Genomic DNA, 57,043 nt, shown 5'->3' with positions numbered 1-57,043 from the left:
TCGGCGGTACACCGGCGGAGACCTTCCACCACTTCCGCGTTCCCGGCCACGAGCCGGTGCGGGTGGGGCTGCGTACGGGCGCGGAGGGCACCGCGTCTCTGACGTTCGGCCACGCCGGAGACCGCGGGGAGGCGGCGGACGCGTGCGGGCCCGTGCCCTCGCTGCCCGGCGCGAGGACGTCCCGGCTCGTCGAGGCGTCCGGGCCACGCGTCGTCGTCGAACTCGACGGCCTGACCCACACGTTCAGCACGGCCGCCTCCCGGGACGGCGTCTGGCTCGGCCGGGACGGCGACGCCTGGCACGTCCAGGACCATGACCCGGTGGAGGCGTCCCTCAGCGGGGCGGCGCGTTCGGGCGCGGACACGCTGGCCGCGCCCATGCCCGGGACCGTCACGGTGGTGAAGGTCGCGGTCGGGGACGAGGTCGTCGCAGGGCAGAGCCTGCTGGTCGTCGAGGCGATGAAGATGGAACACGTCATCTCCGCCCCGCACTCCGGCACGGTCACCGAGCTGGACGTCACCGCCGGCGCCACGGTCGCCATGGACCAGATCCTGGCCGTGGTGGCTCCGGGGGAGGAATCGTGACCGGCACCGGACTGCCCATGACGGTGGCCTCGCCGGGGCTGCCCTCCCGGGTCCGCATCCATGAGGTCGGTGCGCGCGACGGGCTGCAGAACGAGAAGACCGTCGTACCGACCGAGGTGAAGGCGGAGTTCATCCGCCGGCTGGCACGGGCCGGGCTCTCCACGATCGAGGCGACCAGCTTCGTGCACCCGAAGTGGGTGCCCCAACTGGCGGACGCCGAGCAGCTCTTCCCGATGCTCGGCGACGTCGGGGACGTGGCGCTGCCCGTCCTCGTGCCGAACGAGCGCGGGCTGGACCGGGCGCTCGCGCTCGGCGCCCGCCGGATCGCCGTGTTCGGCTCGGCCACCGAGACGTTCGCCGCCCGCAACCTCAACCGCACGGTCGACGAGTCGCTCGCCATGTTCGAACCGGTCGTGGCGCGGGCGAAGGAGGCCGGGGTTCATGTGCGCGGCTACCTGTCCATGTGCTTCGGTGACCCGTGGGAGGGCGCGGTGCCGGTCTCCCAGGTCGTCCGCGTCGCGAAGGCGCTGATGGACCTCGGCTGCGACGAGCTGTCCCTGGGCGACACGATCGGCGTGGCCACCCCCGGCCACGTGCGGGAGCTGCTCTCCGGGCTCGACGACGAGGGCGTGCGCACCGGGACGATCGGGGTGCACTTCCACGACACGTACGGCCAGGCGCTCTCCAACACCCTGGCCGCGCTCCAGCACGGGGTGACGACCGTCGACGCCTCCGCGGGCGGCCTCGGCGGCTGCCCGTACGCGAAGAGCGCGACCGGAAATCTCGCCACCGAGGATCTCGTGTGGATGCTCGACGGCCTCGGTGTCGATACCGGGGTCGATCTCGGCGCACTCACCGCCACGAGCGTGTGGATGGCCGAACAACTGGGCCGTCCGAGCCCGTCCCGAACCGTCCGCGCGCTGTCCCACAAGGAGTGAAGCACCCATGTCCCTTGACCACCGGCTGACCGCCGAGCACGAGGAACTGCGCCGCACCGTCGAGGAGTTCGCACACGATGTGATCGCCCCGAAGATCGGCGACTTCTACGAGCGCCACGAGTTCCCGTACGAGATCGTCGCCGAGATGGGGCGGATGGGCCTGTTCGGCCTGCCCTTCCCCGAGGAGTACGGCGGCATGGGCGGGGACTACCTCGCCCTCGGCATCGCCCTGGAGGAGCTGGCCCGCGTCGACTCGTCCGTGGCGATCACCCTGGAGGCGGGGGTCTCGCTCGGCGCCATGCCGGTCTTCCGCTTCGGGACCGAGGAGCAGAAGCAGCGGTGGCTGCCGAGGCTCTGCTCGGGCGAGGCGCTCGGCGCGTTCGGGCTGACCGAGCCGGACGGCGGCTCGGACGCGGGCGGCACCCGGACCACGGCGGTGCTGGACGAGGCCACCGGTGAGTGGGTGATCAACGGGTCCAAGTGCTTCATCACCAACTCCGGTACGGACATCACGGAGCTGGTGACGGTGACGGCGGTCACCGGGCGCAAGGAGAACGGCGCCCCTCGCATCTCGGCGATCATCGTCCCGTCCGGAACCCCCGGCTTCACGGTCGCCGCCCCGTACTCCAAGGTGGGGTGGAACGCCTCGGACACCCGCGAGCTGTCCTTCTCCGACGTCCGCGTCCCGGCGGAGAACCTCCTGGGTGAGGAGGGACGTGGTTACGCGCAGTTCCTGCGGATCCTGGACGAGGGCAGGATCGCCATCTCCGCGCTGTCGACAGGGCTGGCGCAGGGCTGTGTCGACGAGTCGCTGAAGTACGCGAGGGAGCGGCACGCCTTCGGGAAGCCGATCGGCGCCAACCAGGCCATCCAGTTCAAGATCGCCGACATGGAGACCCGGGCGCACATGGCCCGGATCGGCTGGCGCGACGCGGCCTCGCGGCTGCTGGCGGGCGAGCCCTTCAAGAAGGAGGCGGCGATCGCGAAGCTGTACTCGTCGACGGTGGCGGTGGACAACGCCCGCGAGGCGACACAGATCCACGGCGGCTACGGCTTCATGAACGAGTACCCGGTGGCCCGGATGTGGCGCGACTCCAAGATCCTGGAGATCGGCGAGGGCACCAGCGAGGTCCAGCGGATGCTGATCGCCCGGGAGCTGGGCATGGACGCCTGAGGCACTGAGGGCCGAGGCGATACATGCTCCACATCAGGCGTATATGTCCATCGGCCCCAGGAGGTCCACCATGGCGAAGACCCTCGTGGATGTGGACGACCAGATGCCGGCGTTCGCCCAGCGGCAGCTCGGCACTGCGACCAAGCGGGAGACGACCAACCGAGCACTGACGACAGAGAGCTCGTGAGGATCGGCCACCATCGGGGCCCCTCACCCATCGACATCCTCGTCGCCCTCACAGCCCGGCGGCATCGGCTCACCGTGCTGCACGTGGACGACGACTTCAGCGCGATCGCAAAGGTGTGCCCGGACATCGACATGCTGCGCCTGCGGCCGGTCACCGGCTGATCCCGGCCGTTCGACACAGCCGCCTTCCCTGGTCACGGGAAGGCGGCTTTCCCTTTGTCCCGGTAACGGAACGGCCGCTGCCCCTTGCCCTCCCGGCCTGCGATATGTGAGGTTAGGCTAGCCTTCCTTTGAATCGTCAGCGGGCGCCCTCGGCGCGTACGAAAGCAGACACACCCATGCCCAACGTCCGGACCAGCTCACTCTCCCGCCGCGGCCTGCTGGCCGCCGGTGGCGCCGTCGGTCTCGGCGCCGTCCTCGCAGCCTGCGGCGACGGCGACGAGAAGGGCTCCGCCTCGGGTTCGGGTACGGAGAAATCCGGCCCCTGGTCCTTCAAGGACGACCGCGGCGAGACGGCGAAGGCCGACTCCACTCCGAAGAACATCGTCGCCTTCGTGGGCGTCGCCGCCGCGCTCCACGACTACGGCATCGAGGTCAAGGGCGTCTTCGGCCCGACGAAGACCTCCGACGGCAAGGCCGACGTACAGGCCGGCGACCTCGACATCAGCAAGGTCGAGGTGCTGGGCAACGTCTGGGGCGAGTTCAACGTCGAGAAGTACGCGGGCCTGGCGCCGGAGCTCCTCGTCACCGCCATGTGGGAGAAGGACGCCCTCTGGTACGTGCCGGACCAGTCCAAGGACAAGATCCTCGAGCTGGCGCCGAGCGTCGCCCTGTGGGCCGCGCAGACCACCGTCCCGAAGGCGATCCAGCGCCACGAGGACCTCGCGGCCTCCCTCGGCGCCGACCTGAAGGCCAAGAAGGTCACCGACGCCAAGGCCGCCTTCGAGAAGGCCGCCGCCCGGCTGCGCGCCGCCGCCAAGTCGCAGCCGAACATCAAGGTCATGGTCGGTTCGGCCAGCCAGGACCTGTTCTACGTCTCGCTCGCGAAGATGTCGGCCGACACCTTGTACTTCCAGGAGCTCGGCGTGCAGTTCGTCGAGCCGAAGATCAAGGAAGGCGCCTTCTTCGAGGAGCTGAGCTGGGAGAACGTCGACAAGTACGACGCCGACATCATCATGATGGACAACCGCTCCTCGGCCCTGCAGCCCGACGCCCTGACCTCCAAGCCGACCTGGGCGAAGCTGCCCGCCGTCAAGGCCGGGCAGGTCATACCCCGCACGACGGAGCCCATCTACTCCTACGACAAGTGCGCACCGGTCCTCGACGCGCTCGCCGAGGCCATCGAGCAGGCCAAGAAGGCCGGCTGACCCCTCGGGCCCGGCCCCCGGAGCGTGTCTCCGGGGGCCGGGCCCTCCCTTTTTCCCGTCCCGGGGAGGACCTCGCATGACGACCGCCGCCGCACCCTCCGTCGCCCCCTTCCGGTTCTTCGGCCTGACGGTCCTGCGGACCGAACGGCTGAGCCCCTCCATGCGGCGGGTCACCTTCGGCGGCCCGGGGCTCGACGGCTTCGCCGCGGGGGGCAGGGACCAGAGCCTTTCGCTGTTCCTGCCGCACCCCGGCCAGCAGGAGCCCTTCGTCCCGGTGGCCGAGGACGGCACCTGGTTCGACGCCTGGCGCGCCGCACCCGAGGACGTACGGGCCGTCATGCGCGCGTACACGGTGCGCGCCCAGCGCCGCGGCGACGACGGCGCGACCGAGATCGACATCGACTTCGCCGTGCACGAGGACGGCGGGCCCGCCTGCCGCTGGGCCGAGGCCGCCGCCCCCGGACAGCGGCTCAAAGCACTGGGCCCGGCCGTCGAGGACAACACCTCGGTGCGCTTCCGCCCGCCGCGGGACACCGGGTGGGTCCTGATCTGGGCCGACGAGACGGCGCTGCCCGCGGCCTCGGCGGCCCTGGAGTGGCTGCCGGCCGGCACGAAGGCCCAGGCCTGGCTGGAGGTGCCGCACGCGCGGGACCGCCTGGAGCTCCGCACCGAGGCCGACGTGACGGTCCACTGGCTCGTACGCGACCAGGGGGCTTTGTCGGCCGTCGAGGCGGTACGCGGCACCGAACTGCCCGACGGGAACCCGTACGCCTGGATCGCCGGCGAGGCGTCAGGGGTGCGCGAGCTGCGCCGCCACCTCGTCCAGGAGCGGAAGTTCGACCGCGGGCGCGTCACCTTCGTCGGCTACTGGCGGCGCGGCCTGAGCGAGGAGCAGGTGCGGGAGGAAGCGGCACGGGGGTCCGCGTAACACCCCCCTGTACGTCGTGTGGGGTTCCTGTGACGGTTCCTCCCGGGGTGAGGGGCGCCCATATTGTTAGGTTAGGCTTGCCTAACTTAACCGTCGCGCCCTCACCCCCCCATCTCTGCCCGGAGGGTCGCGACGACGTCCCCGTCCGGGAGGCCCCCACATGCGTTCCCACCTGCTCAACCACACGACGGCGGAGGACTACCGTCGCTCCGTCACCGCGGGAGTCGACCAGGTCGCGGCCAGACTCGCCTCCACCCGGCAGCCGTTCAGCGGAATCGGCGTGGACCGGCTCACCCCCGTCGTCGACGCCATCGACCTCGACCGGCCGCTCGGCGACGCCGCCGCCGCCCTGGACGAGCTCGACGAGGTCTACCTCCGCGACGCCGTGTACTTCCACCACCCCCGCTACCTCGCCCACCTCAACTGCCCCGTGGTCATCCCCGCGGTGGTCGGCGAGGCCGTGCTCTCCGCCGTCAACTCCTCCCTGGACACCTGGGACCAGAGCGCCGGCGGCACGCTGATCGAGCGCCGGCTGATCGACTGGACGGCCGGCCGCATCGGCCTCGGCCCCGCGGCGGACGGCGTCTTCACCAGCGGGGGCACGCAGTCCAACCTGCAGGCACTGCTGCTGGCCCGCGAGGAGTCCAAGCTCCGCCCTGAGGAGTTCACCAGGCTGCGGATCCTCACCTCCGAGTGCAGCCACTTCAGCGTCCAGAAGTCGGCGAAACTCCTCGGCCTGGGTCCCGACTCCGTCGTGTCCGTGCCCGTCGACCGCGACAAGCGCATGCAGACCGTCGCGCTGGCGGCGGCCCTCGAACGCTGCGAGGCCGAGGGCTCCGTACCGATGGCCGTCGTCGCCACGGCGGGCACGACGGACTTCGGCTCGATCGACCCGCTGCCCGAGATCGCCGTCCTCTGCGAGCGGTACGCCACCTGGATGCACGTCGACGCCGCCTACGGCTGCGGCCTGCTGGCCTCACCCACCCGCCGCGGGCTGATCGACGGCATCGAGCGCGCCGACTCGGTCACCGTGGACTACCACAAGTCCTTCTTCCAGCCCGTGAGTTCGTCCGCCGTGCTGGTCCGCGACCGGGCCACGCTGCGCCACGCGACGTATCACGCGGAATACCTCAACCCGGAGCGGACCGTCGAGGAGCGCATCCCCAACCAGGTGGACAAGTCCCTGCAGACCACCCGCAGGTTCGACGCGCTCAAGCTGTGGATGACGCTGCGCACCATGGGCGCGGACGGTGTCGGCGAACTGTTCGACGAGGTCTGCGATCTGGCCGGCGAGGGCTGGCGGCTCCTGGTGGCCGACCCGCGCTTCGACGTCGTCGTGGAGCCCCGGCTGTCCACCCTGGTGTTCCGCTACGTCCCTGCCCGGGCCGCGACGCCCTCCGGCATCGACCGGGCCAACCTCCACGCCCGCAAGGCGCTCTTCGCCTCGGGTGAGGCCGTGGTCGCGGGCACGAAGGTCGGCGACCGCCAGTACCTCAAATTCACCCTGCTCAACCCCGAGACGACCACGGCCGACATCACCGCCGTCCTCGATCTGATCGCCGGCCACGCCGAGCAGTACCTGGGAGAGTCCCTTGAACGCGCTTCCTGAGCCCCTCACCGCTCCGTACGACTTCGTCGGGATCGGGCTGGGCCCGTTCAACCTCGGACTCGCCTGCCTGACCGAGCCCGTCGAGGAGCTGAACGGGGTGTTCCTGGAGTCCAAGCCGGACTTCGAGTGGCACTCGGGGATGTTCCTCGAAGGGGCCCATCTCCAGACGCCGTTCATGTCGGACCTGGTGACGATGGCCGACCCGACCTCCCCGTACTCCTTCCTGAACTACCTCAAGGAACGCGGCCGGATCTACTCGTTCTACATCCGGGAGAACTTCTATCCCCTGCGGACCGAGTACAACGACTACTGCCGGTGGGCCGCGGCCAAACTGAGCAGTATCCGATTCAACCAAACCGTACGGTCGGTTGAGTTTGACAAGAGTGACGGCCTGTACACCGTCCGTACCGCCGACAGCGCTTTCCGGGCACGCCATCTCGTCCTGGGAACCGGCACCCCGCCCCACATCCCGGAGGCCTGCCAGGGGCTGGGCGGCGACCTCCTGCACAACTCCCGCTACCTCCAGGAGAAGGCGGCGCTGCAGGCGAAGAGGTCCATCACCCTGGTCGGCAGCGGGCAGAGCGCGGCGGAGATCTACTACGACCTGCTCTCCGAGATCGACGTACACGGCTACCGGCTCAACTGGGTGACGCGCTCCCCCCGCTTCTTCCCGCTGGAGTACACCAAGCTGACGCTGGAGATGACGTCGCCGGAGTACGTGGACTACTTCCACGCACTGCCCGAGGACACCCGCTACCGGCTGGAGTCCGGCCAGAAGGGCCTCTTCAAGGGCATCGACGGCGAGCTGATCGACTCGATCTTCGACCTGCTCTACCAGAAGAACCTGGCGGGCCCCGTACCCACTCGTCTCCTCACCAACTCCGCTCTGCACAGCGCCCGTTACGAGGAGTCCACGGGGACGTACACACTCGGCCTCCGCCAGGAGGAGCAGGGCAGGGACTACGAGCTCGACAGTGAGGGACTGATCCTCGCCACCGGCTACCGGTACGCCGCACCGGACTTCCTGGAGCCCGTCACCGACCGGATCCGTCACGACGGCCGGGGCCGGTTCGACGTGGCCCGCAACTACAGCATCGACACCACCGGGCGCGGGATCTTCCTGCAGAACGCCGGGGTGCACACCCACTCGATCACCTCACCCGACCTGGGCATGGGTGCATACCGCAACGCGTACATCATCGGCGAACTGCTCGGCCGTGAGTACTACCCGGTCGAGAAGTCCGTCGCCTTCCAGGAGTTCGCAGCATGACCAGCAGGACCGGCACGAAACAGATCGGGACGCTCGCCGTCCGCCCCATGGACCCCTCCCCCGGCCGGGCGGGCCGGAGGTCCGACGCGGAACTGGTGCACGCGTGGGTCACCCACCCCAGGTCGGCCTACTGGATGATGGGCGACGCCCGGCTGGAGGACGTCGAGCGGGAGTACATGGCGATAGCCGCCCACCCGCACCACGACGCCTTCATCGGGCTGCACGAGGGCGAGCCCGCCTTCCTGATGGAGCGCTACGACCCCACAGAGGTCGAGCTCAAGGGCCTGTACGAGGCGGAACCCGGGGACGTCGGGATGCACTTCCTGGTCGCCCCGCCGGAGAACCCGGTGCACGGCTTCACCCTCGCCGTGATCACCACCGTCATGGAGACGCTGTTCGCGGACCCCGGGGTGCGCAGGGTCGTCGTCGAACCGGACGTCGCCAACACCGCCGTGCACAAGCTGAACGAGGCCGTCGGCTTCGAGGCGATCCGCGAGATCACCAAGCCGGAGAAGCAGGCCCTGCTCAGCGCCTGTACCCGTGAGCAGTTCGAGGCCGCGACCACTGGAGACGACCGATGACCACGCACCCCACCGCCGGCGCCGCCGACCACCTGACCCCGGAGCGCTGGGCCGTCGCCAACCGCCTGCTGATCCGCAAGGCGCTGGCCGAGTTCTCGCACGAACGGCTGCTGGCCCCCGCCCCGCTCGGCGACGGCCGCTACCACGTGCACAGCGACGACGGGGCGGTCGAGTACCGCTTCTCCGCCCGTCGCTTCGCGCTGGATCACTGGCAGGTGGACGCCGCGTCGGTCACCCGGCACCGGCACGGATCGGACCTCCCGCTGGACGCCCTGGAGTTCTTCATCGAGCTGCGCTCCACGCTCGGCCTGTCGGCGGAGGTCCTGCCGGTGTACCTGGAGGAGATCTCCTCCACCCTGGCCGGAACCGCGTACAAACTGACCAAGGAACCGACCACCGCGGCGCAGCTCGCCGTGGCCGGATTCCAGGCCATCGAGACCGGCATGACCGAGGGGCACCCCTGTTTTGTCGCCAACAACGGGCGGCTCGGCTTCGGCGTCGACGAATACCGCGCCTACGCCCCCGAGGCGGCGACCGGAATCAGCCTGGTCTGGCTGGCGGCGCGGCGCGATCGCGCCACCTTCACGGCGGGTGCCGGGCTGGACTACTCCACCCTGATCGCCGGGGAGCTCGGTGAGGAGACCCTCGGCCGCTTCGCGGCGCGGATGGCGGCCCTCGGGCTCGACCTCGACGACTACCTGCTGATCCCGGTCCACCCCTGGCAGTGGTGGAACAAGCTCGCCGTCACCTTCGCCGGCGAGATCGCCCAGCGGCACCTGGTCTGCCTCGGCGAGGGCGACGACTCGTATCTCGCCCAGCAGTCGATCCGGACCTTCTTCAACGCCGACCACCCCGGGAAGCACTACGTCAAGACGGCACTGTCCGTGCTGAACATGGGCTTCATGCGGGGGCTCTCCGCCGCGTACATGGAGGCGACCCCCGCGATCAACGACTGGCTGGCCGGTCTGATCGAGCAGGACGAGCGGCTGCGCGGGGCCGGCTTCTCGATCATCCGGGAGCGGGCCGCCGTGGGCTATCACCACCGGGCCTACGAGGCGGCGACGGCCAAGGGCTCCCCGTACCTGAAGATGCTCGCCGCGCTCTGGCGGGAGAGCCCGGTCCCGTCCCTGACCGGGGGCGAGCGGCTCGCGACGATGGCCTCGCTGCTCCACACCGACGCCGAGGGCCGCTCGGTGGCGGGCGCGCTGATCGCCGAGTCGGGGCTGGCCCCCGCCGACTGGCTGCGGCGCTACCTGGACGCGTACCTGGTGCCGGTGCTGCACAGCTTCTACGCGTACGACCTGGTCTTCATGCCGCACGGCGAGAACGTGATCCTGGTGATCGAGGACGGCGTGGTGCGCCGCACGGTCTTCAAGGACATCGCCGAGGAGATCGCGGTCATGGACCCGGACGCGGTGCTGCCGCCCCAGGTCGAGCGCATCCGCGCCGACGTCCCGGAGGACATGAAACTGCTGTCGGTCCTCACCGACGTCTTCGACTGCTTCTTCCGCTTCCTGGGCGCGGACCTCGCCACCGAGGGTGTGCTCGACGAGGAGGCCTTCTGGCGGACGGTCGCCGAGTGCGTCAGGGGCTACCAGGACTCGGCGCCGTACCTCGCGGACAAGTTCGCGCGGTACGACATGTTCACGGAGGACTTCGCGCTGTCCTGCCTGAACCGGCTGCAGCTGCGCGACAACCAGCAGATGGTGGATCTGGACGACCCCGCGGGCGCGCTCCAGCTGACCGGCAGGCTGCGGAACCCGATCGCGCATCACTGAGGCGCGGGGGCCCGGCCCCGCTCCTGAGGAGGAGCGGGGCCGGGAGGGGTGCGGATGAGAACCTAAGGGACTTTTCCGTCATACAGGCACCCCTGGATGAGATTCCTGCCCGATATCGGGCAGATTTCTTGCGTAACGCCTTCGATCCACGCAGTATCGACGGGTGCTCGAACGCCGCCCCACGCATGACGACCTGATCGACCACCTCGTCCGTTCCACCGCGCTCCAGCGCGGCGAGGCGGCCAGGGTGATCCTCGACGTGCTGGCCTACTTCGACGAGACGACGGAGGGCTTCGTCCGGCGCCGCCACCGCGAACTGCAGGCCGGCGGCCTGGTCAACACGGAGATCTTCGAGCGGATCGCGGCCGAGCTGCCGCACCGCGCGGTGGCGCCGCAGGAGCTCTCGCTCCGCCAGTTGCGCCGCATCGTCTACGGCTGAGCCGGAAGGCGGGAGGGCCGGACGGGCACAGGACTTTTGTACGTCGATGGAGGGGCAAGACTCTATGTGCGGGATCGTCGGTTACATCGGAAAGCGTGACGTGGCTCCACTGCTGCTGGAAGGCCTGCAGCGGCTGGAGTACCGGGGCTACGACTCCGCCGGCATCGTCATCACGGGCAAGGCCCCGGCGGGCAGGCCCGGCACGCTGAAGATGGTCAAGGCCAAGGGCCGGGTCCGCGAGCTGGAGGCCCGCGTGCCCAAGCGGTTCGCCGGCACCACCGGCATCGCCCACACCCGCTGGGCCACCCACGGCGCCCCGAGCGACGAGAACGCCCACCCGCACCTGGACGCGGAGAGCAAGGTCGCCGTCGTCCACAACGGGATCATCGACAACGCCTCCGAGCTCCGCGCGAGGCTCGTCGCCGAGGGCGTCGAGTTCCTCTCCGAGACCGACACCGAGGTCCTGGTCCACCTGGTCTCCCGTTCGGCCGCCCTCACCCTGGAGGAGAAGGTCCGCGAGGCGCTGAAGCTCGTCGAGGGCACGTACGGCGTCGCCGTCCTGCACGCCGACTTCAACGACCGCATCGTCGTCGCCCGCAACGGCTCGCCCGTGGTGCTCGGCATCGGCGAGAAGGAGATGTTCGTCGCCTCCGACGTGGCGGCCCTGGTCGCGCACACCCGCCAGATCGTCACGCTGGACGACGGCGAGATGGCCACTCTCAAGGCCGACGACTTCCGTACGTACACCACGGAGGGCTCGACCACGACGGCCACGCCGACCACCGTGGAGTGGGAGGCCGAGTCGTACGACATGGGCGGCCACGACACGTACATGCACAAGGAGATCTCCGAGCAGGCGGACGCCGTGGACCGTGTGCTGCGCGGCCGCATCGACGACCGTTTCTCCACCGTGCACCTGGGCGGCCTGAACCTGGACGCCCGCGAGGCCCGCGGAGTCCGCCGGATCAAGATCCTGGGCTGCGGCACCTCGTACCACGCGGGCATGATCGGCGCCGGCCTCATCGAGGAGCTGGCCCGCATCCCCGCGGACGCCGAGCCCGCGTCCGAGTTCCGCTACCGCAACCCGGTCGTGGACCCGGACACCCTGTACGTCGCGGTCTCCCAGTCGGGTGAGACGTACGACGTACTGGCCGCCGTACAGGAGCTCAAGCGCAAGGGCGCCCGCGTCCTGGGCGTCGTGAACGTCGTCGGCTCGGCGATCGCCCGCGAGGCGGACGGCGGCATGTACGTCCACGCGGGGCCCGAGGTCTGCGTCGTCTCCACCAAGTGCTTCACCAACACCGTGGTCGCCTTCGCGCTGCTCGCCCTGCACCTGGGCCGCATCCGCGACCTGTCGGTCTCCGACGGCAAGCGGATCATCGAGGGGCTGCGCAAGCTGCCCGAGCAGATCGGCCGGATCCTCGAGTCGGAGGACGAGATCAAGAAGCTCGCCGAGGAGTACGCGGGCGCCCAGTCGATGATGTTCATCGGCCGCGTACGGGGCTACCCCGTCGCACTGGAGGCCTCCCTGAAGCTCAAGGAGATCTCCTACATCCACGCCGAGGCCTACCCCGCCTCGGAGCTCAAGCACGGCCCCCTCGCGCTCATCGAGCCGGCGCTCCCCACGGTCGCGATCGTCCCGGACGACGACCTGCTGGAGAAGAACCGCGCCGCGCTGGAGGAGATCAAGGCGCGCAGCGGCCGCATCCTCGCCGTGGCCCACCGCGAGCAGGAGAAGGCGGACCACACGATCCTCGTACCGAAGAACGAGAACGAGCTGGACCCGATCCTGATGGGCATCCCGCTGCAGCTGTTCGCGTACCACACGGCCCTGGCCATGGGCCGTGACATCGACAAGCCGCGCAACCTGGCGAAGTCGGTCACCGTCGAGTAGCGGACTCCGTCCGCGCAGCCCCGTACGGGCACCCCGGAGGCCCCTGACGTCACGTCAGGGGCCTCCGGGCGCCATCAGGGGCCTTCTTCCGCTTCCGGGGCGTCTCGTGGGCCTCCGGGCGTCAGGGGATGACGATGACCGGGCGCTGCGCGCGGCGCGCGAGGCGGCCCGCCACCGATCCGAAGATCCGGCCCACGATTCCGTGCGTCGAGCCGACCACGATGGCGTCGGCCGAATACTCCCGGCCGACCTCCTCCAGCTCGTGGCAGATGTCCCCACCGCGCTCCACGAGCACCCAGGGCACCTCCGCCAGGTAGTCCGCGCAGGCCAGCTCCAGCCCGAGGACCTCGGTGCGATGGTCGGGCACGTCGACGAAGACGGGCGGCTCGCAGCCCGCCCAGACCGTGGTGGGCAACCGGTTGGCCACGTGGACGATGATCAGTCCCGAGCCGTGCCGGTGCGCCATGCCGATGGCGTAGGCGAGGGCCCGCTCGCTCGACATGGATCCGTCGAATCCGACCACGACGCCGTGCCGGAAGGCCGGATCGCAGGAAGGGCGCGACTCTTCGACCGTCTGCGGTTCCGACCCGGGGTCGGCTACCTGCTTGCGGTCTGCGGGTTCAGGGATTTCGTGACCGGCCATCGGTGTCTCGGCGAAGAGAGTCCTCGTGAGGAGGGAGCGGTGTGGAGGTGTACCTGCGAGCGGTGAAGCTGTGTCCGGGAAACATCTTCCCAACCCCCTACCCCCAAGGGTACGGCGCCACTCCTCCATCGCCCAGCCCTCGCACAGCGCATGCGGCAATGGAGGGAGCATGCCGGAGACCGCCCCGTATGGCAATGCCGGTTGTGTCGTACATCCAGCTCGCGGAAACCGTCTGACGGGTTCAGGTCACGCCGCGGGGGCCGGCGGCCGGGGTGAACCGCGCAAGGCGGCCGAATGCGCCACCCGCGACCCCGGAAGGGGCCGTCACACCCCGCCATCGGACAACTGCGCATCGTTCATCACCGGAGCCCGAACGCCCTTCAGGGGCTCTGAAGGCGCATGGAATCTTCCGGGAACGAAGGGCGTACGCCGGTCGCATGACCGGAAAACGTGCACGCGACCATCGGTTTTCAGCCAACTTCACCTCTACCCCCATCTCTTGGTGCCGTGGCTGCTCAACCCATGCTCCACCAGGCAGGAATAGACCGCGCGGTAGGCTTTGACCCTACGGGGACGGGCCATGATCGCGATGCGCACTTCCCTGTGGGGCTCACGGGTGAAACGCTTCGTGATCGAACGCTTCGCGCCAAGTTGCCTTGTCGACATAGTGCCGGTGGGGGAACGTGTCACGTCGGCGCCACGGGACGCAGTAGATTCGATCATGAGTGTCGAGGACTGGGACGCGTGCGAGACCGAGGGGAAACGTGCAGGAGCGACAGGCCCGTAGGGACCAGGAAGACGCGAACACCGAGGGGGGCTTAGCGTCATGAGCCAGGACTCCGCCACCGCAACGGAGGCCGCACGGAAACTGACCGGGCGGCGACGCCGGGAAGTCGTAGCCGTACTGCTGTTCAGTGGCGGCCCTATCTTCGAGAGCTCCATTCCGCTCTCAGTTTTCGGAATCGACCGGCAGGACGCGGGAGTTCCGCGCTACCGCCTGCTGGTCTGTGGGGGTGAGGAAGGGCCGCTGCGCACCACCGGCGGGCTCGAACTCAGCACGCCGTACGGCCTGGAGGCGATCAGCAGGGCCGGCACCGTCGTGGTGCCCGCCTGGCGGTCCATCACCTCCCCGCCGCCGGCCGAGGCCTTGGACGCGCTGCGCCGCGCCCATGAGGAGGGTGCCCGCATCGTCGGACTGTGCACAGGGGCGTTCGTCCTCGCCGCGGCCGGCCTGCTGGACGGCCGCCCGGCCACCACGCACTGGATGTACGCACCGACGCTGGCCAAGCGCTATCCGTCGGTGCACGTCGATCCCCGTGAGCTCTTCGTCGACGACGGCGACGTGCTCACCTCGGCCGGAACCGCGGCGGGAATCGACCTGTGCCTCCACATAGTCCGTACCGACCACGGCACCGAGGCGGCCGGGGCCCTGGCCCGCAGGCTCGTCGTCCCGCCGCGGCGCAGTGGCGGTCAGGAGCGCTACCTCGACAGGTCTTTACCTGAAGAGATCGGCTCCGACCCGCTCGCCGAGGTCGTGGCCTGGGCCCTGGAGCACCTCCACGAGCAGTTCGACGTGGAGACGCTGGCGGCGCGCGCCTACATGAGCCGGCGGACCTTCGACCGCAGGTTCCGCTCGCTCACGGGCAGCGCACCGCTCCAGTGGCTCATCACCCAGCGCGTGCTGCAGGCGCAGCGGCTGCTCGAGACCTCCGACTACTCGGTCGACGAGGTGGCGGGCCGCTGCGGCTTCCGCTCGCCGGTCGCGCTGCGCGGGCACTTCCGCCGTCAGCTCGGCTCCTCACCGGCGGCGTACCGGGCCGCCTACCGGGCCCGCCGTCCGCAGGGCGGGGTGCTGGAGAGCGTCACCGCGGTGCTCGAGACGTCCGTGCCCGCCCAGGGCGCGGCATCGGGCCGGCGGGCCGCCGCGGCGTCATCGGCCGGGCCGTCCCCGGTCACCGCCACGACGGCCTCCGGTGGCCCCATGGAGCGTCTCGGGGCGGGTCCCGAGGCGTATGTTCCGGGGCGCCCGGCCCTGCCGGGGCAGCGCAGCGCCCCGTAGGGTGGGGCGTATGAACGACCGCATGGTGTGGATCGACTGCGAGATGACCGGGCTCTCGCTGACGGACGACGCACTCATCGAGGTGGCCGCGCTGGTCACCGACTCGGAACTGAACGTGCTCGGCGAAGGGGTGGACATCGTGATCCGCCCGCCGGACGCGGCCCTGGAGACCATGCCCGAGGTGGTGCGGCAGATGCACACCGCCTCGGGCCTCCTCGACGAACTGGCCGGGGGCACGACCCTGGCCGACGCGGAGGAGCGTGTCCTGGCCTACGTCCGCGAGCACGTGAAGGAGCCGGGCAAGGCCCCTCTCTGCGGGAACTCGGTCGGCACGGACCGCGGCTTCCTGGCGCGCGACATGGCGTCCCTGGAGGGCTACCTCCACTACCGGATCGTCGATGTGTCCTCGGTGAAGGAGCTGGCGCGCCGCTGGTACCCGAGGGCCTACTTCAACAGTCCGGGCAAGAACGGCAACCACCGGGCGCTCGCGGACATCCGCGACTCCATCACGGAGCTGCGCTACTACCGGGACGCGGTCTTCGTCCCGCAGCCCGGACCGGACTCGGCCCGTGCCAAGGAGATCGCGGCGCGCCACGCGACGCCCGCCGGACAGTAGGCGCACAACCGCTGGTCACGGGCCCTCCGGGGCCCGTGAGCCGCGCCTGGGAAACGGGGGCGCGAGCACCCGCTCGGACCCTGTACACTTTTTCTCGGCCGGTCAGGAAAGCGACCGGGCGACATGGTGGGTATAGCTCAGCTGGCAGAGCACCTGGTTGTGGTCCAGGATGTCGCGGGTTCAAGTCCCGTTACTCACCCTGAAGGAAGGGCCCCGGTCTTCGGACCGGGGCCCTTTCGCGTGCGTCCGGACGGTGTCCGCCTCACACCCCCGTGGTCACGCGGGCTCCTCGACAGCCGGTTCCTCGACGGCGTGGGAGTCGGTGAGGCTCAGCGCGCCGCCCGCCGCGAGCAGTCCCACGAGGACCGCGAGCAGGGCGTAGGTGATCCGCTCGCCGTGGAAGAACGACGCGACGAGGTCACCGCTCCACGTGCCTGCCGGTAGCCGGGTGGTGACGAGAACGGCGATCAGGGTGCCGACCACGGCCGTACCGACGCTGGAGCCGACCTCCTGGGCGGTGTCGTTGAGGGCCGCGCCGATGGAGGTGCGGTTGGCCGGCATCGCGTCGACGAGGGCGACCGCGCAGATCGTCATCACCGTGCGCAGCCCCACGGTCATCAGCACCATGCAGACGGCGATGGCGGCGTACCCGTGGTCCACGGCCCAGGAGAGGGCCGCCAGCGAGCCGGCCAGGCAGGCCGCGCCGACGAGGCAGGCGACGCGGTGGCCGAAGCGGCGGGCGAGCCACTCGGACAGGGGGGTCGCGCCGATCATCGTCACGATGATCGGCAGGTTGGCCAGGCCTGCCCGAACCGGGCTCCACCCGTAGGCGTACTGGAAGTGGAGGATCAGCCCGAACATCACGCTGGCCATCGCGACCGACGTGCCGATCTGCGCGAGGGCGGCGCCGCGGACGGTGCCGCTGGAGAAGAGCTTCAGATCCAGCATGGGCGCCGCGCTGCGGCGCTCGTGGCGCACGAACGCGATCGCGGCCACGACGGCGCCCGTGATCGACGCGAGGGTGATCGCGGAGAGCCAGCCGTGCTCGACACCGCTGGTCAGGGAGTAGCAGGCGAGTCCGATGGCGCTGACGCTCAGGGCGGCGCCCGGCAGGTCGAGCGCGTCGCGCGTGAGGTCCTGCGGCCGGTCGGCCGGGACGCCGAGCCGTACGCCGATGCACGCGATCACCGCGATGGGGGCGTTGACGACGAGCAGCCACTCCCACCGCGCGTGGGCCAGCACGGTGCCGCCGAGGAGCGGCCCGAGGACGAAGCCGGACATGCCGACGACGATCATCACCGTCATCGCGCGCATCCGCAGGGCCTTGTCGTCGAACAGGCGGAAGACCAGCGAGTTCGTGATCGGGGCCATCGCCGCGGCGGCGACGCCGAGCGCTGCCCGCAGGGCGATGAGCTCCCCGGCCGTGGTGACGAGGACGACGCAGAGGCTCAGCGCTCCGAACACCGCGAGTCCGATCAGCAGCACCCGGCGGCGGCCGAACCGGTCGGCCGTCGACCCCGCGGTGAGCAGCAGGCCGCCGAAGGTCAGCGAGTAGGCACCGGTGACCCACTGCAGGGCGGTGGTCCCGCCGCCGAGGTCGCGGCCGATCGTGGGCAGCGCGATCGACAGCAGCGTGTTGTCGACCATCTCGACGAAGAAGGCCAGACAGAGGGCGGCCAGGGGGATCCACGCCGCCCGCAGGGACGGATAGGTGCGTGGTGGAGCTTGAAGCGTGGCGGTGGACATGGCGACCCTCCCATCGAACGACGTTCGACTATCGAACGACGTACGATACGATAGAACAGCGTTCGATACCGTGCAACATGTGATGGGATATGGGCCATGACACGCCTGCAGAACCGGTCGGACAAGGGACGTCGACGGGCCTCACACTCGATGGAGTCGGTGCTCACCGAGGCGGTGGCCCTGCTCGACGAGGCCGGGGCGCCGGCACTGACCTTCCGTGCGCTCGCCCAGCGCCTCGGCGGCGGAGTCGCCAGCATCTACTGGTACGTCGCGAGCAAGGAGGAACTCCTCGACCTCGCCACCGACCACGTGATCGGAGCGATCCTGGCCGATGTCGAGGCGCTCCCGGGCAGCGACGACCCGATCGACGACCTGCGCACGATGGCCCTGAAGCTGTTCGACGCGATCGTGGAGCGGCCGTGGCTGGGCGCCTACTTCATGCGCAACACCGTCACCCAGAGCAACTCCCTGCGCCTGTACGAGACACTCGGCCGGCAGACCCTGCGTCTCGACCTCACCGCGCGCCAGCGGTTCCACGCCGTGTCCGCGATCGTGGGCGTCGTCGTCGGCTCCGCCGTCGACCTGGGCCAGGAGCCGCCCCAGGAGATCCTCGACGGCGCCACGGACCGCGACGAGTTCCTCGGCCGCTACGCCCAGGCCTGGCGGGAGCTCGACCCCGAGGACTTCCCGTTCGTGCGTGAGATCGTCGACGAGTTCGACGGCCACGACGATGTCGACCAGTTCCGCTCCGCACTGGAGCTGACCCTGACGGGCCTGCGCCTGCAGGCCGGAGCCTGAGCGGCCCGGGTTCCCCGCGGAGCCACTCGCGCCGAACGCGCCCGGCGCGACAGGGGCCGCACCGGGAGCGTCGCAGGCCGATCCTCACGGCGCACCGCCCCCTGGGCCACACCCGCCCCGCTGGCCCGCACGGGACCTCATGTCCGACCCTCGCCCTCCAGGCGGTCATGGCTCCGCTCCACGCCCTCCCCGGTCGGTCCCGGTGACGTCCGCCACAGTCCCGGCGGCGCGGCATGGACCCCCGGGCAGCCGGGCACGTGAGCGGACGGCCCCGCCGCGCATTCCCCCGACGCGGCGGGGCCGCCCCCTGCCCCGGGGCGCCGTCACAGGTTCCAGCAGGCCGTCGGCGGCTGCCCGACGGGCGGTCTGCGCCCGTACGCCGCGCAGGCACCGGCCCCCTGGTCAGGCCGCGGGAGCGCGGGAAGCCCCCGGAAAAGGACGGCGGATGACGGCGTCAGACCCGGCTGCGGCGATCTCGGAGCTCGGAGATCACGGCCCCCTCGGGCGCGTTGACCTGCCCGTCCACCGTGGCCACCCGGTCGGCCGCGTCGAAGAGGTCACTCAGATCCCCCGGCTCCGCGTCCACGCGCTCCCACACCTCGGCGGGGTCGATGTCGACCAGGTGAGCGAGCTGTTCATCGACCACTTGATGCTGTTCCCGGACCAGCCTCACCAGGTGCCGCATCAACAGGGCCTCGTCGTCGGTGATCTTGTTGTCCGCCAGGATGACGAGCCACGCGACCCACAGCATCAGCTGGGGGTGCCGACTCCGCTTGCTCAGCCCTTCGGCGACTTCGATCACCCGCGCCTCGTTCCGGAAGACGGCTCGCGCGTGCCGCCCGGCGAGCAGCGTCGTGTAGCGGTTCAGCACCACCGCCAGCGGAACGCCGACCAGAGGGATGCCGATCTTGATGACGTTCCTTTGCAGGAGATACTTCCCGACGAGCGGAAGTCCCCTCGCGGCGTTCAGCACCCCTCCGGAGTAGAAGCGCTTGATCAACGGCCGCACGAGGGCCGGGACGGCCTTGACCACACCTTCACGCACCGCTTCGCCGCTCTTGATCGTGAAGGCCACTCTGATGAGCTTCCACATGTCATCGGGGTCGGACAGGTCGAGCGGGACCCGGTAGAGGACCGCGATGTCGTAGGCCAGGCGGAGTTGGAGCCGGGTGACGTACGCGACATCGACCATCATGGTCGCGACGGCGGCCGGAACCGTAGCCGCCGAGGCACCACCGAGACTCCCCAGAGTGGCGACGACGGTCGCCGTGTAGGCCCCGGCAGAGAGTCCGCCCTCGAGTGCGGCGTACCGGGCCGCCATCTTGATCCGCTGGTCGACGACGGCATCCGCCGGCACTCCCTCGTAGCGCTCCTGGAAGTACGCCCAGTCGACCTTCTCGGTGTAGGAGCCCAGGGCGTGAGCGCTGAGCTTGGTGAACCAGCCTCCCGACTTGATGTCGTCCGGGCTCAGCCCCTTGATGAACTCCCGCAGCTCCGCCCGCTCGTGCTCGACGGCGTCCCGGTCGGCGGAGTCGCCGCCTCCGGAGTCGGCAGCGTCCACCGGGGCTTCGGGCGTGGCGGGGTCCTCCGGGTGGTCCGGCGTGTGGCCGGGCAGCCCTGCGGCTTCCTCCCGGCACTCCGCCTCGCCGGCGCTCGCCGCGACCGGGGGCTCCGGTGCCCGGGGTGCGGGCACCTCGGCCACCGGGGACGCGGTCTGCGGACCGGCGTCGGCGCCCCCGCCCGGGTTGTGCACTGTTCCTCCCGTCCCGGCATCGCCATCGATGTCGACACCGAAGTCGGCCGCCAGCCCGGCCGGACCGGATTCATATCCCTGGCCCACCGCCCGGAACTTCCACTCGCTGCCGCGCCGGTAGAGCTCTCCGAAGATGAGGGCGCTCACGGTCCCGGCGTCCTCGACGGAGAACCGGAGGACGTCCTTACCGGATCCGTCGGCGACGGTCAGGCGGAGGTCGTCGAAATCCCCGAAGCGTGACCCTCCGTGCCGGCTCGCCGCCACCACGATCTGCTCGACGTCCGCCGGTACGGCCGCCAGATCGAAACGGATCCGGTTCTCGCTGCCGTCGTCCGTGGGGATCTTCCCGAGCAGCCGCACACTGCCGTCGCCGGCGGTCGGGCGGTGGTGAGAACAGAAGTCGGCGGCGGTGCGCACCTTGCCCTTCCCGTCGAGCAGGAGCACGGAGACGTCCATGTCGCCCTCCTCGGCCACACTGCTCCAGCCGAGACTCATCACCACGGACCCGACGTCCTCGCTCAGCGCGGACAGACCGACGTTGGCACCCTTGACCAGCTTCTGCATGCGACCCCCCGATGCACTGCCGGGCCAGGACGAACGCGCGGCAGGAGTGTGTGACGTCGTGCGCTGTGTCACATGTTCGACGTGTGCCAGGAATCCTAGCCGCCGGGCACTCCGCTTATGGAGGACTCGTGAAAGCGGAGCCGTCCGCACGAAGATCCGCCGCACGCGTCAGGACGACTCCCGCACCACCAGCTCCGTCGGCAGCACGATCCTCGGGCGTTCCTGGGTGTCGTCGCCCGACGAGCGGTTCGCGATCTCCTGGAGCAGGACGCGCGTCATCGTGCGGCCCATCTCCTCGATCGGCTGGCGCACGCTGGTCAGGGGCGGGTCCATGTGACGGGCCACCGCGGAGTCGTCGAAGCCGATCAGGGCGACGTCGTCGGGGATGCGGCGGCCCGACTCGCGCAGGACCTGGCGGGCACCCGCCGCCATCACGTCCGAGGCGGCGAAGACCGCGTCCACGTCCGGACGGCGCTCCAGCAGCTCCCGCATCGCCCGGGCGCCGCCCTCCTCGCTGAAGTCGGCGGGTGCGATCAGCCGCTCGTCGGGGTCGAGGCCCGCCGCGGCGACGGCCTTGCGGTAGCCGTCGAGACGGCGCTGGGCACCGTAGACGTCGAGGCGGCCGGTGATCGTGGCGATGGAGCGGCGGCCGCGCGATATGAAGTGATCGACGGCGGCGCGGGCACCCTCGAAGTTGTCGGAGTCGACGGAGGGAAGGGTCTCGGCCCCGTGTCTGCGGCCGCTGATCACGGACGGCATGCCGAGCTGTTCGAGGAGGTCGGGCAGCGGGTCGTCGGCGTGCACGGAGACCAGGAGCACCCCGTCGACGCGGTGCGCGGTCAGGTACTGGGCGAGGCGCCGGCGCTCGCGGTCGTTGCCCGCGAGGGTCAGCAGCAGCTGCATCTCGGTGTCGGCGAGGGCCGCCCCGACGCCCCGCACGATGTCCGAGAAGTACGGCTCGGCGAAGAACCGCGTCTCGGACTCGGGCACGACGAGGGCGATGGCGTCCGTGCGGTTACCCGCGAGCGCCCGGGCCGCGCGGTTGGGGACGTATCCCAGCTCGGCCACGGCCGCCTCGACGGCCTCCCTGGTCTGCGCACTGACCCGCGGTGAGCCGTTGATGACGCGCGAGGCCGTGCCGCGCCCCACTCCGGCCCGTGCCGCTACCTCTTCGAGCGTGGGCCGCCCGCCACTCCGTACTCGCGCTGCCGCCATGGCTGCCTCCCGTTCGCGGTCAATTTCTCACAGCGCCTTGGCCAAACCAAGCCCCGCCGTACGATCCCTCGACACTTGTCCGGACGCAGCGGTCCTCAGCAGCGCCACAACTCTTGGGAGCGCTCCCAAGCCTACGGGGTGCGGATGACGAACACGTAAGGCGGGCACAGCGAAGCGGGACCCGGCGGTGTGCCGGGTCCCGCTGTCCGTGCTGCTGCGGTCTTTCGTCCGGATCAAGCCCCACACGATCCGAACGAGAGGCTCCTGGGGTCAGACGGTGCCGACCGGGGGCAGTGCGTGGCGGCGGATCACGTCGGAGTACCAGTGGGCGCTCGTCTTGGGGATGCGCCGCTGGGAGGCGTAGTCGACGTACACCGCGCCGAAACGCTTCGAATAGCCGTACGCCCACTCGAAGTTGTCCATCAGCGACCAGAGGAAGTAGCCGCGGACGTCGGCACCGTCGGCGACGGCGCGCTGGACGGCGTCGAGGTGGCCGTGGAGGTACGCGACCCGCTCCGGGTCCTCGACCTTGCCCTCGGGCGAGACGTAGTCGTCGAAGGCGGCGCCGTTCTCGGTGACCATCAGCGGCAGACCGGGGTGGTCGCGGCTGACGTCCATGAGCAGGTTGTAGAGACCGTTCGGGTCGATCGACCAGTCCATCGCGGTGCGCTCCTTCCCCTCGGCGAGGTGGAAGGCGACGTGCTCGGAGCCGGGCCACGGGGAGTGCGCGCTGGCACCGTGCGCGTCGCTGCGCGCGTAACTGGCCCCCTCCACCGGGGTGGAGACGAGGGTCGGCGTGTAGTAGTTGATGCCGAGGGCGTCGACGGGACGGGAGATGGTGGCGAGGTCGCCGTCCTTGACCAGCTTCGACCAGTCCACCAGGTGCGAGGTGTCCGTGATCAGGTCCTCGGGGTACTCCCCGCGCAGCATCGGACCGGTGAAGACCCGGTTGCCGACCGCGTCGATGCGGCGCGCGGCGTCCGCGTCGGCCTCGCTGCCGGTCAGCGGGCGGACCTGGTGGAGATTGAGGGTGACCGAGGTCTGCGCAGCAGCGGGGAGTTGGGCGCGCAGAACCTCGATCGCCCGGCCATGGGCGAGGTTGAGGTGATGGGCCGCCTGCAGCGCCGCTGCGGGCTCGGTACGGCCGGGAGCGTGCACGCCGGAGCCGTAACCGAGGTAGGCCGAGCACCACGGCTCGTTGAGGGTGGTCCACATGCCGACGCGGTCGCCGAGGGCGCCCGACACGATGGCGGCGTAGTCGGCGAACCGGTCGGCGGTCACGCGCTCGGGCCAGCCGCCGGCGTCCTCCAGCTCCTGGGGGAGGTCCCAGTGGTAGAGGGTGGCGACCGGCATGATGCCGGCGTCCAGCAGCTCGTCGACGAGCTTGCGGTAGAAGTCCAGGCCGCGCTCGACGGCCGGGCCGCGGCCGGTGGGCTGGACCCGGGACCAGGAGACGGAGAAGCGGTAGGCCTTCAGCCCGAGCTGCTTCATGAGCGCGACGTCGTCGCGGTAGCGGTGGTAGTGGTCGGCGGCGATGTCGCCGGTGTCACCGTTGCGGACCTTGCCGGGCGTCCGGCTGAAGGTGTCCCAGATGGACGGCGTGCGGCCGTCCTCGGCGGCGGCGCCCTCGACCTGGTAGGAGGCGGTCGCCGCGCCCCAGATGAAGCCCGTGGGGAACTGTGCCTCGGGCGCCTGCTTCGGGGTGGTGTCGGGTCGTACGGCAGTCATGCGGGAGCGCTCCCATGGGTGGAGGGACAAGGACAGGAAGTGCGGGGCCCCGGCCCCCGTACGGTCTGTGGTCAGGTACAGGCCGTACGGGACGGCCGGAGGCCGGACCGGGGACGGGACAGCGAACCGGACAGGACCGGGTGGGGTCCGCGGGCCCGGGGTCGGACCGGGATGGAGCGGCGGGGCGGGGTCAGCCCTTGACGGCGCCGGACATGATCCCCCCGACGATCTGCTTGCCGAAGATCACGAAGACGACGAGCAGCGGCAGGGTGCTGATCAGTGCGCCGGCCATGACGATGCTCTGGTCGGGCACGTAGGACGCGCTCAGCTGACCGAGGGCCACCTGGAGCGTGGGGTTCTGCTGGTTCAGCGCGAGGTAGGGCCAGAAGAAGTCGTTCCAGGCCTGGACGAAGGTGAGCATGCCGAGCACCATCATGGCCGGACGGGCGACCGGCAGCACGATGCTCCACACGATGCGGAGGTTGTTCGCGCCGTCCACCCTGCCCGCCTCGATGAGTTCGTACGGCAGCGCCTCCAGGAGGTACTGCCGCATGAAGAACACGCCGAACGCGCTGACCAGGGTCGGGAAGATCACCGACTCCAGCTGTCCGCCCCAGCCGATGTCGGACATCATCATGAAGAGCGGTACGACGCTGAGCTGCGGCGGGATCGTCAGTGTCGCGATGACCATGGTCATCAGCGCGCCGCGGCCCTTGAAGCGCATCTTGGCGAAGGCGTAGCCGGCCAGGGTGCAGAAGAACAGGGTCGCCAGGGTGATGCTGGCGGAGACGATCACCGTGTTGACGATGGCCTTGCCCAGGTTGGCCTGCTCCCAGGCCGTCTGGAGGTTGTTGAACAGGTTGCCGCCCGGGATGAGCGGCGGCGTGGTGTCCAGCACCTCGTCCTGGGTGCGGGACGCGGCCACGAGCGTCCAGTACAGCGGGAACAGCGAGCCGAGGCCGACGACGGCGAGGGCGAAGTAGGCGAAGGGGCCCGCGTGGTGCTGGCGTCCGGCGCCGGGCTTGAAGCGGCGGCGGCGCGGCGGTTCGTCGCGGACGGCCGCCTTGGAGACGCGGCGGCGGTCCGGAGCGGTGACGGTGCTGGTGGTGGTCATGGTTTTCGCTCCCCGTCAGGCCGCGGTCTTGCGCGCGAGGCGCCCGACGAGCCAGTTGATCACGGCAATGAGCAGCAGCAGGACGAGCATGGCCCAGGCGACTGCGGCGGCCGGACCGAGGTGTCCGAGGTTCCAGCCGTAGTTGTAGAGGTAGATGCTGAGCGTCTCGTACTGGTTCTCGGTGCCGCCCTGCGCTCCGATCTGGCCGCCTTCGAGCAGCAGCGGCTCACCGAACAGCTGCATGGAGCCGATGGTCGAGATGACGATCGTGAAGAGGATCGTCGGCCGGAGCGCGGGGATCGTCACGTTGCGGAACTGCTGCCAGCGCGAGGCTCCGTCGAGCGAGGCCGCCTCGTAGAGGTCGGACGGGACGGCCTGCATCGCGGCCAGGTAGATCAGCGTGTTGTAGCCCGTCCAGCGCCAGATCACGATGACGGCGATGGCGATGTTGGACGTCCAGTGGCCGTTCGCCCAGTTCGTCTCACCGACGCCGAAGAAGCCGAGGACCCAGTTCAGCAGGCCGCCGTCCGCCCGGAACACCAGGGCGAAGACCAGGGCCGCCGAGGCCACCGACGTGGCGTAGGGGGTGAGGATCACCGTGCGCCAGAAGGTGCTGGCCCGCAGCTTGTAGTTGAGCAGGTGGGCCAGGCCGAGCGCCATCATCAGCTGCGGCACGGTCGAGATGACGCCGATGACGAAGGTGTTGGTGACCGCGGTCCAGAACTCGTCGTCCTGGAGGATGTTGCTGAAGTTCTCCCAGCCGACCCATTCCATCTGGTCGAGGTTGGTCATCTCCACGCGGTGGAGGGCGATCCAGCCGGTGTAGATCAGCGGGTAGAGCCCGAAGGCCCCGAAGACGAGGAAGAAGGGCGCGATGTAGGCGTACGGCGAGGCCTTGTCGTCGAAGCGCCACAGCCGGCTTCGCCAGGCCTGGCGGGCGGGGGTCATGGGCTTCGGGGCCCGGCGGCTGGGCCGGGAGCCGTGTGCGCCCCGGGTGGGGGTGGTGGTTGCCACAGGTGGGAGTCCTTCCCTGGGGTGTGCCGACACCGCAGGGGCAGGCCGGACCTGGTCAGGTCCGGCGGAGGTGTCGGAGAAGGTGCGCGGTGCCGACAGGCGAACCGGCACCGGTGCGGGCCGCCCGGGACGCGTGGAAGGCGTCCCGGGGGCCCGCACCGGCGAGGATCAGCCGATCACCTTGTCGATGGCCTCGGTGGCGTCTTCCCAGGCCTTGGCCGGGTCGGTGCCCCGCTGCTCCATGTTGTTGATCTGGGTGGAGATGGTGTCCTTGATGACGCCGTCCTTCGGGCCGAGCACGGCCGCCGGGATGATCTGCGCCTCTTCGGCGTAGATCTCACCGATCGGGGCGTCGTTGAAGTACGGGAGCTTGGCGCCCTTCACGTCGGGGAGCTCGTAGGCACCCTTGTTCGACGGGAAGACACCGACGGCCTTGAAGACCGCGGCCTGCTGCTCGGGGGCGGTCAGCCACTTGACGAGCTCGCCGGCCTCCTTGACGTGCTTGCCCTTGGCGGGCACGGAGAGGAAGGAACCGCCCCAGTTGGCAGCGGTCTCACCCGGGGTGCGGGCGATGTCCCACTTGCCCTTGAACTCGTCACCGGAGTAGGTGGAGATCTGGGCGGCCATCCAGGCGGGGCAGGCCACGGTGGCGATGCTGCCCTTGCGCAGGGCCGCCTGCCACGGCGGGCTGAACTGGGCGAGGCCCTGGGTCAGCTTCTTGTCGACGGCATCGCTGGCGAGCTTCCAGCCCGCCTTGACGCCGGCGCTCTCCTTGTAGATCGGCTCGCCGTCCTTGGAGTAGTACTGCTCCGAGTCGGAGCTGACCACGCCGTTGTACATGGCGCTGGCGGAGTCCATGAAGAAGGTGCCCTTGGGCGCCTTCGCCTTGTACGCCTCACCGAGCTTGAGGTAGTCCTCCCAGCCGCCGGCGTACTTCGCGGCGACTTCCTCGCGGTCGGTCGGCAGACCGGCCTGCTCGAACAGGTCGCGGCGGTAGCAGATCGACATCGGGCCGATGTCGGTGCCGGCGCCTATGACCTTGCCCTCGTCGGTGCTCGCCTGCAGCGCCTTCCAGTTCACCCACTGGTCGGTGTCGATGACCTTGGCCAGGTCGACGAAGGCGTCCGCCTTGGTGTCGACGAGCTCCTTGGCGCGGCCGACCTCGATGCCCTGCACATCGGCCAGCCCGCTGCCCGTGTTGAGCTGCTGGAGGAACTTGGGGTAGTAGACCTTCTCGTCGGCCGTGACGTTTTCCTTGACCGTGATGTTCGGGTGGAGCTCGTGGTACTTCTCGAAGAGCCCCGCCTCCTTGTAGCCGAACTGTCCGAAGTCGGCCACGGTCAGGGTGATGTTCCCGTTCGCGTCGGCCTCGTCGGAGTCCGATCCCGAGTCGCTGCAGCCGGTCAGCAGCAGGGCGGTGGCCGTGAGGCCCGTGGTGACCATGACGGCGGTTCTGCGGCTTCGACCTGCGACGGTGCGGGTGATGCGCATTCCACTACTCCTTGTTCCAGGGTGGGACTGGCGTTCGATCTGCTCGGCATACGCACTGGTGGGTGCGGGTGCCAGTGGTACGGAGAGGCCATGGGCGGTGCCGTCCCCGTACGAGCGAAAAACCTCGGTCGATATGGGAGCGCTCCCATGCGCTGATGCCGGAAGATTGCTGCCTCAAGGGGGTGGGTGTCAAGAGTTGAAGACGCTTCCGTTGCCCGAGTGTGTCCTGCAAGTCACGCGACCGTGTCCGGCAGAGGGCTTGCGTTAACCGGCCTGCCCTGCATTCGTCACCGGCGCAGGCTCGAATCACCGCAGGTCAGGAGCTGTTGGGGCGAGCGGAGAGCCTGTCGGACCAAGGCCGCGTCGGCATCCGCCACGTTTCCCGGGCCGGGCCCGGGGCGGTGGGGGCCGACGCGGCGGACCGCAGGACGTCCGCCGGAAGATGAACGGGCCAGGGCCCTGTGAGGGCGCGCACGGGGGCCCGGGGGCGTTTCCGTGTTCTTTCCCCGAACTCCACCGTGCGGCCGGGTGGTTCCGCTTACGCGGGGAAGCGGGCCGGGAGCGGTCACCGGGCGGGGCTCCGGGCGAGCTGAAAGGCGCGCGGAAGGGCGCGCAGAAGAAGCACGTGGAAGGGCACTCGGAAGGGCACGCGCACGGAGCACGTGGAAAGGGGCGCGCGCCCCGGCCGGGTGTGGGGGGTGTGGGGCCGGCCGGGGCGCGCGCGTCGCGGTGGTGGTCGAGGGGAGCCCGGCTACCCGAAGGTGCCGAACGCCTTGGTGAAGGCGAGGGGTTCCTGGAGGATCGAGCTGCAGGTCGCGTCCGCGGTGGGCTTCGCGCCGCCCGCGCACTGCACGTCCCGCGTGCCGGACCACATCGCCAGCCGGCCGATGCCCTTCTCCCGCGCGAACCCCACCAGTTGGGTGGCGTCCTCGACGGTGAAGATCTCGGTGGCGACGTCGTTCACCCCGATCATCGGGGTGACCGCGACCGCCTTCCAGGCCGCCGCGTCGGAGAGGCCGAGTACGCCCTTGATCTGGGCCTGCGTGGCGGTGGCCGCCTGCGTGGCGTAGTCGCCCATGTCGCCGCTGTACGCGGGCCCGTAGTCCATGGCCATGACGTTGACCGCGTCGATCGCGACGCCGTTCTTCTTCGCGTCCGCGATCAGGTCCACGCCGGGCTGGGTCAGGCCCTCCGGCATCACGGGCAGCGTGAAGGAGACGTCCAGCCCGGGGTGTGCCTCCTGCAGCAGGGCGATGGCCTGGGAACGGCGGGTGTTCGCGGCGGTGTCGGGCAGTGCCCCGCCCTCGATGTCGAAGTCCACCTTGGTCAGCCCGTAGGCGTCGATGACCTTGCCGTACGCCGTGGCGAGCTCGGCCGCCGAGGAGCAGTGCAGCGCCAGTTCGGCACCGGCCGCTCCGCCGAAGGAGACCCGTACGTCGCCGCCTTCGCCCCGCAGCGCGGCGATCTGGGCGGCCACCTTGTCGTCGGCGAGTCCCGTGACGCCGCCCCACAGCGGGGCGCAGCTGCCGCCCGACGTGATGAACGCGAGGGTGAACTCCTTGACGCCCGTCCTGGACGCGGTGTCCAGCAGGTCGTAGGACGGGTGGAGCGACGTGTCGACGTACGGGGCGAACCCGGCCCCGCCGGACGTTCCGCCGGGGGGCCCGGACGGCTCCGCGGTGGCGCTCTCCTCCGGCGTCGGCGTGACCGTGGGGGTGGACGTGGGAGTGGACGTGGGAGTGGACGTGGGGGTGGACGTGGGGGCCGGAGTACCGGTCGGGCGTCCGCTCGGTTCGGGTGCGGCCCCGCCGTCCGCGGAGCACGCGGCGTCGTTGATGCGACAGCCCTCCGGATCGGCGGCCGTTCCGGTGGAGGCGGTGACGAATCCGACCGTCACGGACGCGCCCGGGGCGATGTCCTTGTTCCAGCTCACGGGCTTCACGGTGACGTGGTCGCCGCTGACGGTGTGCTCACCGTTCCAGAGCGAGTCGATCCTCGTGCCGGCGGGCAGGTCGAATTCCAGCGTCCATCCGGACTGGACGGTCCCGGTGTCGTTCGAGACGACGTACTGCCCGGTGTATCCCCCGGTCCAGCCGCTCGCCCTGGTGTACGTGGCGCCGACGGCAGCCGCCTGTGCCGTGCCGGTGAGCGTGAGGACCGTGCCGCCGACGACCGCCGCGGCGACGAGCGCGCCGACCGTCCTCGTGCGGGTGCTCATCGTGCGGCGGTGCGTGCTGGTGCCCATCGCGTCCTGCCTCTGTCCTGCCGGGGGGGGTGATTGCGTCTGCACGCTAGCCGCCGCCGACCGGGCAAAAGGCGCTCTTGGGACCTGGGCCGGTGTTCTTAGGGTTCGCTTAAGGAGGGCATCGGCGCCGGTTAAAGATTCGGGCGGCTTCCGGGGGCGCCGCGGAACTCCGCGCTCCGCGCCTTGGCACCCCGCGGTCCGCGTCTTCCGCTCCGCCGCCCCACCCGGTGCCCTCGGCGCGCACGCTCCCCCGGGCCGCCGTCGAGCCCTATCCAGATGCGTACCTCCGTGCCGCCGAGCACCGAGCGCCCGATCCGCAGGTCGCCTCCGGTGGATTCGGCGACCCTGCGGACGATGTCCAGGCCGAGGCCGGTGGACCCCACGGCGCCCGTCGCGCCGTGGGGTCCGCTGGCGCCCCGTGCCAGAGCGGATTCCGGATCGGGTATCCCGGGTCCGGCGTCCGAGACCAGCACGAGCACCGCGTCTCCGCTGTGGTGCACGTCCACGGCGAAGGCGGTGCCTTCCGGGGTGTGCCGGAAGACGTTGCCGAGCAACGCGTCCAGGGCGGCCGCCAGTTCGGGCCTGGCGACCGGGATGCGTACGGTGCGGTCCACCCCGGCCAGACGCACCGTGCGCCCTTCGTCCTCGGCCAGCGCCGACCAGAACACCATGCGCTCCCTGACGACCTCGGACACGTCGCACCCGGCGCCCGCACCGGCCGGCCCGCCCTGGGTCTGCGGGCGCTGCTCCCGCGCCGTACGGATGATGGTGTCGACCTCGTGCTCCAACTGCTCCACGGCCGCCCTGGTCTGCTCGGCCGCCGGGCCCTCGCCCAGGGACGCGGCGTTGAGGCGGAGCACCGTCAGCGGGGTGCGGAGCCGGTGCGAGAGGTCGGCGGCCAGCTCCCGCTCGTTGGCCAGGAGCTGGACCACCTGGTCGGCCATGGAGTTGAACGCGACCGCCGCGGAGCGCAGTTCCGTCGGTCCCTCCTCGGGGACCCGGGTCCCCAGCCGCCCCTCCCCCAGGTCCTGGGCCGCGCCCGCGAGCCGCTGGGCCGGCTCCACCATCCGCACACCGAGCCGGTCGGCCACGGCCACGGAGCCGACGATCAGCGCGGCACCGACCCCGGCCAGGACCAGCCAGGCCGTGCCCACACCGTTGGAGACCTCGCCCTCCGGCACGAACACCTCGACGACGGCGATGCCGCCGGAACCGAGCGCGGTGGGCTGGAGCAGGGCCGAGCCGCCCGGCACCTCGGCGATGGAGGCCCGCCCCGACGTCCGTACGGTCTCCAGGTCCTCGCGGGTGGCGCGCCGGGTCCCGATCTCCAGGGGCGAACCGCCGGGTTCGGTCACGGGCACGTGTACCGCGAGGCGTCCCCGACCGCCGGGCTCGGTGGACAGGACGGCCTTGGTCAGCTCTTCGCGGTCGGTGGTGATGGTGAGAGTGGGGCCGATGGTGGCGGCCTGCCGCTCGGCGTCCGAGAAGGCGCGGTCGCGCGCCATCTCCCTGATGACGAGCCCGAGCGGCACCGCGAACGCGATCACGACCATGGCGGTGACGGCCAGGCAGACCTTGACCAGGGCCCATCTCATGCGGGCCGGCCCGAGGCCGCTGCCGGTGGTTCGAGTTTGACGCCGACCCCGCGCAGGGTGTGGAGATAGCGGGGCCGGGCGGCCGTCTCGCCGAGTTTGCGGCGCAGCCAGGAGAGATGGACGTCGATGGTCTGGTCGTCGCCGTAGGACTGCTGCCAGACCTCGGCCAGCAGCTCACGGCGCGCGACGACGACGCCGGGGCGTCCCGCGAGGAAGGCCAGCAGATCGAATTCACGGCGGGTCAGGTCCAGTGCCGTGCCGTCCAGTTCCGCCTGGCGCCGCAGGGGGTCGATGGAGAGCCCTCCGACCTGGAGGACGCGCGGGGGCGGCGCCTGGGCGCCGGGGCCCCGGGTGCGGCGCAGGACCGCGGCCATGCGGGCGGAGAGGTGCTCCACGGAGAACGGCTTGGTCAGGTAGTCGTCGGCGCCGTCGTTGAGCAGCCTGACTATCTCGGCCTCGTCGTCCCGCGCGGTGGCGATGATCACGGGTACGTCGGTGATGGAGCGCAGCATCTTCAGCGCCTCGGCGCCGTCGAGATCGGGCAGACCCAGGTCGAGGACGACGACGTCGAAGCGGAAGTGCGCGACCTCGCGCAGGGCTTCGAGGGCGGTGCCGACGCTCCGCACCGTGTGCGAGGCCTCGGTCAGGTGCCGGATGAGGGCGGAACGTACGAACTGGTCGTCCTCGACCACGAGCACACTAGGCATGCGCCGCACCGTAGCCCATACGGAGGAACAGGGTCCCCTCCAGGACAGCACCCGCTCAGGTGGTGCAGGATGTGCCCGATGCAACGAGGACTCGTACACGCCGTCGCGTGGTCGCTCGCCACGGGAGCGGCGGTCACCCTGTCGTGGTGGGGCGTGCACACCGTCATGTCGGGGACGGCCTACGACCCTCCTCGTGCCGTCCCGATCTCGGTGGGGGCCCGGGGCGGGCAGGCGACGAACGCACCGGTGTCGTCCTCGACCCACCGTTCGCTGCCCTCGCCGAGCGCCACGGTCCCCCGGGCCACGCCCTCGCCCTCCTCCCGGCCTTCGCGCAAGCCGTCCTCCCGTCCTCCGGCCGCGCGTCCGGGCACGGACAGGCCCGCGGCGCCCCCGGCGTCCGCCGGCGCGGTGAAGAGCTACCCGACGCGGGGCGGCAGGGTGGTCCTGGAGCTGGCGGACGACTCGGCGAAGCTGGTCTCGGCGACCCCGGAGCCGACGTGGTCGATGCAGGTGTGGACGGAGCCGGAGTGGATCCGGGTGGACTTCAGCGACGGGTCGGGCGCGACGGTCTCCGTCTTCTGCACCTGGAACGGCCATCCGCCGATCGTGGAGACGGTGGAGCAGTAACGGTCCGCGCTACTCGAAGGCGCCGGGCGGCGGGGCCGGTGAAGGGCTCGCGTCCGCGTCGGTGACGACGGCGGCTCCGCCGGTGAAGTCGGCGAGGGCACGGCCGTGTTCGACGCGGCCGGGGTGCGGGTCGCTCGCGACCCTCCGGGTCAGTTCGGTGACCGCGATGGGCAGGTCGGAGGCGACCAGGATCGCGTTGCCGAAGCGCCGTCCGCGCCAGACGGTCGGATCGGCGGCCAGGGCCAGCTCGGGGAAGAGCGAGGCCGCCGTGGCGATCTGGCCGCGCAGGTGCGTGAGCGGCGGGCCGTCGGCGAGGTTGGCGGCGTACTGTCCGCCGGGCTTCAGGACCCGTCGCACCTCGGCCAGGAATTCGACGGAGGTGAGGTGCGCGGGAGTCCGGGCGCCGCTGAACACGTCGGCGACGACCAGGTCCGCCCAGCCGTCCTGGATCTTCCCGAGCCCGGCGCGGGCGTCCGCCGACCGGACCCTTATCCGCGCCTGCGGGTCCAGGGGGAGTTCCCTGCGCACGAGTTGGACGAGGGGCGCGTCGATCTCCACGATCTGCTGGGTGGAGCGGGGACGGCTCGCGGCGACGTACCGGGCGAGCGTGAAGGCGCCGCCGCCGAGGTGGACCGCCTGGAGGGGGCGGCCGGGCGGGGCGGCGAGATCGATGACGTGGCCGAGCCTTCGCTGGTATTCGAACGAGAGGTACGAGGGATCGTCCAGGTCCACATGGGACTGCGGGGCGCCGTCCAGGAGCAGCGTCCGGGCGCGCGGGCGCTCGCGGTCCGGTACGAGCTCCGCGACGCCGCCGTCCACCGTCGCGGAGACGGGCTCCTGCCGGCGCTCGGACCGCTTCCGGTCGCTCGCGCCCCGCGCCGCTCCTCGACGTGCCACGTGCTGGTCCTCACTCACCGGTCCTGGCCGGCCACCTGCGGGAACCGGCGACGGGCGGCGACTCCGCCCACCCGGCCATTATGGCCTCAGCGGCAGTTGTCGGCCGCCTCGATCAGCCGGGCCGCCTGGTCGAGGGCGGCCCGGAGAACGGCCGGGTCGGTGACCGGGGCCTCCGCGGCGGGCGGCAGGAGCCAGCCGCCGCCCACGGACGGCGGCTCGGCGGGGATGCGCAGCCCCCGGCCGTCGGTCCGTGTACACGCGCTGCCGGGTACGTCCCAGGCCTCTGCCGTACCGGGTGGCACCAGGAAGCCGAGGACGGCGCAGGCTCCGTCGTGCAGGACCGGTCCGACGGGCTCGTTCTGCGCGGCCCTGCGCAGGATGTCCACGGCCTCCAGGCCCTGACGTGCCGGGACGGTCACCAGGTCGCACGGTGTGGTTTCCGGGCCGTTGTCCGTATGAGGCAAGGGAACCCCTCCTCTCGTCTCGACGAGACGGGGCCACGCTCCGTCTCCGTATGGACCAACGCGCCGACGGCGTCAAGGGCTACGGCGGCACGCCGCCGCAAAGGGTGGCAGTTCATGGCGGATTGCGGGCGAGATGCCCGGTTTATAGGTAAACGCTGCGTGCGCGGTCCGTCACAGCAGGTACGTTCTTGCTCCGCCGGGACACCGGAAGCAGGAGCCCGGCTGCACCAGAGAGGGCCCCGCCATGGTGTCGACACGGGCAGTTCCCAACCTCGCCTTCCGGCGGCTGCGCGGACAGCGCTCCGCCGGAGAGTTCGCGGCCGCGGTCCGCAGGGCCGCCCGCGAGATCGGTGAACAGGTCGCGTGCGACGCCCGGTACATCGGGCGCGTGGAGGCCGGCGAGATCCGTTGTCCCAACTACGCGTACGAACGGGTGTTCCTGCACATGTTCCCCGGGGCGAGCCTCGAGGACCTGGGCTTCTCGGCCCGCGAGAGCGTGCGCGGCCGGGGGGCCCGCACGGCCGCCGTGCCCCCTCCCACCACACCCCCCACGCTCGACAGTGACATCCACGAGGAGAGCGACGTGCTGCGTCGCGTGTTCATGACCAGCGGTACCACCACGGTGGCAGCCGCGTCCCTGGGCCTGGGCGGCCGGCCGGCCGCCGCGGGTCCGCTCGCGGTGCCCGCGCAGCGCCGGGTCGGCGAGGCCGAGGTGAGTGCCGTCGAGAAGGCGGTGCGCCAGATCCGGCTGCTGGACGACCGGCACGGAGCGGACGGCCTCTACCGGCGGGCCTCCCAGCCGCTCCGGGCGGCGTACGCCCTGCTCGACTCCGGGACGACGACCAGGCGGAGCACGGCCGACCGGCTGCACGCCGGGGCCGGCGAGCTGGCGATCTCGGTGGGCTGGCTCGCCCACGACTCGGGGCGCTTCGAGGACGCGCGCTCCCATTACGCGGAGGCACTGGCGACGGCACGGCTGGCCGGGGACGCCGCGCTCGAGGCGCACGCGTTCTGCAACGCCTCGTTCCTGGCCCGTGACACGGGGCGGGCCCGCGAGGCCGTCCGCGCCGCGGAGGCCGGTCAGCGGGCGGCCCGTCCGCTGGGATCCCCGCGGCTGCTGGCCCTGCTGACGCTCCGGGAGGCGGGGGCCAGGGCGTGGCTCGGGGACCGCACGGGGTGCGAACAGGCGATCGGCCGGGCGCAGGTGGCGTTCGAGCGCGGGCCGGCCGACGCGGACCCGGAGTGGATGAGCTTCTTCCGGGAGGCGGAGATGGAGCTGCTGGAGGCACAGTGCTGGTCAGCACTGGGCGACTGGCCGCGGGCGGCCCGGCACGCCCGGCGGGCCACCCGGCTCCAGGATCCGCACTTCACCCGCAATCTCGCGCTGTACCGCGCGCAGCTCGCCGGTGACCTGGCGCGGGCGGGCGCGGCCGACGAGGCGTCGGCCGCGGGCCACGAGGTGCTGAACCTGCTGGACCGGGTGCAGTCCTCCCGGATCCGGGGGATGCTCTCGGGCACCGTGCGGGTGCTCCGGCCGCAGGGCGGTCCGGAGGTGTCGGCCCTCCTGGCCCGCTACGAGGAGCTGCCACCCGTCACCTGAGGGACACCCCGTCCGTCGGTGGCACGTCCGGGGCGGAGGCGCCGCACAGGTTAAAGATCAAGCTAGCGGTCCAGGTGGCCCGTGTCGTTCCAGCGTTCCAGTGCGGGGAGGCCGTAGGCCCAGCCCAGCACCGACAGGGAGGTCGGCTCGAGGCGGATCCGGGCGGCGAAGGACACGTCCTCGCCCAGCCACCGCGCCCCGATCGCCCGCAGGATGTGGCCGTGGGCGAAGACGAGCACGTCGCGCTCGGCGGACCGCGCCCACTCGACGACCTCGTCCGCGCGGGCGGAGACCTCGGCGAGGCTCTCGCCCCCGGGTACGCCGTCGCGCCAGATGAGCCAGTCCGGCCGGTCCGCCTTGATCTGCGCCGGGGTCAGCCCCTCGTAGTCCCCGTAGTCCCACTCCATCAGCGCGTCCCACGGCTCTGCCCGGTCGCCGAATCCGGCGAGCGCGCACGTCTCGGCCGCCCGGACGAGCGGGCTGGTCCGCACCTCCACACCGGGCAGGCCGCCCCACGGCTGCCGGTGCAGTCGCTCGCCGAGCAGCTTGGCACCCTCGCGGCCGGTGTCGAGGAGGGGGATGTCGGTCCTGCCCGTGTGATTGCCCTGGACCGACCACTGCGTCTGGCCGTGCCGGGCGAGCAGGATTCGCGGTGCCATGACGGCTCTCCCTGAAAATACTGAGATCCGATGATCCGGGGACCCTAGGATCTGGTGGGTCCGGGACAGCGGTGTCCGGGACGGCGACGGGGGCGCGAACGCGGACGGCCGGCTGGGGACCGGCGCGCGCGAGACCCGGCTCCATCATCTCGCACCTGCGGCACGGGCAACCTCCGGGGCGGCGCCCGCGTCCCTCTCAGCGCATGACCTGGGGTATCGGCCAGTGACGTGGCCCCGGGGGAAAACAGGGCATACGACCGCCGTACGGTTGAACGCCCGCCGTCGACCGCATGAACAAGGGGAGAGCCACCGGATGCCGCACGCCATCGCCGCGACACCGTCCTTCGGTCATCGGCCGCGCTGGTGGACGGAGCTGCCCCTGATCGCGGTGGTGTACGGGCTCTACTCGATGGGACGGCTGCTGGTCCGCGAGGACATACCCGCGGCGGTGGAACATGGGCTCGCGATACTCCGCCTGGAGAAGGCGCTGCACCTCAACGCCGAGCACCCGCTCAACCGCCTGCTGACGGCCCACCCCACGCTCGGCATACCCGCCGACTTCGCGTACGCCTCCCTGCACTACCTGGTCACCCCGGCGATCCTGGTCTGGATCTTCCGGCGCCGCAGCGCCGCCTACCGGGCGGCCCGCACCTGGCTGATGACCTCCACTCTCCTCGGGCTGGCCGGCTTCACGCTGATGCCCACCTGTCCGCCCCGGCTCCTCGACGCCCACCACGGTTTCGTCGACACGATGGCGCAGTACAGCGCGTACGGCTGGTGGGGCGCGGGCGCGAGCGCCCCGCGCGGACTCAGCGGGATGACCAACCAGTACGCCGCGATGCCGAGCCTGCACGTCGGCTGGGCGGTGTGGTGCGGCGTCCTCCTGTGGCGCCACGGCCGCCACCCGCTCGTGCGCGCCGCGGGTGTCGCCTACCCGCTGGTCATCGTGCTCGTGGTGATGGGCACGGCGAACCACTACTTCCTCGACGCCGTGGCCGGTGCCGCCGTGATGGCCGTCGGCGCCCTGCTGACCAGGCCCATCATGCGAATCGCGGACCGGGTCAAGGACCGGGTGAGGGCGGTGTCCGCCCGCACGCCCGCATCCCTCACCCCCACGGAATCCACGATTGTCAGTGACGGATGCAAGACTTCCGCGGGTGAGCGAATACCCGGCCAGCGGACCGCCTCCGCAGATTCCAGCGACCCGCGCAGCCGCTCCAGGGCAGAGGCCGACGACGACGCTCCGGCAGCGGCTCGCTGAGCTGCGCGGTCCGTCCGTCGCACCGCATCCGCTCGACGCACGCGCCCTGGCGGCGCTCGCCGCCAATCCGGGATGCAAGCGGCGCGCCCTGCTCGACGGCGCGGGCGTCGACAAGGCCGTACTGGCCACCGCACTGGGCTCCCCCGCCGCGTTCGGCCAGTCCCAGTTCGCGTTCGTCCGGGGCAACGCCTTCGAGGCGAAGGTCAAGGCCGACGGCGGCACGGAGCTGCTGCGCCTCCTGTTCGAACAGCTCGGCGGCGGAGCCGACGCACCGGCCGTCGCCGCGGTCCCCGATCTGACGGCCGCCGGCCCCGAGGGCCGCGCCGCGCGTACGGCGCTGGCGTTGCGCGAGGCCACGGCAGCGGGCGGCTGGGCACTGCTCGACCATCCGATGCTGGCCCTGGAGGTCGCGGGTTCGCCCGCCTACCTGGAGCCGGACGCCGTGGTGGTGCACCCCGACGGCACCTGGACGGTCGTCGAGATCAAGTCCTTCCCGATGATCGACGGTTCCGCGGACGCCGCGAAGGTCGGGGCGGCGGCCCGCCAGTCCGCCGTCTACGTCCTCGCGCTGGAGCGGATCGCGGCGGTGACCGAGGGCGCCGGAGTGGGGCACCGGGTCCTGCTGGTCTGCCCGAAGGACTTCTCCAACCTGCCGACGGCCTCCGTCGTGGACGTGCGCAAGCAGCGCGCGGTCACCAGCCGCCAGCTGGCCAGGCTCACCCGTGTCGAGGAGATCGCGGCTGCCCTGCCCGAGGGCACGACGTTCGATCCCGGCTGCTCCCCCGAGGAGCTCGGCGGCGCCGTCGAGTCGGTCCCCGCCGCGTACGCCCCCGAGTGCCTGGCCGCGTGCGAGCTGGCCTTCCACTGCCGGGCGAAGGCCCGCGCCGAGGGCGCGGTGGAGTCCCTGGGCCGGAGCGTGCGGGGCGAGCTCGGCGGCCTGACGACGGTCGCCGGGGTGCTGGCCGCCGCGGCCGGCAAGGAGGGCGACCCGGCGGACCCGACGGTGGCGGCCCTGCGCAGGGCGGCCGCCCTGCGGGCCGAGGCCCTGGCCGGAGTGGACGGCGGCGTCCCATGTCGCTGATCAGCACCCTGGCCCGGCTCGAGGCGGTCGACAGCGGGCGGGCCCAGCCGCTGGCCACCGTGCGCCACCGCCATCTGACCGGCCGGCCGCTCGTGCTCGTACCGCTGACGACCGCCGGTGAGGCGGGCGCCCCGCTCGGCGCGCTCGTGGGCACGGACCGCGCGGCGCCCCGCCTCCTGGCGGTGCCCCAGCCGCGCGACCGCGATCTGCGGTTCGCGTTCCTCGCCGAGCTGGCCGAGGCGGTGCTCCCGCACATCGAGGAGTACGCCGATGTCGTCGAGCCCGCCGAGCGCAACGAGGTCGATCCTGGGACGGGCAAGAAGGTCAAGGTCGAGGTCGAGCTGTGCGCGGACGCGGCGCAGCTGATCGTGCCCAGCAGGGCAGGCGTCGACTTCGTGCGGCTGCTCGGGCGGTCCATGCGCTTCCGGCGCACCGTCGAGGACGACCCGGACACGCCCTACCCGGCCCCCGCCCGCGTGCCGCTGCTCGGCCGATGGCTGACGCACTACGGGGAGCGGGCCAGGGTGCCCGGTTCCTCGCTGCTGCTGGCCGCGACCGACCTGCTGAACCGCCACTGGGCGACGGGCCAGAGCAGTCTGGAGGACCAGCACCTCGGGGCGCTGCTCGCCTGGGTCGATCCTCCGGACGGCGAGTCGGGTGCGGCGGCGGCCCTCCGGGCGGAGCTGGACCGGGACCGTGCCGGTCAGCTGCTCTGCCCGCCGGCCGGTCCGGCGACGGATCCGGCCTTCGACAACAGGCTGCTGGCGCCCGCGATCGAGCGCTACGACCGGGCCCGCACGGCGTACGCAGCCGCGGAGGACGCCCTCGAATCGGACACCCGGCTCGGTGAGCTGAACGGTGCCGAGCGGGAGATCAGGTCGCTGCTGGCGAGCGTGCTGCTGCCCACCTGGGACGCGGTGTGGCGGGGCCTCGACCTGCTGCGGGAGCTGCCGGAGGGCTCCCGCGCGGAGGACCGCTGGACCAGGGACCGGTGGTCGTTCACCGCGCACCGGGACCGGGTGCTGGCGGGCGAGCCCCCGCAGCCCCGCCGGGACGACGCGGTGACGGCGGCGCAGAAGCTGGCGTCGCGGGAGACCGCCCAGGCCCAGCTGGAAGCGCAGGAGGCGCTCGACGATCCGCTGGTGCTGGCGGGGCGCAGGCTCGCGGGCGAGGCGTTCATCGGGGAGGTGACGGAGGTGGAGATGGCGTACAGCGAGTCGAAGCGGCCCTCGCCGCGCCCTCTGGTCACGGTGCGCACCGGCGAGCGCCCGCATCTCGGTGAGCGCGCCAAGGTCTACCGTTCGCTGGACGGAAAGCCGCAGACGGCGGAGTTCGTGGGATACGCGGCCGAGGACGCGGAGTCCACCGGCGCGGTCCACCTCGTCCTGCGGATCACCGACCGGATGGGGCGGGGCAAGGAACCCTCGCCCGGCTCGGTTCCCGAGCCCGGCGACCGGATCGCCTGGACGCTCTTCGAGCACGATCAGCGGGGCGGCCCGAAGCTCCCCGACCCGGAGGACACCCCGTGGACCCACGGTGGGCCGCCGGGCGCCCCCGGCGGATCCGCCGGACCTGTCGAGCTGCCCGATCCCGTGACCGCGGAGGACCTCCTGTGACAGCCGTGACAGACCCGGGCGCCGCGGCGGCGAGGGCGACCGACGCGATCCTCGGCGACACCCTGCGCGGCACGGCGCGCGGCGTCGTGGTGGACTCGCCGCCGGGCGCGGGCAAGTCGACGCTCGTGGTGCGGGCCGCGCTGGAGCTGGCCGCGGCGGGCCGCCCGCTGATGGTGGTCGCGCAGACCAACGCCCAGGTGGACGACCTGGTGGTGCGACTGGCGGAGAAGGCCCCCGAGCTGCCGGTGGGCCGGCTGCACAGCAGCGACTCCGACCCGTACGACAAGGTCCTGGACGGCCTGGACAACGTGCGGAAGTCGGCGAAGGCCGCGGATCTGGCGGGCCTGGACATCGTGATCTCCACGGCGGCCAAGTGGGCTCACGTGAAGAACGTGGAGCCGTGGGGGCACGCGATCGTCGACGAGGCCTACCAGATGCGGTCGGACGCCCTCCTGGCCGTGGCCGGGCTGTTCGAGCGGGCGTTGTTCGTCGGGGACCCCGGCCAGCTGGACCCGTTCTCGATCGTGGGCGCCGACCAGTGGGCGGGCCTCTCGTACGACCCGTCGGCGAGCGCCGTCTCGACCCTGCTCGCGCACAACCCGGAGCTGCCGCAGCACCGGCTGCCGGTGTCGTGGCGGCTGCCCGCCTCGGCCGCGCCGCTGGTGTCGGACGCGTTCTACCCGTACACCCCGTTCCGCAGCGGTACGGACCACGGCGACCGGCGGCTGTCGTTCGGTGTGCCCTCGGACGGGTCGGGCCCGGACCGGGTGCTGGACGAGGCGGCGGCGTCGGGCTGGGGGCTGCTGGAGCTTCCGGCGCGGCACACCCCGCGTACGGACCCCGAGGCGGTCCGGGCGGTGGCGCTGGTGGTCCGGAGGCTGCTGGACCGGGGCGGCGCCGCGACGAGCGAGCGGGAGGCCGGCGCGGTCCCGGTGACGGCGGAGCGGGTCGCGGTCGGCACGGCCCACCGCGACCAGGCCGCGGCGGTGCGGGCGGCGCTCGCGGAGCTGGGTGTGACGGGCGTGGCGGTGGACACGGCGAACCGGCTCCAGGGCCGCGAGTTCGACGTCACCGTGGTGCTGCACCCGCTGTCCGGCCGGCCGGACGCCACGGCGTTCCACCTGGAGACGGGCCGGCTGTGCGTGCTGGCCTCGCGCCACCGGCACGCGTGCGTCGTGGTGTGCCGCGAGGGGGTGGCGGACCTGCTGGACGAGCACCCGTCGACGGAGCCGGTCCAGCTGGGTGTGACGGTGAAGTTCCCCGACGGCTGGGAGGCGAACCACGCGGTGCTGGCCCATCTCGCCGAGCACCGCGTGCATTGGAGGCCCTGATCCTGGGCATCGCTCTTGCGCCGGGCTGGACAATGGAAGGTGGCCGTCCGGCCGGCACGAGGGAGGAACACCACATGGCACAGTCCGAGCGGAACGAGCGGCAGAGGCTGCGTCCGGCGCCGCTGCTCTTCGAGCCGTCGGAGGCGGCGGCGGACCCGGAGCACTTCTTCGACCTGGAGTCGATGGAGGACCCGAAGGAGCTGCTCTCCCGCGCCACGGAGCTGACGCTCGCCTTCCGGGCGGCGACCGACCGGGCCGTGGAGTTCCAGGCGGTGGCCGCCGCCCAGCTCGCCGATCCCCGCCGCTTCGACCGGCTCACCCCCGCCGACATAGCCGAGCGCGCGGAGTGGACCGAGGACTACGCCAAGAAGATGATCGAGTTCGGCCGGTCCCTGCTGAACGACCCGGCACCCTGACGGCGGGCGCGGGCGACCGGCTCCGGCGGCCACGACCGTTCGCCACCGTGTTCGTTCACCGCCGCGTTCGTTCGCCCCCGCGTTCGTCCGCCACCGCGTTCGTCCGCCACCGTGTTCGTTCGCCACCGTGTTCGTTCGCCACCGTGTTCGTCGCCAGCGCCACCGTTCGCCAGCGCCACCGTTTCGCTGTCGCGGGTACACCTGCGGCATATGCCGCCGGGCAAGATACCCCGTCGCCCCACGCCCTGTCCGGCTTTCGGCGACTCTGGGCAACAGTAGCGTTACGGCCGGTAGACATGACGCCATGAGCGTATGGCTGAATGACGAAGCGACCCTGCGGACCGATGCCGCCCCGCACCACGGTGTCGACATCTTCGCTCTGCTCCGGGACCGCGCCGACGACCGCGCCGCTCAGGTCACGGCGTCCGGAGCGGCCTGGCTGGCGGGCTCCACGCCCTACCCTCGCAGCACGCTCTCGCAGTGGGAGTCGCGCCCCTCCTCGCCCGGCGTGCTGCCCTGCGGCTCCTCATTCGACGTCGTGAACGTCCCCGCGCTGTTCGGCAGGCGGATGCTGGAGCGGCTCTGGGCCGAGGGGCCCGGGTCGGGTCCGGTCGCCACGCACCGGGGCCGGATGCTGCTCTTCGCCTCCCCGGGTACCGCCCAGCGCCTGCCGTCCCTGCTGGCCTGGGAGGAGTGGGGCACGGGCTCCGCCGGCAGCCCGCGCGGGCAGCGGGGCGCACTGCCGCCGGTGCTCTGCCACGGCACGGGGGACGCGGTCACCGTCCCGCCCCTCACCGGCGGTGCGGACTCGGGCGGGCCCCGCTGGGTGGTCGCCCCGGACACCCGCAACCCCTGGCTGCCGGGCCCGGACGTACTGCTGTGGGCCTGTGTGCGGGTGTGCAGGTCGGCCGCGCCGTCGACCACCGGGAATTCGATTTTTCCTCCCGCCGATCCGGGTGCTAATGTCTACGACGTCACCAGGCGCCGTTAGCTCAGTTGGTTAGAGCAGCTGACTCTTAATCAGCGGGTCCGGGGTTCGAGTCCCTGACGGCGCACCGACGGAAGAAGCCCCCTCGCGGAAGCGAGGGGGCTTCTTCGTGTGCCTGCCCGGTCTCAGGTTCCGGTGGCGATCCGGACGGTCCAGGCTCCCGAGCGGGTCCGGTCGGCGACGTCGATGCGGATGCGCTCGCCCGGCACGGTGAAGCGCTCGCCCTCCCGGAGCGGGGCGTCCGCGAGGGGCGGGTAGACCGACCGGTCCCAGCAGGCGTCGGACTCGGGGTGGGTGTCCAGGACCTCGACGGGGCCGCCGCCGGACGGTGTCGCGTTGCGGATGCGGTAGACGAGCACCCCCTCGGTGCAGGTCGTCCGGTCGTTGCCCGTGGCACTGCGGGCCTCGATGGCCAGCGCGCTGTCGGCACCGGTCCTGACGACGGCGAGGCGGGTCCCGACGGACGCACCCGGCACGGGCACCTCGGCCATGGGTTCCAGGGTGAGGTCGGCGGACCCCTGCACGCACACGACCTCCGCGCCCTCCAGCCAGCCGAGCTTCCACTTGTGCCAGCCGAACAGATCGGGGGCCAGTCCGAACTGGCTGCCCATCACGTCCCAGTCCCCGACGTAGGTGTCCCAGTCGCCCTTGCCGTCCTCCGGCCGGTGGTAGAGGTCGGCCAGGTCGAAGACGTGCCCCGTCTCGTGCGCGAGGACGTTCCGGTCCGGCGGGTGCTCCTCGAAGACCGTGACGACGCGCCTGATGTCCGTGCCGTCGGCGCGCACCGGCCGGTCGAAGTTGACGACCTTGGTGGCGTCGGAGTCGACACCGGGCGCGTCCGGGTCGGCGACGAGGTAGACGATGTCGTGGGCGGAGAAGTCGGTCTGCTCGTCGGCGGCCTCGATCGCGTCCCGCAGGTAGTCGCTGCGCCGCTCCGAGCCCCAGTCGCGCTGTATGCCGTACCAGGTGGAGGGGCGCGGCATGCGGGTCCACTGCCGTTGCGGGTGGGCGCGCAGGGTGAACTTCCCGTACGAGGCGCGCTGGAAGAAGCGGGTGGTCGAGGGGAAGTAGTCGGCGGCCAGCACCTCGGGGGACACGACGGGCTCGGAGTCGGGGAACGCGAGGAAGACCATGACCGCGTCAAGGTTGCGGCCGGGGCGCGGGTAGGCCCCGTTCCAGGTGTCGAGGCCCAGAGAGTGGTGGGCCCCGGTCCTGGGCAGGGCGCACGGTCCCGCGTCACGTGACGCCGCCACGGCGGGGCCTGCGACGAGCCCGGTGGCGGCGAGCGCCAGGAGCGAGGTCAGGGCGGCCGCCGCGCTGCGCAGCCTCGGCCTCTCCACACCCCCGGATCCGTGCTGACGCGGCACATCTACCTCCGGGTGGCGAATGCGGGACCTGCCCTTCACCCTGTGCCGGTTCGGCGGCGTACGCCCTGTTGTGCTGCCCCACACGGGTCAACGGCGTCCGGATTGATCAGCCGAGATCGGACGGCCCCCCTCACAGAAAGTCACATTCGCTCACCCGGAAATCCGAAACCACCAGATCGGCGCAAAAGTGATCACCTGTGACCAAAATGCATGAGGGTGCCGCGCCCGGGACAGACGTGGGCCATGCGCGTGCGGCGTGTCCGAAACGAAGGCCGCGCTGGAACGGCCGACGCGCCACCCTCTATGCTTCACCTCGATTTCCTGCGTGGTTCCCGCCTCCGGCGCGGCACTCCACGCCACGCCCCTGCCCGGCCACACCTGTTCACGACGATCTGCACAGTGGGAGCGAGCGGTGAGCGGAACCTCCGAAGGGCCGATCCCCCGGGCGGGCGTGTCCCCCGGAACCGGGCCACCGGATATCACTCAGCGTGAACGTCAGGGTTCGGACGTCTCCGAGCTGCGCGACTACCGCGCCGCGTTCGCCGCCGCCGCGCTCCCGATGGCCGTCGTGGACCGTCTCGGCAGGATCGTCAGGCCGAACGAGGCGCTCGGCGGGTTCCTCGGTGCCGATCCCGCGTCCCTGACCGGGCAGCTCGCGGCCGGCCTCGTCGGTCTCACCTCGGACAGCCCCACCTGGCAGGCGTACACCGAGGTCCTGCGCGGCACCCGTCCCCGGCTCCGCTGCACCCGGCGGCTCAAGCACGCCGACGGCAGGCCGCTGTGGGCCGAGGTCACCGTCGTGCCGATGGGCGACCCGGGGACCGGCGCGGGCCGTGCGCTGCTGTCCGTCTCCGACGTCAGCGACCGGCGCGAGCTGCGGGAACGGCTGCGTCATCTGCGGATGCACGATCCGGTGACCCGGCTGCCCAACCGCACCCTGTTCTTCGAACGGCTCACGGCCGCCCTGGAGAGCCCGCAGCCCCAGGACGGCTCACCGCCGCACCACGGCCGGATCGGTCTCTGCTACCTGGACATCGACGGCTTCAAGGCGGTCAACGACACCCTGGGGCACCGCACCGGCGACCGGCTGCTCGCCGCCGTGGCCGGACGGCTCACCGACTGCGCCGAGGCCGACGACCACCGCACCGGCGGCCATCTCGTGGCCCGCCTCGGCGGTGACGAGTTCGCGATCCTGGTGGACGACTCCTCGGGTACGCGACAGCTCACCGATCTCGCCCGCTCGGTGCTCACCGCTCTCCAGCGGCCCTTCGAGGTGGCGGGGCACAGGCTGTCGGTCTCCGCGTCGATCGGGGTGGTGGAGCGTGCGTCGTCCGGCACCTCGGCGACCGCGCTCATGCAGGCCGCGGACACCACGCTGTACTGGGCGAAGGCCGACGGCCGGGCCCGCTGGACCCTCTACGACGCCGAGCGCAACGCGCACCGGATGACCCGGCAGGCGCTCTCCGCCACGCTCCTCCCGGCCGTCGAGCGCGGGGAGTTCACACTGGAGTACCAGCCGCTGGTCGGCATGGCGGACGAGGTCGTACGGGGTGTGGAGGCCCTGGTGCGGTGGAACCACCCGCGGTTCGGGCTGCTGGCGCCGAGCCGCTTCGTCCCGATCGCCGAGGAGGACGGCACGATCGTCCAGCTCGGCCGGTGGGTGCTGCGCACGGCCTGCCGCCAGGCCCGCCGCTGGCAGCTGGAACACCCGGACGAGCCCGCGCTGTTCATCAGCGTCAATGTCGCCGTGCGGCAGCTCCGGGACTCCGACCTGGTCGCCGACGTGGCGGAGATCCTCGCGGAGACGGGCCTCGAACCCGGCCTGCTGCAGCTGGAGCTGACCGAGTCGGCGGTCATGGGGTCGTCGGGCCGGCCGTTGCGCGTGCTCCAGGCGCTCAGCGACATGGGCGTCCGCATCGCGATCGACGACTTCGGCACGGGCTACTCCAACCTCGCCTATCTCAGCAGGCTGCCCGTCTCCGTGCTGAAGCTGGACGGCTCCTTCGTGCGCGGCTTCCGCTACGAGGACGGCGCCCACCCCAGCCCGGCCGACGAGACGATCGTCGAGGCCATGGTGCAGCTGGCGCACCGCCTGGGCCTGACGGTCACCGCGGAGTGCGTGGAGACCTCGGGCCAGGCGGAGCGGCTGCGCCGGATCGGCTGCGACACCGGCCAGGGGTGGCTGTACTCGCGTGCGGTGGCCCCGGAGCGGATCGCCGAACTGATCGGCACCCGGTCCCCGGAGGGCTGACCGGCCACCCCGGGGAGCCGGACGCGCGGTCACACCGCCACCCCGGGGAGCCGGACGCGGTCAGCCCGCCGAGGGCAGCCCGTAGGCGTCGGCGATCAGCTCGTACGAGCGCAGCCGGGCTTCGCCGCCGTGCGCGTTGGCCGTGATCATCAGCTCGTCGGCGCCGGTCCGCTTGGCCAGGTCGTCCAGTCCGCCGCGGACCTCGTCCGCCGTGCCGTGGACGATGTCCTTCAGCCAGCCGTCGACGAATTCGCGTTCCATGGGGCTGAAGTCGTGCGCCTCCGCCTCCTCGGGGGTCGGCACGAGGCCGGGGCGTCCGGTGCGCAGGCGGACCATGGACAGGGCTCCGGTGAGCACCTGTCGCCGGGCCTCGCGCTCGTCGTCGGCGGCCAGGGCCGCGACCCCGATGAGGGCGTAGGGGGCGTCGAGCACCGCGGAGGGCCTGAAGGACTCCCGGTACAGGTCCAGGGCCGGGACCGTGTTGCGGGCCGAGAAGTGGTGGGCGAACGCGAAGGGCAGGCCCAGGACACCGGCGAGCCGGGCGCTGAACCCGGAGGAGCCCAGCAGCCACACGGGCGGGCGGCCGGGCGACTGCACCCCGCCGGGCGAGGTGGCCTGCACGGGGCCGGGGACGGCGTGGATACGGGCGTAGGGGTGCCCGTCCGGGAAGTCGTCGTCCAGGAAGCGGGTCAGCTCCGCCAGCTGCTGAGGGAAATCGTCGGCGCCCTCGTTCAGGCGGTCCGTGCGCCGCAGGGCGGCCGCGGTGGCGCCGTCCGTGCCGGGCGCCCGGCCGAGGCCGAGGTCGACACGGCCGGGGGCCATGGCCTCCAGCGTGCCGAACTGCTCGGCGATCACCAGGGGAGCGTGGTTGGGCAGCATCACGCCGCCGGAGCCGAGCCTGATGCGCTCGGTGTGGGCGGCGAGGTGCGCGAGGATCACGGCGGGGGACGAGGAGGCCACGCCGGGCATGGAGTGGTGCTCGGCCACCCAGAAGCGGTGGAAACCGCGGCTCTCGGCGAGCTTGGCGATGTCCACACTGGTGCGCAGGGCCTGGGTCGCCGTGCGGCCCTGGCCCACGGTCACCAGGTCGAGCACGGAGAGGGGCACGGAGGCCGTCCCGCCCGCTGTGCCGCGAATCTGGTCGCCTCGGTTCTCGTCCACGTGTTCGGCCTCTCCGGTGCTGCGTCTGTGTACCGGAGGGTGCAAACAGGAGGATGGCTCCGCTTATTCCCGCGACGCCTGTTCCCCGCGCCCGCCTTCGCTCCGACCGCTCACTCCCGCACCTCGATGCCCCGGGGCTCGGAGGCGCCCAGCGGGGGCTCGCGGGTGGCGAAGAGGGTGCCGAGGGTGGGGGCCCAGATGCGGCGCTCGGCCAGCCGGAGCCCTTCCCAGACGGCCACCTGGTTGGCGGTGAGGACGGGCTTGCCCAGGAGTTCCTCCAGCTCGGGGACGTACGCGGCGGTGTGCAGGGCGTTGTCGGGGAGGAGGACCACCTCGGCGTCGGGGTGGTCCCCGGCCACGGCCAGCTCCTTCACGAGCTCCACGTCCGCGGCGGCCGCCTCGGAGGCGCCGATGATGCCGCTGCCCCGGGTCGCCGCGACCTCGACGCCTCCGGCCTCCAGGAAGCCGGCGAACAGCGCGGCGACGTCCTCGGAGTAGGTCGCGGCGACCGCGACCCGGGAGGCGCCCAGCTCGCGCACCGCCTGGACGAAGGCGACCGACGTACTGGACGCGGGGAGCCCCGCGGCCCTGGCCAGCTCCGCCGCCTGTTCGTGCGCGCCGTCCCAGCCGTAGGCGAAACTGGCGCCGGAGCAGGCCCAGACAAGCGATTCGGCACCGGCCATCCGCAGTTCCTCGACTCCGGCGGCCAGCCGGTCGGGGGTGCCCGCGGCGCGGAGGTTCTCGGCCCTGCGGGCGTCCTCGTCGATGTCGGTGTGGAAGAGCGGCACTCTGATGTCGCTGTCGAGCATGACCTCGATCCGCGGGAAGTCGTCCTCCGCGGCGTGGCCCGGGTAGAGAAGTCCTACGGTCGTCATGTCCATCCTTCCCGTTCGTCCGGATGTCCTGGGGTGCTCGTGTCACCGGTGCCCCTGCCTGGGACAAGTATTCCCCTTTCAGCCCCGTATCGTCGCCCGCAAAGGCCCTGACCAGCGGTTCCTCCCGCGGCACGGATGCCTGGACGGTGTCCGCGCGCCGTCTCCCGCGGCACCGGGGCCGGGTTGACGGGCATGCCCCGCGGTGCGAGCGTGGGCGTTCCTGATGACCACTCCCGTGATCCTCGTCCTGGACGCCGACCCGCCACCGCGGCTGGGCCGGCTGACCGGCCGGGCCTCCGTCCGGTACGCCGACGAGCGGACGCTGGCCCGCGAGCTGCCCGGGGCGGACGTGCTGCTCGTCTGGGACTTCACCTCCGACGCCGTCCGCGCGGCATGGCCCGGCGACGGACCCCGCCCGCGGTGGGTCCACACGGCGAGTGCCGGCGTGGACCGGCTCCTCTGCCCGGAGCTCGCCGCCTCCCCCACCGTCGTCACCAACGCCCGCGGCGTCTTCGAGCTGCCGATCGCCGAGTACGTCGCGGGGCTGGTACTCGCCTTCGCGAAGGACCTTCCCCGCACGCTGGAGCTCCAGCGGCGGCGCACGTGGCGCCACCGGGAGACGCGGGGGCTCGCCGGCAGCCGCGCGGTGGTCGTCGGAGCGGGCCCCATCGGCCGCGAGATCATGCGGCTGCTGCACGGCCTGGGCGTCCAGGTGGCACTCGTCGGCCGTACGGCGCGTCGCACCATCCACGGCATCGAGGACCTGGACCGGCTGGCGGCGAGCGCGGACTGGGTGATCTCCGCGGCCCCGCTGACGGACGCGACGCGCGGGATGTTCGACGCCCGCTTCTTCGGCCTGCTGCAGCCCTCCGCCCATTTCGTGAACGTGGGACGCGGTCCGCTCACCGTCGAGGGGGACCTGGCCGAGGCGCTGCGCAGGAACTGGATCGCGGGCGCCGCCCTCGATGTGTTCCAGGAGGAACCGCTCGGCCCGTCCAGCCCGCTGTGGGACGTGCCCGGCCTGCTGGTCTCCCCGCACATGAGCGGGGACACGGCAGGCTGGCGGGACCGGCTGGGTGAGCAGTTCGTGTCGATGTACGAACTCTGGGCCACGGGTGAGCCGCTCCCCAACACGGTGGACATACAGCGCGGTTACGTCCCCTCTCCGGACATCCCCGGCTGATCGGGCCGTCATGACGGCCAGTCATGAACGCCTCCACCGCGGGAAACACACCCCGCACACCGGCCGTCGCCCTCCGCCCATGACGAGACACGGGAAGGTCACCCTCCGGCCACCGTTCGGTTACATGGCAGCGCTTGCTGCATAGAAGTCCGGGATCGGGCAGGTGCTCACCCTGTCCGGACTGTTCGACACCCCGATTTCTCCAGGAGATTGCGAACCATGGCTGACTTCCCTCACCTGTCCCGTCGGGGCTTCCTCAATCGATCGGCGGCCGTGGGAGGTCTGCTCGTCGTCCCCGGCCTGCTCTCCGCGTGCAGCAAGACCGACGCCGGCGCCGCGGACGGCGAGGGCGCGCTCGACAAGCTCCGCAAGCAGGGCTTCGTCCGGGTCGCCTACGCCAACGAGGCCCCGTACGGCTACATGGAGGGCAAGGAGCTCAAGGGTGAGGCGCCCACCCTCCACCGGGAGATATTCAAGGCCCTCGGTGTCGAGGAGCTGAAGCCCACCCTCTCGGAGTGGGACGGCCTCATCCCCGGTCTCCAGGCGGGCAAGTACGACGTGGTCAGCGCCGGCATGGCGATCACTCCCGAGCGCTGCGCCAACGCCCTCTTCTCAGAGCCGGAGTTCATCTCGCCGACGGCCCTGATGGTGAAGAAGGGCAACCCGAAGAAGCTCACCGACCTGGCGTCGGCGAAGGCCGCGGGGGTCACCGTCGGCGTGATGTCGGGCGCGGTGGAGGCCTCGTACGCCAAGGGCGCCGGCATCGCCGAGGGGAAGATCAAGACGCTGCAGAAGCCGCAGGACGGCGCGGACGCGGTCAAGGGCGGCCGGGTCGACGCCTTCCTGCTCACCGGCATCTCCCTGCGCTGGCTGGCGAAGACCAACCCGGACACCGAGGTGACCGAGGCCTTCGTCCCCGAGCTGGACGGGAAGCAGCAGTTCTCCCCGGGCGGCGCCGTGTTCCGCCAGGGCAACGAGGACCTGCGGGACTCCTTCAACCGCGAGCTCAAGAAGATCGTCTCCGACAGGTCGCGCTACGTGGAGCTGCTGCAGGAGTACGGCTTCGGCGCCACGGAGGTCCCGCCGGCCACGCTGAAGACCGCCGACCTGTGCAAGGGCTGACGGGGGCGGACCACACCGTATGAGTGACTTCTTCTCCACCTTCGCCGACGAGTTCCCCCAGATCGGGTCCGGCTTCTGGGTGACGCTGCAAGCGACCGTCCTGGGTTCCCTGCTGGCACTGGCCCTGTCGTTCGCCCTCGGTCTGATGGCGGGCAGCGGGCTCCTGCCGGTGCGCGGCGTCTCCCGGACCGTCGTGGAGTTCTTCCGCGGCACCTCGCTCTACGTCCAGCTGTTCTGGTTCTACTACGCGATGCCGCAGCTGACGGGGTACGAACTGACGCCTCTGCTCTGCGGGGTGGTCGCTCTCGGCCTGAACTTCGGGGCGTACGGCTCCGAGATCGTGCGCGGCGCGATCAACTCCGTGCCGCGCGCCCAGTACGAGGCGGCCGTGGCACTGAACATGTCGCCGTTCCACCGGATGCGGAAGGTGATCCTGCCCCAGGCCTGGGTGCAGATGATCCCCTCCTTCACGAACCTGCTGATCCAGCTGCTGAAGGCCACACCGCTGCTGTGGCTGCTCTCCGCGGCGGACCTGATGACCGCGATCGAGCACGTCCGCAGCCTGACGGGCGAGAGCCTCGCCGCGTATCTGCTGCTGCTCGCCGTCTACTTCGTTCTCGCCTACGCGCTGACGCTGCTGATGAACCTGCTGGAGCGGTCCGCCAAGCGGCGCCTCGGCCTGCACACCGGCGCCCGGGGACTGTTCAGGACCCGTAGCGCCGAACCCGTCACGACGGCCGGAGGCACCCGGTGAACCAGACATTCGACTGGGACGCCGCCGGCGAGGCCCTTCCCCTGCTGCTCGAAGGGTTCCGCGTCACCCTGCTGGCGACCGTGCTCGGCACGCTCGTCGCGGCGGTGCTCGGGCTCGCCATCGCGGTGGCCGGACGGGCACCGTCCCGCTTCGTGACGGTGCCCGTGAAGGCCGTCATGGAGTTCGTCCGCTCCACCCCCCTGCTGGTCCAGCTGGTGGGCGCGGTGGCCGTGTTCCCCACCGTGGAGCCGCTGACCACCGGCATCGTGGTGCTGGGCATCCACTACGCCACGTACACCTCCGAGGTGTACCGGGCCGGGATCGACGGGGTGCCCAAGGGGCAGTGGGAGGCGTGCCGGGCCCTGTCCATGTCGCCCGGGCGGACCTGGCAGGCGGTGATCCTGCCCCAGGCGGTGCGCAACGTGCTGCCGGCGCTGGGCAACTACGCAGTCTCGATGTTCAAGGAGACCCCGTTCCTGGCCGTGATCACGGTGCAGGAGATGGTCTTCGAGGCCCGGAAGTACGGGGCCGACCACTTCGCGTACACGGAGGCGTGGACGCTCGCCGGGCTGATCTTCCTGGTCGCGAGCTACCCGACCTCGCTGCTGATGAGAAAGCTGGAGAAGCGCCTTGGCCACTGAACCCGCCCCCCTCAGTAAGATCGCGGACGCGGCCGGGGACCCCCTGGCCACGGGCGTCGAGCCGCTGGTCCGCTTCGACAAGGTCGTCAAGCGCTACGGCGACCATGTGGTGCTGGACGAGCTGGACTTCAGCGTGCGGCGCGGCGAGCACGTCACGCTGATCGGGCCGAGCGGCTCGGGCAAGACCACCATCCTGCGACTGCTCATGACGCTGGAGAAGGTCAGCGACGGCGTCATCTGGGTCGACGGCTCCCCGCTGTCCCACGTGCGCACGCCTTCCGGATCGCTGAAGCCCGCGGGCGAGAGGCAACTGCGCGAGTCCCGGAAGAAGATCGGGATGGTCTTCCAGCAGTTCAACCTCTTCCCCAACATGAAGGTCCTCCAGAACATCACCGAGGCACCGGTCAACGTCCTCGGCATGGAGAAGGAGGTGGCGGAGATCCGTGCCCGGGAGCTGCTCGACCTCGTCGGGCTCTCCGGGAAGATCGACGCACACCCCTCCCAGCTCTCCGGCGGCCAGCAGCAGCGCGTGGCGATCGCGCGGGCGCTGGCGATGCGGCCGGAGATCCTGCTGCTCGACGAGGTGACGTCCGCGCTGGACCCCGAACTCGTGGCCGGTGTGCTGGACCTGCTGAGCGACATCGCCAGGACCACCGACATCACCATGCTCTGCGTGACCCACGAGATGAACTTCGCCCGGGACATCTCGGAGAAGGTACTCATGTTCGACGCGGGCCGGGTCGTGGAGTCCGGCACCCCCGAGAAGATGTTCACCGACCCCGAACACGAACGTACGCGCGAGTTCCTCAACGCGGTGCTGTGACCTCGCCTTTGCCACAAAGCTCGTGACCTAGGCATATGCCGAAAGGGTGCGCCCCAGCTGACGGTACCGGGGCGCACCATCAACTCCCCGACGCCCACTCCAAATCGGCCATTCGGCGACTATCGTGGGTCGTGAGCTTGAGGTCACAACCTGGTAGAGGCCCTGAAGGGGGAACCGTGGCGTTGAAGCCCGAGCCGAAGGCGCCGTTCCATTCGGTGCAGTACGCCTTGCGCGTGCTCGAGTCCGTCTCCACGCACGGCAGTGGGGTGACCGAGGCCCGGATCTCCCGGGAGACGGGCCTGCCTCCCGGGCACCTCACACCCCTCCTGCTGACCCTGCGCCGCGAGGGGTACGTCGAACAGGTCGCCGACGGCGCGTACATCGTCGGTTCCTCGCTCCTCGAACTCGGCTCCGGCGCGGCCCGTAGGCGGGCCCTGGAGGCGAGGCTCCAGCAGACGCTGGTCCAGCTGCGGGATTCGGTCGGTGCGGCGGTCTACGTCAGCCGCTACGTCGACGGGGAGATCCGGGTCACGCAGGTCGCGGACGGTCCACGCACGCCCGCCGTCAACGAGTGGGTGGACTTCCGCTCGGCGGCGCACGCCAGCGCGATCGGGAAGTGCCTGCTGACGCAGCTCGACCAGAACGGCCGCCGCGACCACATGGCGCGGCACCGGATCGCACGGCTGACGTCGAGGACCATCACGAGCGAGAAGGTGCTCTTCTCGAAGCTGGACAGCCAGCCCGCGACGGTGCCGGTCCTGGACCTGCAGGAGTACGCCATGGGCACGGTGTGCGCGGCGGTCCCCCTGACGGCCGGGTCGTCGGCGGGGTGCCTGGCCCTGTCCCTGCCGATCGAGCACGCGCACCGGCTGCGTGCCGCGGCCGCCACGCTCAACCGGCGTGCGGCGCCGGTGCTCCTGTCGCTGGCCCTCTGATCCGATCCGTTCCGGGCACGCCGTGTCCCCGGCCGCCACCGGGCGGCCGGGGACACGGCGTTCTCCGGACTGCTAGAGGGTCAGCCAGACCGCCGTGTCCGGGGGCAGACTCCCGTCCGTCAGCGGGCCGCTGGCGAGCAGGACGGCGGCGCCCTCCGGCAGCGGGACGGCGGAGTCCGAGGCGTTCAGCAGGCAGCGGAAGCCGCCGTCCCGGTCGAAGCACACCGTCCCCGGCCCGGCCTCGACCCACGTCAGTGACTCCGGCAGGCCGGCCAGGCGCTCACGGCGCAGGGCCAGCGCGGTCCGGTAGAGGCTGAGGAAGGAGTCCGGGTCCCCCTCCTGCGCGGCCACGCTCAGGCCGGACCAGGACGCCGGCTGCGGAAGCCAGGGGGACGCCGTGGCCGTCTCGGGCGAGAATCCGAGCGAGGCCCCCGACCCGCTCCACGGCAACGGCACCCGGCACCCGTCCCTCCCCCGGTCCGTCCCGCCCGACCGTACGAAGGTGGGGTCCTGGATGAGCGCGTCGGGCAGGTCCTGCACCTCCGGCAGACCCAGCTCGTCCCCCTGGTAGACGTACACGCCGCCCGGCAGCGACAGCGTCAGCAGGGCCGCCGCCCGTGCGCGGCGCCGGCCGAGCACCGGGTCGCTCGGATCGAGCAGCCGCTTGTCACCCATGTCGAACGAGGTGTCCTCGCGCCCGTACCGCGTGACGTGGCGGATCGTGTCGTGGTTGGACAGCACCCAGGTGGGCGGCGCCCCCACCGGCGCGTGCCCGGCGAAGGTCTCCTCGACGACCCGCCGCAGCGCGTCCGCGTCCCACGCGCAGCACAGGAAGTCGAAGTTGAACGCGGAGTGCAGCTCGTCGGGGCGCAGGTAGCGCGCCGACTGCTCGGGCGTCGGCAGCCACACCTCGCCCACGAAGGTCCGCTCGCCGTCGTAGGTGTCGAGGATCTTGCGCCAGGACCGGTAGATGTCGTGCACCGCGTCGCAGTCCTGGTACGGCAGGTCCGTGACGTCCGGGTCCGGTCCGACGTCGGGCAGGCCGGGCTTCTTCGCCAGGCCGTGGGCGACATCGATGCGGAAGCCGTCCACGCCCCGGTCCAGCCAGAACCGCAGGACGTCCTCGAACTCGGCGCGCACCTCGGGGTGCTCCCAGTTCAGGTCGGGCTGCTCGGGTGCGAACATGTGGAGGTACCAGGGCCCGGCGGTGCCGTCGGCCTCCGTGATCCGGGTCCACGCGCTGCCGCCGAAGTACGAGGTCCAGTCGTTGGGCGGCAGTTCCCCGTCCGCCCCCCGCCCGGGGACGAACCAGAAGCGGTCGCGCTCCGGCGATCCGGGGCCTGCGGCGAGCGCGTCGCGGAACCAGACGTGCTGGTCGGAGCAGTGGTTCGGCACGAGGTCGATCAGGACGCGCAGCTCGTGCTCATGGGCCTCGGTGATGAGCCGCTCGGCCTCGGCGAGGGTGCCGAAGAGCGGGTCGATGTCGCGGTAGTCCGCCACGTCGTAGCCGCCGTCGGCCATCGGTGAGGTGTACCAGGGGTTGAACCACAGGGCGTCGACGCCGAGCTCACGCAGATACGGGAGGCGGCTGCGGACCCCGGCGAGATCCCCGGTCCCGTCCCCGTCGCCGTCCGCGAAGCTGCGTACGTAGATCTGGTAGATCGCGGCGTGCCGCCACCAGTGGGTGGTCACTGAGACTCCTTGCTCGGTATACATGGGGTGGTGCGGGCCCGCAGGTCAGGGGCGGGCCCGCACCGTTCGGGCTACCAGCCGGTGTTGCCGGCGCCCCGGGTGACCGTGAAGCCACCCGCGTGGGAGAGGCCGCCCGCCGCGGCACCGGAGACGGTGACCCCGGAGAAGGTCCCGGCGCCGGCGGAGTTGATCTCGATGCCGTAGGAACCGGCCTTGTCGATCTTCAGTCCGTCGACGGTGAGGGCGCTGACGTTCTTCTGCCAGGACACGAGGAGCCCGCTGTAGGTGCTGTCGAGGATCTGGTTGTCCTTGATCAGGACGGGCGCGGTGATGTCGGAGGAGTCGGCGTAGATCCACAGGGCGCCGAGCTTGCTCTGCCAGTTGGGCTCGTAGCCGCCGGTGCGCGTCAGGGTGTTGCGCTGGACGGAGGTCGTCCCGCTGAAGGGCACGGGGGCGAAGCGGCTGCTGACGGCGATGCCGGAGGAGCCGGTGACGGTGTCGGCGAGGAGGTTGTCCTCGACCCGGTTGCCGTGGCCGCCGTAGATGCCGACGGTGTTGGCGAGCATCGGGAGCTGCACGGTGTTGAAGCGGAACGCGCTGTCCGTGACGGCCTGGGCCTCCGAGAACATCGCGAGCCCGTCGTCACCGGTGTTGCGCACGCTGCTGTGGGAGACCTCGGTGGTCCTGGTGCCCTTGTGCAGGTTGACGCCGTCGGCGAAGGTGTCGCGGATGCGGAGCCCTGAGGCGTACAGGCCGACGGTCGGGGCGTCGATCCAGAGACCGACCTTGGTGTGCTGCATCCAGATGTTCGTGAGGGTGGAGTTGTTCCCGAAGTCACCCTCGATCGCCGCGTCGAAGCCGGCGTCGTCGCGGTAGGAGACGTCTCCGGCGATCATCAGGTCCTGGACGTTGCTGGTGCCGCCGCGCCCGAAGAGCCCTCCCTTGCCGTTCTTGCCGCGCAGCACGGTCTGCCACTGTCCGGCGCCGCGCAGGTCGGCCCCCGCGAGGTTGACGTGGCCCGAGATGTCGTACGTCCCGGTGGGCAGCCAGAGGCCCTTGCCCTGCGAGGTGGCCGTGGTCAGCGCCGAGTTGAGGGCGCTGGTGTCGTCGGTGGAGTCGTTCGGGGTGACGCCGAGGGTGGTCGCGGAGACGAAGCCGGTGGACGGCATGGTCAGCGCGGCGGGCGCGCTCTCCGTCTCGACGAGGTCCAGGGTGTAGGAGGCGGCGGTGTCTCCGGCGTCCTTCTGGAACTTGAGCACGGTG

At 71.4% G+C, this 57,043-nt stretch carries 49 protein-coding genes and 2 tRNA genes (2 of these 51 running past the window's edge); 32 read left to right on the top strand and 19 right to left on the bottom strand.

The genetic code is table 11. The annotated features are described in order from the left end of the window. The 12 genes from ACIRJR_RS10125 to glmS all read left to right on the top strand — a co-directional run. Window positions 1-584: the final stretch of a biotin carboxylase N-terminal domain-containing protein gene (locus ACIRJR_RS10125; protein WP_403776733.1), read on the top strand. Its footprint begins 1,465 nt before the window's first position; the window shows 584 of its 2,049 coding nt (coding positions 1,466-2,049); its start codon lies off the left edge, out of view; it ends in the stop codon at window positions 582-584. Between the two features lie 17 nt (window positions 585-601). Beyond that, entirely contained in the window at window positions 602-1,522 is a 921-nt protein-coding gene (locus ACIRJR_RS10120) for a hydroxymethylglutaryl-CoA lyase (RefSeq protein ID WP_403778663.1), read from the top strand. A gap of 7 nt (window positions 1,523-1,529) precedes the next feature. Further along, a complete protein-coding gene (locus ACIRJR_RS10115) occupies window positions 1,530-2,696 on the top strand; it encodes an acyl-CoA dehydrogenase family protein (protein ID WP_403776730.1) in 1,167 nt (388 codons plus the stop codon). Window positions 2,697-2,879: 183 nt separating this feature from the next. Beyond that, entirely contained in the window at window positions 2,880-3,044 is a 165-nt protein-coding gene (locus ACIRJR_RS10110) for a hypothetical protein (protein WP_403776727.1), read from the top strand. Between the two features lie 176 nt (window positions 3,045-3,220). Next, on the top strand, window positions 3,221-4,249 hold the full coding sequence (locus ACIRJR_RS10105; RefSeq protein WP_403776724.1) for an ABC transporter substrate-binding protein: 1,029 nt from the start codon (window positions 3,221-3,223) through the stop codon (window positions 4,247-4,249). A gap of 76 nt (window positions 4,250-4,325) precedes the next feature. Then, window positions 4,326-5,177, top strand: a complete 852-nt coding sequence (locus ACIRJR_RS10100) for a siderophore-interacting protein (protein ID WP_403776721.1) — start codon at window positions 4,326-4,328, stop codon at window positions 5,175-5,177. A gap of 160 nt (window positions 5,178-5,337) precedes the next feature. After that, complete coding sequence (locus ACIRJR_RS10095) at window positions 5,338-6,786, top strand: pyridoxal phosphate-dependent decarboxylase family protein (protein ID WP_403776718.1); 1,449 nt, start codon at window positions 5,338-5,340, stop codon at window positions 6,784-6,786. Continuing rightward, a complete protein-coding gene (locus ACIRJR_RS10090; protein ID WP_403776715.1) occupies window positions 6,770-8,056 on the top strand; it encodes a lysine N(6)-hydroxylase/L-ornithine N(5)-oxygenase family protein in 1,287 nt (428 codons plus the stop codon). The genes ACIRJR_RS10095 and ACIRJR_RS10090 overlap by 17 nt, the downstream gene beginning before the upstream one ends. Beyond that, the gene (locus tag ACIRJR_RS10085; RefSeq protein WP_403776712.1) at window positions 8,053-8,637 is read left to right on the top strand and encodes a GNAT family N-acetyltransferase; all 585 of its coding nucleotides are present in this window, start codon (window positions 8,053-8,055) and stop codon (window positions 8,635-8,637) included. The genes ACIRJR_RS10090 and ACIRJR_RS10085 overlap by 4 nt, the downstream gene beginning before the upstream one ends. After that, window positions 8,634-10,415: an IucA/IucC family protein gene (locus ACIRJR_RS10080; RefSeq protein ID WP_403776709.1), complete on the top strand. Its 1,782-nt coding sequence runs from the start codon at window positions 8,634-8,636 to the stop codon at window positions 10,413-10,415. The genes ACIRJR_RS10085 and ACIRJR_RS10080 overlap by 4 nt, the downstream gene beginning before the upstream one ends. A 163-nt stretch (window positions 10,416-10,578) precedes the next feature. Next, window positions 10,579-10,854, top strand: a complete 276-nt coding sequence (locus tag ACIRJR_RS10075; protein ID WP_403776706.1) for a hypothetical protein — start codon at window positions 10,579-10,581, stop codon at window positions 10,852-10,854. A 64-nt stretch (window positions 10,855-10,918) separates the two neighbouring features. Continuing rightward, the gene (gene glmS / locus ACIRJR_RS10070) at window positions 10,919-12,748 is read left to right on the top strand and encodes a glutamine--fructose-6-phosphate transaminase (isomerizing) (RefSeq protein ID WP_403776703.1); all 1,830 of its coding nucleotides are present in this window, start codon (window positions 10,919-10,921) and stop codon (window positions 12,746-12,748) included. 121 nt (window positions 12,749-12,869) lie between these two features. Here the strand turns inward: glmS and ACIRJR_RS10065 are convergent, their stop codons facing one another. After that, a complete protein-coding gene (locus tag ACIRJR_RS10065; RefSeq protein ID WP_403776701.1) occupies window positions 12,870-13,391 on the bottom strand; it encodes a universal stress protein in 522 nt (173 codons plus the stop codon). Window positions 13,392-14,217: 826 nt separating this feature from the next. Here ACIRJR_RS10065 and ACIRJR_RS10060 point away from each other — a divergent pair. The 3 genes from ACIRJR_RS10060 to ACIRJR_RS10050 all read left to right on the top strand — a co-directional run bounded on the left by ACIRJR_RS10060 (window position 14,218) and on the right by ACIRJR_RS10050 (window position 16,265). Next, a complete protein-coding gene (locus ACIRJR_RS10060) occupies window positions 14,218-15,450 on the top strand; it encodes a helix-turn-helix domain-containing protein (protein WP_403776699.1) in 1,233 nt (410 codons plus the stop codon). Between the two features lie 10 nt (window positions 15,451-15,460). After that, entirely contained in the window at window positions 15,461-16,066 is a 606-nt protein-coding gene (gene orn / locus ACIRJR_RS10055; RefSeq protein ID WP_403776696.1) for an oligoribonuclease, read from the top strand. A 126-nt stretch (window positions 16,067-16,192) separates the two neighbouring features. Continuing rightward, window positions 16,193-16,265: transfer RNA gene (locus tag ACIRJR_RS10050), tRNA-His, on the top strand. A 77-nt stretch (window positions 16,266-16,342) separates the two neighbouring features. Here ACIRJR_RS10050 and ACIRJR_RS10045 read toward each other — a convergent pair. Further along, a complete protein-coding gene (locus ACIRJR_RS10045; protein ID WP_403776693.1) occupies window positions 16,343-17,812 on the bottom strand; it encodes an MFS transporter in 1,470 nt (489 codons plus the stop codon). Window positions 17,813-17,962: 150 nt separating this feature from the next. Between ACIRJR_RS10045 and ACIRJR_RS10040 the strand changes: the two genes are divergently transcribed. Then, window positions 17,963-18,610: a TetR/AcrR family transcriptional regulator gene (locus ACIRJR_RS10040; protein WP_403778661.1), complete on the top strand. Its 648-nt coding sequence runs from the start codon at window positions 17,963-17,965 to the stop codon at window positions 18,608-18,610. A gap of 454 nt (window positions 18,611-19,064) precedes the next feature. Here ACIRJR_RS10040 and ACIRJR_RS10035 read toward each other — a convergent pair whose 3' ends face one another. The 9 genes from ACIRJR_RS10035 to ACIRJR_RS09995 all read right to left on the bottom strand — a co-directional run bounded on the left by ACIRJR_RS10035 (window position 19,065) and on the right by ACIRJR_RS09995 (window position 32,036). After that, complete coding sequence (locus ACIRJR_RS10035) at window positions 19,065-20,927, bottom strand: TerD family protein (protein ID WP_403776690.1); 1,863 nt, start codon at window positions 20,925-20,927, stop codon at window positions 19,065-19,067. 168 nt (window positions 20,928-21,095) lie between these two features. Next, complete coding sequence (locus ACIRJR_RS10030) at window positions 21,096-22,142, bottom strand: LacI family DNA-binding transcriptional regulator (protein WP_403776687.1); 1,047 nt, start codon at window positions 22,140-22,142, stop codon at window positions 21,096-21,098. 270 nt (window positions 22,143-22,412) lie between these two features. Continuing rightward, complete coding sequence (locus tag ACIRJR_RS10025; protein WP_403776684.1) at window positions 22,413-23,870, bottom strand: GH1 family beta-glucosidase; 1,458 nt, start codon at window positions 23,868-23,870, stop codon at window positions 22,413-22,415. 190 nt (window positions 23,871-24,060) lie between these two features. After that, complete coding sequence (locus ACIRJR_RS10020) at window positions 24,061-24,984, bottom strand: carbohydrate ABC transporter permease (RefSeq protein ID WP_403776681.1); 924 nt, start codon at window positions 24,982-24,984, stop codon at window positions 24,061-24,063. Between the two features lie 15 nt (window positions 24,985-24,999). Beyond that, on the bottom strand, window positions 25,000-25,998 hold the full coding sequence (locus ACIRJR_RS10015) for a carbohydrate ABC transporter permease (protein WP_403776679.1): 999 nt from the start codon (window positions 25,996-25,998) through the stop codon (window positions 25,000-25,002). Window positions 25,999-26,166: 168 nt separating this feature from the next. Further along, window positions 26,167-27,489, bottom strand: coding sequence for an ABC transporter substrate-binding protein (locus tag ACIRJR_RS10010; RefSeq protein WP_403776676.1), 1,323 nt, complete (start codon window positions 27,487-27,489; stop codon window positions 26,167-26,169). 751 nt (window positions 27,490-28,240) lie between these two features. Beyond that, window positions 28,241-29,734 (bottom strand): cellulose binding domain-containing protein, encoded by a 1,494-nt coding sequence (locus tag ACIRJR_RS10005; protein WP_403776673.1) that lies wholly within the window; start codon window positions 29,732-29,734, stop codon window positions 28,241-28,243. A gap of 131 nt (window positions 29,735-29,865) precedes the next feature. After that, complete coding sequence (locus ACIRJR_RS10000; RefSeq protein ID WP_403776670.1) at window positions 29,866-31,329, bottom strand: sensor histidine kinase; 1,464 nt, start codon at window positions 31,327-31,329, stop codon at window positions 29,866-29,868. Beyond that, a complete protein-coding gene (locus ACIRJR_RS09995) occupies window positions 31,326-32,036 on the bottom strand; it encodes a response regulator transcription factor (RefSeq protein WP_403776667.1) in 711 nt (236 codons plus the stop codon). The genes ACIRJR_RS10000 and ACIRJR_RS09995 overlap by 4 nt, the downstream gene beginning before the upstream one ends. A 78-nt stretch (window positions 32,037-32,114) precedes the next feature. Between ACIRJR_RS09995 and ACIRJR_RS09990 the strand changes: the two genes are divergently transcribed. Next, the gene (locus tag ACIRJR_RS09990) at window positions 32,115-32,663 is read left to right on the top strand and encodes a hypothetical protein (protein ID WP_403776664.1); all 549 of its coding nucleotides are present in this window, start codon (window positions 32,115-32,117) and stop codon (window positions 32,661-32,663) included. 9 nt (window positions 32,664-32,672) lie between these two features. Here the strand turns inward: ACIRJR_RS09990 and ACIRJR_RS09985 are convergent, their stop codons facing one another. Together ACIRJR_RS09985 and ACIRJR_RS09980 are read right to left on the bottom strand one after the other, a co-directional pair. Beyond that, window positions 32,673-33,560, bottom strand: a complete 888-nt coding sequence (locus ACIRJR_RS09985) for a spermidine synthase (protein ID WP_403776662.1) — start codon at window positions 33,558-33,560, stop codon at window positions 32,673-32,675. Window positions 33,561-33,646: 86 nt separating this feature from the next. Beyond that, entirely contained in the window at window positions 33,647-34,024 is a 378-nt protein-coding gene (locus ACIRJR_RS09980; protein WP_403776660.1) for a hypothetical protein, read from the bottom strand. 244 nt (window positions 34,025-34,268) lie between these two features. On the opposite strand from ACIRJR_RS09980, the gene ACIRJR_RS09975 reads away from it, so the two are divergent. Then, window positions 34,269-35,624, top strand: a complete 1,356-nt coding sequence (locus ACIRJR_RS09975; protein WP_403776657.1) for a tetratricopeptide repeat protein — start codon at window positions 34,269-34,271, stop codon at window positions 35,622-35,624. Window positions 35,625-35,686: 62 nt separating this feature from the next. Here ACIRJR_RS09975 and ACIRJR_RS09970 read toward each other — a convergent pair whose 3' ends face one another. Next, a complete protein-coding gene (locus ACIRJR_RS09970; protein ID WP_403776654.1) occupies window positions 35,687-36,283 on the bottom strand; it encodes a histidine phosphatase family protein in 597 nt (198 codons plus the stop codon). 313 nt (window positions 36,284-36,596) lie between these two features. Here ACIRJR_RS09970 and ACIRJR_RS09965 point away from each other — a divergent pair, with 313 nt between their 5' ends. The 7 genes from ACIRJR_RS09965 (at window position 36,597) to ACIRJR_RS09935 (ending at window position 43,043) form a co-directional block, all read left to right on the top strand. Further along, window positions 36,597-37,544: a phosphatase PAP2 family protein gene (locus tag ACIRJR_RS09965; RefSeq protein ID WP_403776651.1), complete on the top strand. Its 948-nt coding sequence runs from the start codon at window positions 36,597-36,599 to the stop codon at window positions 37,542-37,544. Beyond that, complete coding sequence (locus tag ACIRJR_RS09960; protein ID WP_403776649.1) at window positions 37,441-38,625, top strand: hypothetical protein; 1,185 nt, start codon at window positions 37,441-37,443, stop codon at window positions 38,623-38,625. Before ACIRJR_RS09965 ends, ACIRJR_RS09960 begins: the two co-directional genes overlap by 104 nt. Next, window positions 38,616-40,241, top strand: coding sequence for a hypothetical protein (locus tag ACIRJR_RS09955; protein WP_403776646.1), 1,626 nt, complete (start codon window positions 38,616-38,618; stop codon window positions 40,239-40,241). Before ACIRJR_RS09960 ends, ACIRJR_RS09955 begins: the two co-directional genes overlap by 10 nt. Beyond that, window positions 40,238-41,572, top strand: coding sequence for an AAA domain-containing protein (locus tag ACIRJR_RS09950; protein ID WP_403776643.1), 1,335 nt, complete (start codon window positions 40,238-40,240; stop codon window positions 41,570-41,572). Before ACIRJR_RS09955 ends, ACIRJR_RS09950 begins: the two co-directional genes overlap by 4 nt. A 74-nt stretch (window positions 41,573-41,646) precedes the next feature. Beyond that, entirely contained in the window at window positions 41,647-41,988 is a 342-nt protein-coding gene (locus ACIRJR_RS09945) for a hypothetical protein (RefSeq protein ID WP_403776640.1), read from the top strand. A gap of 304 nt (window positions 41,989-42,292) precedes the next feature. Continuing rightward, the gene (locus ACIRJR_RS09940) at window positions 42,293-42,979 is read left to right on the top strand and encodes a hypothetical protein (protein WP_403776637.1); all 687 of its coding nucleotides are present in this window, start codon (window positions 42,293-42,295) and stop codon (window positions 42,977-42,979) included. Beyond that, a tRNA-Lys gene (locus tag ACIRJR_RS09935) sits at window positions 42,970-43,043 on the top strand. Before ACIRJR_RS09940 ends, ACIRJR_RS09935 begins: the two co-directional genes overlap by 10 nt. A gap of 58 nt (window positions 43,044-43,101) precedes the next feature. On the opposite strand, the gene ACIRJR_RS09930 is transcribed toward ACIRJR_RS09935, so the two are convergent. Further along, window positions 43,102-44,343: a M6 family metalloprotease domain-containing protein gene (locus tag ACIRJR_RS09930; RefSeq protein ID WP_403776634.1), complete on the bottom strand. Its 1,242-nt coding sequence runs from the start codon at window positions 44,341-44,343 to the stop codon at window positions 43,102-43,104. A 412-nt stretch (window positions 44,344-44,755) separates the two neighbouring features. Between ACIRJR_RS09930 and ACIRJR_RS09925 the strand changes: the two genes are divergently transcribed. Further along, window positions 44,756-46,594 carry a putative bifunctional diguanylate cyclase/phosphodiesterase gene (locus tag ACIRJR_RS09925; protein ID WP_403776631.1) on the top strand — a complete coding sequence of 613 codons (1,839 nt, stop codon included), beginning with the start codon at window positions 44,756-44,758 and terminating at the stop codon, window positions 46,592-46,594. Window positions 46,595-46,654: 60 nt separating this feature from the next. On the opposite strand, the gene ACIRJR_RS09920 is transcribed toward ACIRJR_RS09925, so the two are convergent. Both ACIRJR_RS09920 and ACIRJR_RS09915 read right to left on the bottom strand, forming a co-directional pair. Then, entirely contained in the window at window positions 46,655-47,755 is a 1,101-nt protein-coding gene (locus ACIRJR_RS09920; protein ID WP_403776628.1) for an LLM class flavin-dependent oxidoreductase, read from the bottom strand. A 110-nt stretch (window positions 47,756-47,865) separates the two neighbouring features. Further along, window positions 47,866-48,630 (bottom strand): decarboxylase, encoded by a 765-nt coding sequence (locus tag ACIRJR_RS09915; RefSeq protein ID WP_403776625.1) that lies wholly within the window; start codon window positions 48,628-48,630, stop codon window positions 47,866-47,868. A 223-nt stretch (window positions 48,631-48,853) separates the two neighbouring features. Between ACIRJR_RS09915 and ACIRJR_RS09910 the strand changes: the two genes are divergently transcribed. The 6 genes from ACIRJR_RS09910 (at window position 48,854) to ACIRJR_RS09885 (ending at window position 54,088) form a co-directional block, all read left to right on the top strand. Next, window positions 48,854-49,813, top strand: coding sequence for a D-2-hydroxyacid dehydrogenase (locus tag ACIRJR_RS09910; protein ID WP_403776622.1), 960 nt, complete (start codon window positions 48,854-48,856; stop codon window positions 49,811-49,813). A 219-nt stretch (window positions 49,814-50,032) separates the two neighbouring features. Then, the gene (ehuB, locus tag ACIRJR_RS09905; protein WP_403776619.1) at window positions 50,033-50,935 is read left to right on the top strand and encodes an ectoine/hydroxyectoine ABC transporter substrate-binding protein EhuB; all 903 of its coding nucleotides are present in this window, start codon (window positions 50,033-50,035) and stop codon (window positions 50,933-50,935) included. A 19-nt stretch (window positions 50,936-50,954) separates the two neighbouring features. Beyond that, entirely contained in the window at window positions 50,955-51,689 is a 735-nt protein-coding gene (gene ehuC / locus ACIRJR_RS09900) for an ectoine/hydroxyectoine ABC transporter permease subunit EhuC (RefSeq protein WP_403776617.1), read from the top strand. Next, window positions 51,686-52,330, top strand: coding sequence for an ectoine/hydroxyectoine ABC transporter permease subunit EhuD (gene ehuD / locus ACIRJR_RS09895; protein WP_403776614.1), 645 nt, complete (start codon window positions 51,686-51,688; stop codon window positions 52,328-52,330). The genes ehuC and ehuD overlap by 4 nt, the downstream gene beginning before the upstream one ends. Then, window positions 52,320-53,153 carry an ectoine/hydroxyectoine ABC transporter ATP-binding protein EhuA gene (ehuA, locus tag ACIRJR_RS09890; RefSeq protein ID WP_403776611.1) on the top strand — a complete coding sequence of 278 codons (834 nt, stop codon included), beginning with the start codon at window positions 52,320-52,322 and terminating at the stop codon, window positions 53,151-53,153. The genes ehuD and ehuA overlap by 11 nt, the downstream gene beginning before the upstream one ends. A gap of 176 nt (window positions 53,154-53,329) precedes the next feature. Next, window positions 53,330-54,088 (top strand): IclR family transcriptional regulator C-terminal domain-containing protein, encoded by a 759-nt coding sequence (locus ACIRJR_RS09885; RefSeq protein WP_403776608.1) that lies wholly within the window; start codon window positions 53,330-53,332, stop codon window positions 54,086-54,088. Window positions 54,089-54,160: 72 nt separating this feature from the next. Here the strand turns inward: ACIRJR_RS09885 and ACIRJR_RS09880 are convergent, their stop codons facing one another. Together ACIRJR_RS09880 and ACIRJR_RS09875 are read right to left on the bottom strand one after the other, a co-directional pair. Further along, complete coding sequence (locus ACIRJR_RS09880; protein ID WP_403776605.1) at window positions 54,161-55,804, bottom strand: glycoside hydrolase family 13 protein; 1,644 nt, start codon at window positions 55,802-55,804, stop codon at window positions 54,161-54,163. Window positions 55,805-55,851: 47 nt separating this feature from the next. Next, window positions 55,852-57,043, bottom strand: the end of a protein-coding gene (locus ACIRJR_RS09875; RefSeq protein WP_403776602.1) for a carbohydrate-binding protein. It continues 1,763 nt past the right edge of the window; the window shows 1,192 of its 2,955 coding nt (coding positions 1,764-2,955); the start codon falls outside the window, past its right edge; it ends in the stop codon at window positions 55,852-55,854.

Origin of the sequence: Streptomyces sp. NPDC102402 (genome assembly GCF_044765765.1) — a bacterium.
In the GTDB taxonomy this organism is placed as follows: domain Bacteria; phylum Actinomycetota; class Actinomycetes; order Streptomycetales; family Streptomycetaceae; genus Streptomyces.
This window is presented reverse-complemented; position numbering and strand designations above follow the sequence as displayed.

Excerpts from the sequence above, each read along its gene's own strand:
- ehuB (WP_403776619.1), top strand. The coding sequence starts at position 50,033 with ATGGCTGACTTCCCTCACCTGTCCCGTCGGGGCTTCCTCAATCGATCG.
- ACIRJR_RS09970 (WP_403776654.1), bottom strand. The coding sequence starts at position 36,283 with ATGGCACCGCGAATCCTGCTCGCCCGGCACGGCCAGACGCAGTGGTCG.
- ACIRJR_RS10065 (WP_403776701.1), bottom strand. The coding sequence starts at position 13,391 with ATGGCCGGTCACGAAATCCCTGAACCCGCAGACCGCAAGCAGGTAGCC.
- ACIRJR_RS10025 (WP_403776684.1), bottom strand. The coding sequence starts at position 23,870 with ATGACTGCCGTACGACCCGACACCACCCCGAAGCAGGCGCCCGAGGCA.
- ACIRJR_RS10010 (WP_403776676.1), bottom strand. The coding sequence starts at position 27,489 with ATGCGCATCACCCGCACCGTCGCAGGTCGAAGCCGCAGAACCGCCGTC.
- orn (WP_403776696.1), top strand. The coding sequence starts at position 15,461 with ATGAACGACCGCATGGTGTGGATCGACTGCGAGATGACCGGGCTCTCG.
- ACIRJR_RS10035 (WP_403776690.1), bottom strand. The coding sequence starts at position 20,927 with ATGCAGAAGCTGGTCAAGGGTGCCAACGTCGGTCTGTCCGCGCTGAGC.
- ACIRJR_RS09990 (WP_403776664.1), top strand. The coding sequence starts at position 32,115 with ATGCAACGAGGACTCGTACACGCCGTCGCGTGGTCGCTCGCCACGGGA.
- glmS (WP_403776703.1), top strand. The coding sequence starts at position 10,919 with ATGTGCGGGATCGTCGGTTACATCGGAAAGCGTGACGTGGCTCCACTG.
- ACIRJR_RS10095 (WP_403776718.1), top strand. The coding sequence starts at position 5,338 with ATGCGTTCCCACCTGCTCAACCACACGACGGCGGAGGACTACCGTCGC.
- ACIRJR_RS10060 (WP_403776699.1), top strand. The coding sequence starts at position 14,218 with ATGAGCCAGGACTCCGCCACCGCAACGGAGGCCGCACGGAAACTGACC.
- ACIRJR_RS09975 (WP_403776657.1), top strand. The coding sequence starts at position 34,269 with ATGGTGTCGACACGGGCAGTTCCCAACCTCGCCTTCCGGCGGCTGCGC.
- ACIRJR_RS10080 (WP_403776709.1), top strand. The coding sequence starts at position 8,634 with ATGACCACGCACCCCACCGCCGGCGCCGCCGACCACCTGACCCCGGAG.
- ACIRJR_RS10085 (WP_403776712.1), top strand. The coding sequence starts at position 8,053 with ATGACCAGCAGGACCGGCACGAAACAGATCGGGACGCTCGCCGTCCGC.
- ACIRJR_RS10040 (WP_403778661.1), top strand. The coding sequence starts at position 17,963 with ATGGAGTCGGTGCTCACCGAGGCGGTGGCCCTGCTCGACGAGGCCGGG.
- ACIRJR_RS09940 (WP_403776637.1), top strand. The coding sequence starts at position 42,293 with ATGAGCGTATGGCTGAATGACGAAGCGACCCTGCGGACCGATGCCGCC.
- ehuC (WP_403776617.1), top strand. The coding sequence starts at position 50,955 with ATGAGTGACTTCTTCTCCACCTTCGCCGACGAGTTCCCCCAGATCGGG.
- ACIRJR_RS09910 (WP_403776622.1), top strand. The coding sequence starts at position 48,854 with ATGACCACTCCCGTGATCCTCGTCCTGGACGCCGACCCGCCACCGCGG.
- ACIRJR_RS09880 (WP_403776605.1), bottom strand. The coding sequence starts at position 55,804 with ATGTATACCGAGCAAGGAGTCTCAGTGACCACCCACTGGTGGCGGCAC.
- ACIRJR_RS10045 (WP_403776693.1), bottom strand. The coding sequence starts at position 17,812 with ATGTCCACCGCCACGCTTCAAGCTCCACCACGCACCTATCCGTCCCTG.
- ACIRJR_RS09945 (WP_403776640.1), top strand. The coding sequence starts at position 41,647 with ATGGCACAGTCCGAGCGGAACGAGCGGCAGAGGCTGCGTCCGGCGCCG.
- ACIRJR_RS10000 (WP_403776670.1), bottom strand. The coding sequence starts at position 31,329 with ATGAGATGGGCCCTGGTCAAGGTCTGCCTGGCCGTCACCGCCATGGTC.
- ACIRJR_RS09995 (WP_403776667.1), bottom strand. The coding sequence starts at position 32,036 with ATGCCTAGTGTGCTCGTGGTCGAGGACGACCAGTTCGTACGTTCCGCC.
- ACIRJR_RS09965 (WP_403776651.1), top strand. The coding sequence starts at position 36,597 with ATGCCGCACGCCATCGCCGCGACACCGTCCTTCGGTCATCGGCCGCGC.
- ACIRJR_RS10105 (WP_403776724.1), top strand. The coding sequence starts at position 3,221 with ATGCCCAACGTCCGGACCAGCTCACTCTCCCGCCGCGGCCTGCTGGCC.
- ACIRJR_RS09955 (WP_403776646.1), top strand. The coding sequence starts at position 38,616 with ATGTCGCTGATCAGCACCCTGGCCCGGCTCGAGGCGGTCGACAGCGGG.
- ACIRJR_RS09915 (WP_403776625.1), bottom strand. The coding sequence starts at position 48,630 with ATGACGACCGTAGGACTTCTCTACCCGGGCCACGCCGCGGAGGACGAC.
- ACIRJR_RS10020 (WP_403776681.1), bottom strand. The coding sequence starts at position 24,984 with ATGACCACCACCAGCACCGTCACCGCTCCGGACCGCCGCCGCGTCTCC.
- ACIRJR_RS10005 (WP_403776673.1), bottom strand. The coding sequence starts at position 29,734 with ATGGGCACCAGCACGCACCGCCGCACGATGAGCACCCGCACGAGGACG.
- ACIRJR_RS10120 (WP_403778663.1), top strand. The coding sequence starts at position 602 with ATGACGGTGGCCTCGCCGGGGCTGCCCTCCCGGGTCCGCATCCATGAG.
- ACIRJR_RS10115 (WP_403776730.1), top strand. The coding sequence starts at position 1,530 with ATGTCCCTTGACCACCGGCTGACCGCCGAGCACGAGGAACTGCGCCGC.
- ACIRJR_RS10100 (WP_403776721.1), top strand. The coding sequence starts at position 4,326 with ATGACGACCGCCGCCGCACCCTCCGTCGCCCCCTTCCGGTTCTTCGGC.
- ACIRJR_RS10030 (WP_403776687.1), bottom strand. The coding sequence starts at position 22,142 with ATGGCGGCAGCGCGAGTACGGAGTGGCGGGCGGCCCACGCTCGAAGAG.